57 protein-coding genes, 1 tRNA gene and 1 riboswitch (1 of these 59 running past the window's edge) are annotated in these 57,671 nt (G+C 39.2%); of the genes, 55 read left to right on the top strand and 3 right to left on the bottom strand.

What is annotated here, in order from left to right; all coding sequences use genetic code 11:
* Positions 1 to 47 precede the first annotated feature (47 nt).
* The 38 genes from CKJ95_RS05855 (at position 48) to CKJ95_RS06040 (ending at position 38,768) form a co-directional block, all read left to right on the top strand.
* Entirely contained in the window at positions 48 to 1,343 is a 1,296-nt protein-coding gene (locus CKJ95_RS05855; RefSeq protein WP_099352475.1) for a serine hydrolase domain-containing protein, read from the top strand.
* Positions 1,344 to 1,418: 75 nt separating this feature from the next.
* Entirely contained in the window at positions 1,419 to 2,120 is a 702-nt protein-coding gene (locus CKJ95_RS05860; protein ID WP_099352476.1) for a response regulator transcription factor, read from the top strand.
* Positions 2,117 to 3,520: a sensor histidine kinase gene (locus CKJ95_RS05865; RefSeq protein WP_099352477.1), complete on the top strand. Its 1,404-nt coding sequence runs from the start codon at positions 2,117 to 2,119 to the stop codon at positions 3,518 to 3,520. The genes CKJ95_RS05860 and CKJ95_RS05865 overlap by 4 nt, the downstream gene beginning before the upstream one ends.
* Before the next feature lie 120 nt (positions 3,521 to 3,640).
* Entirely contained in the window at positions 3,641 to 5,086 is a 1,446-nt protein-coding gene (locus CKJ95_RS05870; protein ID WP_180271421.1) for a S1C family serine protease, read from the top strand.
* A 323-nt stretch (positions 5,087 to 5,409) separates the two neighbouring features.
* Positions 5,410 to 5,865 (top strand): DinB family protein, encoded by a 456-nt coding sequence (locus CKJ95_RS05875; protein WP_099352478.1) that lies wholly within the window; start codon positions 5,410 to 5,412, stop codon positions 5,863 to 5,865.
* 189 nt (positions 5,866 to 6,054) lie between these two features.
* Positions 6,055 to 6,624, top strand: coding sequence for a DNA-binding protein (locus tag CKJ95_RS05880; protein WP_099352479.1), 570 nt, complete (start codon positions 6,055 to 6,057; stop codon positions 6,622 to 6,624).
* Between the two features lie 23 nt (positions 6,625 to 6,647).
* A riboswitch (cyclic di-GMP riboswitch) is annotated at positions 6,648 to 6,733 on the top strand.
* 397 nt (positions 6,734 to 7,130) lie between these two features.
* Entirely contained in the window at positions 7,131 to 8,714 is a 1,584-nt protein-coding gene (locus CKJ95_RS05885) for a peptide chain release factor 3 (RefSeq protein ID WP_099352480.1), read from the top strand.
* Positions 8,715 to 8,779: 65 nt separating this feature from the next.
* Positions 8,780 to 9,835: a FecCD family ABC transporter permease gene (locus CKJ95_RS05890; RefSeq protein WP_180271422.1), complete on the top strand. Its 1,056-nt coding sequence runs from the start codon at positions 8,780 to 8,782 to the stop codon at positions 9,833 to 9,835.
* 8 nt (positions 9,836 to 9,843) lie between these two features.
* Complete coding sequence (locus tag CKJ95_RS05895) at positions 9,844 to 10,629, top strand: ABC transporter ATP-binding protein (RefSeq protein ID WP_099352689.1); 786 nt, start codon at positions 9,844 to 9,846, stop codon at positions 10,627 to 10,629.
* A gap of 1 nt (position 10,630) precedes the next feature.
* Positions 10,631 to 11,581 carry an ABC transporter substrate-binding protein gene (locus tag CKJ95_RS05900; RefSeq protein WP_099352481.1) on the top strand — a complete coding sequence of 317 codons (951 nt, stop codon included), beginning with the start codon at positions 10,631 to 10,633 and terminating at the stop codon, positions 11,579 to 11,581.
* Between the two features lie 73 nt (positions 11,582 to 11,654).
* On the top strand, positions 11,655 to 11,882 hold the full coding sequence (locus CKJ95_RS05905) for a CsbA family protein (protein ID WP_099352482.1): 228 nt from the start codon (positions 11,655 to 11,657) through the stop codon (positions 11,880 to 11,882).
* A gap of 226 nt (positions 11,883 to 12,108) precedes the next feature.
* Positions 12,109 to 14,088, top strand: coding sequence for an excinuclease ABC subunit UvrB (gene uvrB / locus CKJ95_RS05910; RefSeq protein ID WP_099352483.1), 1,980 nt, complete (start codon positions 12,109 to 12,111; stop codon positions 14,086 to 14,088).
* 7 nt (positions 14,089 to 14,095) lie between these two features.
* Positions 14,096 to 16,969, top strand: coding sequence for an excinuclease ABC subunit UvrA (gene uvrA, locus CKJ95_RS05915; RefSeq protein WP_099352484.1), 2,874 nt, complete (start codon positions 14,096 to 14,098; stop codon positions 16,967 to 16,969).
* Between the two features lie 115 nt (positions 16,970 to 17,084).
* The gene (locus CKJ95_RS05920; RefSeq protein WP_099352485.1) at positions 17,085 to 17,585 is read left to right on the top strand and encodes a hypothetical protein; all 501 of its coding nucleotides are present in this window, start codon (positions 17,085 to 17,087) and stop codon (positions 17,583 to 17,585) included.
* Positions 17,586 to 17,700: 115 nt separating this feature from the next.
* On the top strand, positions 17,701 to 18,078 hold the full coding sequence (locus tag CKJ95_RS05925) for a hypothetical protein (RefSeq protein WP_180271423.1): 378 nt from the start codon (positions 17,701 to 17,703) through the stop codon (positions 18,076 to 18,078).
* Between the two features lie 210 nt (positions 18,079 to 18,288).
* Positions 18,289 to 19,227: an aldolase catalytic domain-containing protein gene (locus CKJ95_RS05930; RefSeq protein ID WP_099352486.1), complete on the top strand. Its 939-nt coding sequence runs from the start codon at positions 18,289 to 18,291 to the stop codon at positions 19,225 to 19,227.
* A 387-nt stretch (positions 19,228 to 19,614) separates the two neighbouring features.
* A complete protein-coding gene (locus tag CKJ95_RS05935; protein ID WP_099352487.1) occupies positions 19,615 to 19,929 on the top strand; it encodes a DUF4870 domain-containing protein in 315 nt (104 codons plus the stop codon).
* Between the two features lie 14 nt (positions 19,930 to 19,943).
* Positions 19,944 to 21,050, top strand: coding sequence for a DUF4097 family beta strand repeat-containing protein (locus tag CKJ95_RS05940; RefSeq protein WP_099352488.1), 1,107 nt, complete (start codon positions 19,944 to 19,946; stop codon positions 21,048 to 21,050).
* 10 nt (positions 21,051 to 21,060) lie between these two features.
* Positions 21,061 to 21,261, top strand: coding sequence for a PspC domain-containing protein (locus CKJ95_RS05945; protein WP_099352489.1), 201 nt, complete (start codon positions 21,061 to 21,063; stop codon positions 21,259 to 21,261).
* Positions 21,261 to 21,626, top strand: a complete 366-nt coding sequence (locus CKJ95_RS05950) for a phage holin family protein (protein ID WP_099352490.1) — start codon at positions 21,261 to 21,263, stop codon at positions 21,624 to 21,626. Before CKJ95_RS05945 ends, CKJ95_RS05950 begins: the two co-directional genes overlap by 1 nt.
* 82 nt (positions 21,627 to 21,708) lie before the next feature.
* The gene (locus CKJ95_RS05955) at positions 21,709 to 22,233 is read left to right on the top strand and encodes a GNAT family N-acetyltransferase (RefSeq protein ID WP_099352491.1); all 525 of its coding nucleotides are present in this window, start codon (positions 21,709 to 21,711) and stop codon (positions 22,231 to 22,233) included.
* A gap of 269 nt (positions 22,234 to 22,502) precedes the next feature.
* On the top strand, positions 22,503 to 23,438 hold the full coding sequence (gene hprK, locus CKJ95_RS05960; RefSeq protein ID WP_099352492.1) for an HPr(Ser) kinase/phosphatase: 936 nt from the start codon (positions 22,503 to 22,505) through the stop codon (positions 23,436 to 23,438).
* Positions 23,439 to 23,467: 29 nt separating this feature from the next.
* The gene (gene lgt / locus CKJ95_RS05965) at positions 23,468 to 24,283 is read left to right on the top strand and encodes a prolipoprotein diacylglyceryl transferase (protein ID WP_099352493.1); all 816 of its coding nucleotides are present in this window, start codon (positions 23,468 to 23,470) and stop codon (positions 24,281 to 24,283) included.
* Positions 24,284 to 24,307: 24 nt separating this feature from the next.
* Positions 24,308 to 25,252, top strand: coding sequence for a nucleoside recognition domain-containing protein (locus tag CKJ95_RS05970; RefSeq protein WP_099352494.1), 945 nt, complete (start codon positions 24,308 to 24,310; stop codon positions 25,250 to 25,252).
* Positions 25,242 to 25,889, top strand: coding sequence for a pyrophosphatase PpaX (gene ppaX, locus CKJ95_RS05975; RefSeq protein ID WP_099352495.1), 648 nt, complete (start codon positions 25,242 to 25,244; stop codon positions 25,887 to 25,889). The genes CKJ95_RS05970 and ppaX overlap by 11 nt, the downstream gene beginning before the upstream one ends.
* A gap of 7 nt (positions 25,890 to 25,896) precedes the next feature.
* Positions 25,897 to 26,421, top strand: coding sequence for an acyltransferase (locus CKJ95_RS05980; protein ID WP_099352496.1), 525 nt, complete (start codon positions 25,897 to 25,899; stop codon positions 26,419 to 26,421).
* Positions 26,422 to 26,855: 434 nt separating this feature from the next.
* Positions 26,856 to 28,040: an ATP phosphoribosyltransferase regulatory subunit gene (locus CKJ95_RS05985; RefSeq protein ID WP_099352691.1), complete on the top strand. Its 1,185-nt coding sequence runs from the start codon at positions 26,856 to 26,858 to the stop codon at positions 28,038 to 28,040.
* Positions 28,041 to 28,670 (top strand): ATP phosphoribosyltransferase, encoded by a 630-nt coding sequence (hisG, locus tag CKJ95_RS05990; RefSeq protein WP_099352497.1) that lies wholly within the window; start codon positions 28,041 to 28,043, stop codon positions 28,668 to 28,670.
* Between the two features lie 27 nt (positions 28,671 to 28,697).
* Positions 28,698 to 29,963, top strand: a complete 1,266-nt coding sequence (hisD, locus tag CKJ95_RS05995) for a histidinol dehydrogenase (protein WP_099352498.1) — start codon at positions 28,698 to 28,700, stop codon at positions 29,961 to 29,963.
* A 277-nt stretch (positions 29,964 to 30,240) separates the two neighbouring features.
* On the top strand, positions 30,241 to 30,828 hold the full coding sequence (gene hisB / locus CKJ95_RS06000; RefSeq protein WP_099352692.1) for an imidazoleglycerol-phosphate dehydratase HisB: 588 nt from the start codon (positions 30,241 to 30,243) through the stop codon (positions 30,826 to 30,828).
* Positions 30,829 to 31,461 carry an imidazole glycerol phosphate synthase subunit HisH gene (hisH, locus tag CKJ95_RS06005; RefSeq protein WP_099352499.1) on the top strand — a complete coding sequence of 211 codons (633 nt, stop codon included), beginning with the start codon at positions 30,829 to 30,831 and terminating at the stop codon, positions 31,459 to 31,461.
* Positions 31,458 to 32,192 carry a 1-(5-phosphoribosyl)-5-[(5-phosphoribosylamino)methylideneamino]imidazole-4-carboxamide isomerase gene (gene hisA / locus CKJ95_RS06010; RefSeq protein WP_099352500.1) on the top strand — a complete coding sequence of 245 codons (735 nt, stop codon included), beginning with the start codon at positions 31,458 to 31,460 and terminating at the stop codon, positions 32,190 to 32,192. Before hisH ends, hisA begins: the two co-directional genes overlap by 4 nt.
* The gene (gene hisF, locus CKJ95_RS06015; protein ID WP_099352501.1) at positions 32,192 to 32,950 is read left to right on the top strand and encodes an imidazole glycerol phosphate synthase subunit HisF; all 759 of its coding nucleotides are present in this window, start codon (positions 32,192 to 32,194) and stop codon (positions 32,948 to 32,950) included. Before hisA ends, hisF begins: the two co-directional genes overlap by 1 nt.
* The gene (gene hisIE / locus CKJ95_RS06020; protein ID WP_099352502.1) at positions 32,947 to 33,567 is read left to right on the top strand and encodes a bifunctional phosphoribosyl-AMP cyclohydrolase/phosphoribosyl-ATP diphosphatase HisIE; all 621 of its coding nucleotides are present in this window, start codon (positions 32,947 to 32,949) and stop codon (positions 33,565 to 33,567) included. Before hisF ends, hisIE begins: the two co-directional genes overlap by 4 nt.
* A gap of 328 nt (positions 33,568 to 33,895) precedes the next feature.
* Positions 33,896 to 35,386, top strand: coding sequence for a tetratricopeptide repeat protein (locus tag CKJ95_RS06025; RefSeq protein ID WP_099352503.1), 1,491 nt, complete (start codon positions 33,896 to 33,898; stop codon positions 35,384 to 35,386).
* A 102-nt stretch (positions 35,387 to 35,488) separates the two neighbouring features.
* A complete protein-coding gene (gene trxB / locus CKJ95_RS06030; protein ID WP_099352504.1) occupies positions 35,489 to 36,433 on the top strand; it encodes a thioredoxin-disulfide reductase in 945 nt (314 codons plus the stop codon).
* Positions 36,434 to 36,493: 60 nt separating this feature from the next.
* Positions 36,494 to 37,045, top strand: coding sequence for a GNAT family N-acetyltransferase (locus CKJ95_RS06035; RefSeq protein ID WP_099352505.1), 552 nt, complete (start codon positions 36,494 to 36,496; stop codon positions 37,043 to 37,045).
* Between the two features lie 154 nt (positions 37,046 to 37,199).
* A complete protein-coding gene (locus CKJ95_RS06040) occupies positions 37,200 to 38,768 on the top strand; it encodes a bifunctional GNAT family N-acetyltransferase/carbon-nitrogen hydrolase family protein (RefSeq protein ID WP_099352506.1) in 1,569 nt (522 codons plus the stop codon).
* 83 nt (positions 38,769 to 38,851) lie between these two features.
* On the opposite strand, the gene CKJ95_RS06045 is transcribed toward CKJ95_RS06040, so the two are convergent.
* Complete coding sequence (locus CKJ95_RS06045; protein WP_099352507.1) at positions 38,852 to 40,165, bottom strand: aminotransferase family protein; 1,314 nt, start codon at positions 40,163 to 40,165, stop codon at positions 38,852 to 38,854.
* Positions 40,166 to 40,558: 393 nt separating this feature from the next.
* Here CKJ95_RS06045 and CKJ95_RS06055 point away from each other — a divergent pair, with 393 nt between their 5' ends.
* The 5 genes from CKJ95_RS06055 (at position 40,559) to CKJ95_RS06075 (ending at position 44,281) form a co-directional block, all read left to right on the top strand.
* A complete protein-coding gene (locus CKJ95_RS06055) occupies positions 40,559 to 41,017 on the top strand; it encodes an NUDIX hydrolase (RefSeq protein ID WP_099352509.1) in 459 nt (152 codons plus the stop codon).
* A 19-nt stretch (positions 41,018 to 41,036) separates the two neighbouring features.
* Complete coding sequence (rapZ, locus tag CKJ95_RS06060; protein ID WP_099352510.1) at positions 41,037 to 41,927, top strand: RNase adapter RapZ; 891 nt, start codon at positions 41,037 to 41,039, stop codon at positions 41,925 to 41,927.
* Entirely contained in the window at positions 41,927 to 42,901 is a 975-nt protein-coding gene (locus CKJ95_RS06065; protein WP_099352511.1) for a gluconeogenesis factor YvcK family protein, read from the top strand. The genes rapZ and CKJ95_RS06065 overlap by 1 nt, the downstream gene beginning before the upstream one ends.
* Before the next feature lie 38 nt (positions 42,902 to 42,939).
* The gene (whiA, locus tag CKJ95_RS06070) at positions 42,940 to 43,881 is read left to right on the top strand and encodes a DNA-binding protein WhiA (protein ID WP_099352693.1); all 942 of its coding nucleotides are present in this window, start codon (positions 42,940 to 42,942) and stop codon (positions 43,879 to 43,881) included.
* A 142-nt stretch (positions 43,882 to 44,023) separates the two neighbouring features.
* Complete coding sequence (locus CKJ95_RS06075; protein ID WP_099352512.1) at positions 44,024 to 44,281, top strand: HPr family phosphocarrier protein; 258 nt, start codon at positions 44,024 to 44,026, stop codon at positions 44,279 to 44,281.
* Positions 44,282 to 44,450: 169 nt separating this feature from the next.
* Here the strand turns inward: CKJ95_RS06075 and clpP are convergent, their stop codons facing one another.
* The gene (gene clpP / locus CKJ95_RS06080; RefSeq protein ID WP_099352513.1) at positions 44,451 to 45,041 is read right to left on the bottom strand and encodes an ATP-dependent Clp endopeptidase proteolytic subunit ClpP; all 591 of its coding nucleotides are present in this window, start codon (positions 45,039 to 45,041) and stop codon (positions 44,451 to 44,453) included.
* Between the two features lie 255 nt (positions 45,042 to 45,296).
* Here clpP and CKJ95_RS06085 point away from each other — a divergent pair.
* Positions 45,297 to 45,368: transfer RNA gene (locus CKJ95_RS06085), tRNA-Arg, on the top strand.
* A 220-nt stretch (positions 45,369 to 45,588) separates the two neighbouring features.
* On the opposite strand, the gene CKJ95_RS23290 is transcribed toward CKJ95_RS06085, so the two are convergent.
* Positions 45,589 to 45,765, bottom strand: a complete 177-nt coding sequence (locus CKJ95_RS23290) for a hypothetical protein (protein ID WP_180271424.1) — start codon at positions 45,763 to 45,765, stop codon at positions 45,589 to 45,591.
* Positions 45,766 to 45,965: 200 nt separating this feature from the next.
* Here CKJ95_RS23290 and rpoN point away from each other — a divergent pair, with 200 nt between their 5' ends.
* From rpoN to rnr, 11 genes are all read left to right on the top strand, one after another.
* Positions 45,966 to 47,270, top strand: a complete 1,305-nt coding sequence (gene rpoN, locus CKJ95_RS06090; RefSeq protein WP_180271437.1) for an RNA polymerase factor sigma-54 — start codon at positions 45,966 to 45,968, stop codon at positions 47,268 to 47,270.
* Positions 47,271 to 47,295: 25 nt separating this feature from the next.
* Positions 47,296 to 47,538, top strand: coding sequence for a glutaredoxin family protein (locus CKJ95_RS06095; protein WP_099352694.1), 243 nt, complete (start codon positions 47,296 to 47,298; stop codon positions 47,536 to 47,538).
* A 297-nt stretch (positions 47,539 to 47,835) separates the two neighbouring features.
* Complete coding sequence (locus CKJ95_RS06100) at positions 47,836 to 48,855, top strand: sugar-binding transcriptional regulator (RefSeq protein WP_099352515.1); 1,020 nt, start codon at positions 47,836 to 47,838, stop codon at positions 48,853 to 48,855.
* A gap of 56 nt (positions 48,856 to 48,911) precedes the next feature.
* On the top strand, positions 48,912 to 49,919 hold the full coding sequence (gene gap, locus CKJ95_RS06105) for a type I glyceraldehyde-3-phosphate dehydrogenase (RefSeq protein WP_099352516.1): 1,008 nt from the start codon (positions 48,912 to 48,914) through the stop codon (positions 49,917 to 49,919).
* Between the two features lie 156 nt (positions 49,920 to 50,075).
* The gene (locus CKJ95_RS06110; RefSeq protein ID WP_099352517.1) at positions 50,076 to 51,260 is read left to right on the top strand and encodes a phosphoglycerate kinase; all 1,185 of its coding nucleotides are present in this window, start codon (positions 50,076 to 50,078) and stop codon (positions 51,258 to 51,260) included.
* 61 nt (positions 51,261 to 51,321) lie between these two features.
* The gene (tpiA, locus tag CKJ95_RS06115) at positions 51,322 to 52,089 is read left to right on the top strand and encodes a triose-phosphate isomerase (protein WP_099352518.1); all 768 of its coding nucleotides are present in this window, start codon (positions 51,322 to 51,324) and stop codon (positions 52,087 to 52,089) included.
* Entirely contained in the window at positions 52,082 to 53,617 is a 1,536-nt protein-coding gene (gene gpmI / locus CKJ95_RS06120; protein WP_099352519.1) for a 2,3-bisphosphoglycerate-independent phosphoglycerate mutase, read from the top strand. Before tpiA ends, gpmI begins: the two co-directional genes overlap by 8 nt.
* Before the next feature lie 70 nt (positions 53,618 to 53,687).
* Positions 53,688 to 54,980 carry a phosphopyruvate hydratase gene (gene eno / locus CKJ95_RS06125; RefSeq protein WP_099352520.1) on the top strand — a complete coding sequence of 431 codons (1,293 nt, stop codon included), beginning with the start codon at positions 53,688 to 53,690 and terminating at the stop codon, positions 54,978 to 54,980.
* A gap of 623 nt (positions 54,981 to 55,603) precedes the next feature.
* A complete protein-coding gene (gene secG, locus CKJ95_RS06130) occupies positions 55,604 to 55,837 on the top strand; it encodes a preprotein translocase subunit SecG (protein ID WP_099352695.1) in 234 nt (77 codons plus the stop codon).
* Positions 55,838 to 55,976: 139 nt separating this feature from the next.
* Complete coding sequence (locus tag CKJ95_RS06135; RefSeq protein ID WP_099352521.1) at positions 55,977 to 56,717, top strand: alpha/beta hydrolase; 741 nt, start codon at positions 55,977 to 55,979, stop codon at positions 56,715 to 56,717.
* A gap of 16 nt (positions 56,718 to 56,733) precedes the next feature.
* Positions 56,734 to 57,671 carry the 5' portion of a ribonuclease R gene (gene rnr / locus CKJ95_RS06140; protein WP_099352522.1) on the top strand. The gene runs 1,405 nt beyond the window's last position, so the window shows 938 of its 2,343 coding nt (coding positions 1–938); its start codon is at positions 56,734 to 56,736; the stop codon falls past the right edge of the window.

A 57,671-nucleotide genomic window follows, 5' to 3' on the forward strand; every position in this document is an offset into this window, starting at 1 on the left:
TCTTATAAAAGTTTTGACAATACGTTTTCATAAATAGGAGGAACTTTATGAGTCACGAGACACAACAAAAGCTTAAAAACTATATGAACTCACTAGGAGATCATGGCTATTTTAATGGAGCTGTACTTGTAGCTGAAAAAGGAAAAATACTATTATCAGAAGGATATGGGTTTGCTAGTTTCCAATACGAAGTACCAACCACTTCAAAAACAAAATTTAGAATCGGCTCCCTTTCTAAGGCATTTACTGCATTTGCCATTCTAAAGCTAGTTGAGCAAGGAAAACTTGCATTAACGGATACGGTCGACTCATTTTTACCGAGTTATAAAAGTTGGGGAAATATAACAATCCACCATTTATTATCTCATACATCTGGAATTCCTGACTTTACATCTTTACCTGACTATTGGTCAAGAACAATGAGGCTTCAGGCCAACTTGGAACAAGTATTGGAATCCGTCAAAGATTTACCACTCGAGTTCAAACCAGGTGAGAGAATGGAATATTGTAATTCTGGTTATCTAGTTTTAACAACACTTATTGAAAAAATTTCAGGGGAATCATACTCAACCTTTCTAGAAAAAAACATATTTCAGCCAATTGGAATGAAGGAAACAGGTGTTGATGATGGTAGAAAAATTATTACGTTTTTAGCAACGGGTCACACAATTCATAAGACACTTATACATACTGAATTTATCGATATGTCATTTCCACTAGGGGCATACGGCTTATACTCTACGGTTGAGGATTTATTTAAGTGGAGGCAGGCATTACGTAAAGCCAACATTTTAGGAAAAGAACTTATCAATCGAATGTTTACTAAGTACCTAGATGGCTATGGATATGGCTGGTTTTTATTAGATGCACCAGAAAAGGTCGCCTGTCATTCTGGGGATATCAACGGCTTTGTAAGTGATTTTTATTTGTACGTAAATGAAGATGTAACGATCATTGTATTATCAAATTTGAATCTTACACCCGTCGAGAAAATAAGCAGTGACCTTAAGAATATTGTTTTCGGCAAGGATGTGCATCTTATTGAGACCCAGCAAGTGAATAATGAAGAGTTTGACACTACACAATTATTAGGTGTTTATGAAAACGAGAATACAAAGCTAACCATTGAAACAAACGGTAAAAGTTCTTTATTTTTACATGTACCTAAAAAGTATGGTGTTCCATATACTTATCCTATTAATCTTGTTAAAGTGGAAAATAATCAAATCTCGTATCAAGCAGAGCTTTTATATGAAACTTTACTATTTGAGTTGGGTAATCATAAAATAAAACTGCACTATAAAGATAGTTATGGGCGTGAACAAGTGCTTCTGAAAAAATAGGCACTCCATTTTTCAAATCCGGATTTTGTATAGTAAAATAAAAGTATCTACGGTTTTTTATTAGGAGATGGAGAAATGAGAGTTCTTGTTATAGAAGACAATGAGAGTGTTTGTTCGATGATCGAAATGTTTTTTTCAAAGGAAGGTATTCAGGGTGAGTTCGTCCATGATGGACTAAAGGGATATAATCGATTTAAAGAGGAAAATTGGGATTTAATCATTGTGGACTGGATGCTTCCTAGTATGGATGGCGTGACGATTTGCCGAAAAATACGCGAAGAAAAAAGCTCTGTTCCGATTATTATGCTTACCGCAAAGGACAGCGAATCTGATCAGGTATTGGGTCTTGAGATGGGTGCAGATGACTATGTTACAAAGCCATTCAGTCCACTTGCTTTAATGGCACGGATCAAAGCGGTCACAAGACGCTACAATAGCAAGCCTACAGAGGAAGTAGAAACGGGAACACTTCAAACAGAACATTTTAACATAAATAAAATTACAAGAGAAGTTATTTTGAATGGGAAGGCAATCACGAATTTAACGCCTAAGGAATTTGATTTATTGTATTATTTTGCGCAGCATCCGAAACAGGTATTTTCTAGAGAACAGTTATTAGATCGTGTGTGGGGTTACCAATTTTACGGAGATGAGCGCACGGTTGATGTACATATTAAGCGGCTACGAAAAAAAGTAGGGACTGCGAATCAGCCATTTTTCCATACAGTATGGGGTGTTGGCTATAAATTTGATGAGACCGTTGAGGAAGAGAAATGAAATTTCGGTACATGTTTCAACAGCTTGTTAGTCACATAAGTGTGATTGTGGTTGCTTTTGTTATTTTGAGTATTGTGTTCGCACATTACGTTGGGAACCTCGTCTTTGAAGAAAAGGTCGAAGAATTGACCACTTATGGTGAAAACATCATTTCTGATATAAGTCGTACATCTAATGTCGATTCATTAATTCGTCAATACTCAAACATGCTAGGTGAGAGAAATATTTTATTTACTGTATTTGATGAAGATGGAGTAAGCTTGAGTAATGTTGGTGGTTTTGTACCACAAGTGGAGTTAAGAAAAAAGGAATGGGACAAGGTCCGAAGTGGGCATATCGTGTCAGTCAAACAGGATTATAAGCGATTTGAGCAAGAAGTGACTTTTATTGTCATGCCTTATATGGTTGGTCAAGCTTTTGTCGGTGGGGTCTTGCTTGCGTCACCAATCAGCGGGACACAGGAAATGATTCATGATATTAACCAGTATTTATTTTATACGATGTTTTTAGCATTGGCTGTAGCTATTTTAATGAGTTGGATTTTGTCGACGGTTCATGTGAAGCGCATCAGACGCTTAAGGAAAGCAACCTCAATGATTTCTGCTGGAGATTATTCGATTAAATTACCATCATCTGATTTTGATGAGATTGGTGAGTTATCGAAGGACTTCAACGAAATGGCTCAGCGCTTGCAGCAATCAATGGTGGAAATTGAAAGCCTTGAAAGCAGAAGGCGGAAATTCATGGCCGATGTTTCCCATGAATTACGAACTCCGCTCACAACGATTAGTGGTGTGATTGAAGGGTTAAGTAATGATTTGATTCCAGATGAGGAAAAGGCAAAAGGCGTTCAATTGGTAAGTCAGGAAACAAAGCGACTTATTCGTCTTGTGAATGAAAATCTAGATTACGAAAAAATACGCTCCAATCAGGTTACACTTCAAAAAGAAACAATCGAATTAATTGAAGTGCTTGAGGTCGTTAAAGATACACTTGAACCACAAGCAGAAGAAAAAAATGATGAAATCATGATTGAAGTTCCTAAAGACTTAATGATTACAGCAGATTACGATCGTTTAATACAAATCCTAATCAACATCACCAAAAATAGTATTCAATTTACTGACAATGGCACCATTTGGATTCGTGGAAAAGCAAGAGAGCATGCAACAATTATCGAAATTGAAGATACGGGTGTCGGGATTGACCCAGCGGAAATAGAAAATATTTGGCATCGTTTTTACAAAGCAGATGTCTCTCGAACGGGCACACTATTCGGTCAATTCGGCCTAGGACTTTCGATCGTAAAACAGTTAGTCCAGCTTCATCATGGTAAAATTACGGTAACGAGTGAAAAAGGAAAAGGAACCAAGTTTGAAATTCGATTTCCATTAACGTAATCCATCATAATAATGGTGGATTTTCGTTTATTTTTCCACTTCTTTTCAAGGTTTGTTAATATTTTGTTCATAAATTTTGACTATGATATAAATAAGGAGTAAGTCAAGGAGGAATTCATAATGGAAAACGATAAACGTTTTGATGAATTTAAACATACAGATGATCAATCTAACAACCTAGATAATAAGGAAAGCTATACTGCAGAGAGTCAGTCAGAGCAGGAAAACGTGGATTTGAAATCAGAGGTAGAACATCGTGATATAGAACCAACGCTATCCGAACCAACTGAAACCCTTCAGAATTCAGAAGTTATTGAAGCAACTTCTCAGCAAACAGCAGTTACCGAAGAATCGACTCTTCGTGCATCAAGGCCAAAAGAGAAAAAGTCAAACTCAAAAGTGAAAAGCTTTTTATCCATGTTGTCTGCAGGTGTCCTTGGTTCGGCATTAACGCTTGGAGTTGCACCACATATTGACGGTCTCCAGGGATATTTCAATTCAGAGTCTCCTGCAACAGAGCAGAACTCCGAGGTTATTGAAGCATCTGGACCGGTGAAAATCCAACCAACCACAGTTAATGACTCAGCGTCTTCTGTCGCGGATATGGTGGAAGAGGCATCAAAAGGGATCGTCGGAATCACAAGTATGCAATCCCAACAAAATCCTTTTAACAGAAGCAGTTCGCAAAGTGTTGAAAGTGGAACGGGCTCAGGGGTTATTTTTCAAAAAGATGGAGATAAAGCATATATTGTAACGAATAACCACGTTATCGAAAATGCAAATGAGGTTGAAATCTCCCTTCATAATGGTGAAAAAACAATGGCTAAGTTGATTGGAACAGATCCATTAACCGATTTAGCCGTTTTAGAAATAGATTCTAAACATGTCGAGGCGGTTCTACCATTTGGTGATTCTGGGACACTAAGACCTGGTGATCAGGTATTTGCGATTGGGAATCCACTTGGACTCGATTTATCAAGAACAGTTACATCTGGGATCGTAAGTGCAAAGGATCGAAGTATATCGGTTGATACCTCTGCAGGTAGTTGGGAACTAAACGTTATTCAGACGGATGCGGCCATTAACCCAGGTAACAGTGGTGGCGCTCTATTAAACACACAAGGACAAGTAATTGGAATTAACAGCTTAAAGATTGCGAATAGCGGGGTAGAAGGATTAGGCTTCGCGATTCCAAGTAATGATGTTGTTCCGATTATTAACAGTCTGATTGAAAATGGTAAGATTGAGCGTCCATTTATCGGCATCGGTTTAGCGGACCTTGCGGAAGTTCCAAGAATGTATTACGCTGACCTTCCGAATGACGTGAAGGAAGGAGTCATTGTAACGAGTGTTGCGCAAAACTCAGCAGCAGAAAAAGCTGGCTTAAAAATGACCGATGTCATCGTAAAAATCAATGATACTGAAGTTAAAAGCTCAATGGACCTACGTAAATATTTATATTCAAAAGTAAAAATAGGCGATCAAATTGAATTAACCTTCTACCGAGGTGGAAATCTCGAAACAGCTTCATTAACTTTAACAAGTAATACGACTGGAATTGAATAATTGACATAAAGGGCCCAAATTGAAACAGATTTGGGTCTATTTGCGTCGGAAATCTATCCGACATTTTTTTCTATTGCCGACACCATTTCCCGGGAAACGACAGCGTGTATTGGTTAGTGACAGGAAATTTAAACAGATATAAAAACACTCTAGACCATAGGAATTATGCGTGGTACTAACTATTACCTAAATAGCACACATTTTAATAAAATGCTTTTAAAATGAATATGAAAACAGCCTGCTTTTAAACGCGATAATCTGGTCTCAAATAACAGCAAATGCCATATAGATTACTAGCACTTAAAAACCAGGAGGAGATTAAAATGAGTCACTATTTATTGACGCAATTTGAATTGTTAAAAGGCCGTTTTCTTGGCGATTTAGAGGATGTAACGAGCGATATAGTATCCATTCAACCGAACGGTTTTAATAATACAATTCTTTGGCATTTAGGTCATCTTGTTACGGTAAATGAGCAGTTTATGTTTGGTTATCCGAAGAAGTCTACTTTTCTCCCGGAAAATTATATGAACCTCTTTGCAAAAGGAACTAACCCTTCCGACTGGAATGGAGAAATCCCATCAATAGCAGATCTAGTAAATCAATTTACCGAACAGGTAGCTAGAATACAGCAAATCCCTGTTGATCGTTTTGAAGAAAGATTGAAACAACCTTTTCTTGGGCTTGAAACCTTTGGTGAAATAACGAACCTAGCTCTCTTCCATATTGCCTACCATTTAGGCCAAATTCATGCAATGAAGCTTATACTTCAAAAATAAGTAAACTACTAATCCGGAGGACACACTTACATACTTGCAAATTATAAAAAGTATAAAAAGCACTTGACAATTCTAGAAAAAATAAAAATGCTAGTATGTTTTTAGTTCAATAGTATGATATGATAAGAGTATGTCATCAAAAGGCCTTTCATTCTTAGTGCTATTAAGAATGAAAAGGGGATTTTTGATTTGAAGAAGAGAACATGGACGTATGAAGAAATAGAGTTCTTAAAGGACAATGTAGGTCGTATGAAAATCTCTACCATTGCCAATCACGTGGATCGTACGGAAACGGCAGTTGAGTTAAAGATTAAAAGATTAGGGTTTTCGAATACCAAATCCTTTACCGGTCAATTGACAATGCATGAATTGGCAACTCTATTAAAAATTGATCCAAAGTCTGTAAAGCTATGGATTGATAACCATGGACTAAGGTACACAAAAAAGGCAACGCGAAACACACGAAAATTTTACTTTATTAAACCCGAGGATTTTTGGGATTGGGCAAAGAATAACAAAAGCCGAATTGACTTCTCAAAAATAGAAAAAAATGCTATCGTTCCTGAACCATGTTGGGTGGAAGGAGAGCGTTCAAAGCAAAAGAGGGTCAATTACCGAGCGTGGACAACAGTAGAAATTAACTCCATGATTGAGCTTGTGGCAACAGGTACTCCGTTTTCCGATATTGGAAAAAGACTAAACCGTAGCCCAATTAGCATCCAACGTAAATATCAGCGTATGAGTAAAGCAGTGAAATAAATACATCATTGATAAAAACCAAACTATACAAAAGGCAAAATTGTTGAAAGACAATGACGCAAAGCCACGGGCCTAAGGAGGATTCCTCTATGGTGGCCGGGTTGCTATAGAATGGAAGGGTTCCTTTAATTGATGACGAAAAAATGGGAGATACTAGTTGAATAACTAGTTCTCCCGTTTTCTTTTTCTACATTATTGATCTACTGAATTTTTATCTAATTCTTTTACACCGTTCATAATTTGAACTGCAAAACCGACACAAACTAGAATAATACTAACAACAAGAAAATATGCTACAAACATGTAACCTTCACCTCATTATAGTTTTTTCTATTTCTATCTTTAGTATAGTGCGAACCTATATAGGCTTCTGTGATTTAAATCACAGAATTGCTCTATTTTCGAAATTTTCCTATGAGTAACTGGAATCAATTCTCGTTGTAGTTCCTTTTTAATTGTGATATATTTTTTTAGATACAATCTGTGATAACGGAAGGATAATTTGCATGAGCTATATAGATGAAGTTCAAAAACGAAGAACGTTTGCCATCATCTCTCACCCGGATGCCGGTAAAACGACGATGACTGAGAAATTATTATATTTTGGTAATGTAATTCGTGAAACAGGTACGGTAAAAGGAAAAAAATCAGGAAAATTTGCTGCGTCGGACTGGATGGAGATTGAAAAACAACGTGGGATTTCAGTTACATCAAGTGTGATGAGTTTTCCATACGAAGACTTCTATGTCAATATTCTTGATACACCAGGACATGAGGACTTCAGTGAGGACACCTATCGTACGTTAACCGCTGTGGACAGTGTTGTGATGATCATCGACTCCACGAAGGGTGTCGAGCCCCAAACGATTAAACTCTTTAAAGTTTGTCGCATGAGAGGCATACCGATTTTTACATTCATCAATAAACTTGACCGTGAAGGAAAGGATCCACTTGAACTCTTAGCCGAAATTGAAGAGGTTCTTGGCATTGAATCTTATCCGATGAACTGGCCAGTTGGAATGGGGAAACGATTCTTAGGGATTGTCGACCGTTACAACAACCAATTTGTACATTTTACTGGAAATGAAGATGAAAAAATCATTTCATTACAGGAGCTAGAGGACGGCAAGCATCCTGGAATTACAGATAGTCCGATTTATGAAAGTACACAAGATGAGTTACTTTTATTGGACGAAGCAGGAAATGACTTTGATGTGGAACGTGTAGCCAAAGGTGACCTTACGCCTGTATTCTTTGGTAGTGCGCTCGCAAACTTTGGTGTAGAAACGTTTTTTAATACATTTTTACAATTTGCTTCAGAACCGAAGCCACGTAAAACAAATCTTGGCTTAATTCCACCAGAGGACGAAACGTTCTCAGGTTATATTTTCAAAATCCAAGCAAACATGAACACGAAGCACCGCGACCGAATTGCATTCCTTCGCGTCTGCTCAGGGAAGTTTGAACGTGGAATGAGTGTCAATATCACTCGTACAGGAAAATCAATCAAGCTGAATCAAACTCAGCAGTTTATGGCAGCGAGTCGGGAAACGGTAGATGAGGCCTATCCTGGCGATATTATAGGGATTTATGATCCAAATGTCTACCAAATCGGTGATACCCTTACAGCAGGTAAAGAAGATATGCATTATCAGGAACTACCTGTGTTCCCACCTGAAATGTATCGTAAGGTTCGTGTGAAGAACGTAATGAAGGCAAAGCAATTTAGAAAAGGCATTGAACAGCTTGTTCAAGAAGGAGCAATTCAATTATTCAGACAGGAATCAAGTGATGAGTTCATTCTTGGTGCGGTTGGTCAACTTCAATATGATGTGTTTGAATATCGATTAGAGGGAGAATATAATGTCTCTGTTGAGTTCACTTCACTTGGAAACAGAATCCCAAGATGGATTGGCAATAAAGATGTAGATACTCGTCTATTTGATTCAAGAAGTCTACTTGTTCGGGACCGTAGCGACCGATATGTCGTGTTATTTGAAAACGACTTTACGTATCGTTATTTCCAAGATAAAAACAAGGACATCGAACTCATCGACCTCTTTGAGAGCAATGACTATAAAGGTGTATAAAAACATGACTCAAAACGCTCAGGAAACTTCTCTGGGCGTTCATGTTTATTTAGAAAGGAATTGGTATGAAAAGGAATTATATTCAAAAGATCTTCAATCAAGATGAACCGAATATGAAGATTATTACAATACTACTGTTGATAGTAAGCACTCTTTCTATCCTCTTCTCAATCGGTGTAGGGCCAGTCTCTGTTCATCCGCTTACGGTCATCGAAATTCTTTTCTCCAAACTTCCCTTTCTCACTATTGAAAATAACTGGACACAGGTTGAGTATAATATCGTTTGGGGTTTACGCTTACCAAGAGTGTTATTAGGAATGATTGTTGGTGCTTCATTAGCGATAACAGGGGTTGTTATGCAAGCGTTGGTTCGTAACCATCTTGCAGATCCATTCATTCTTGGTGTCTCATCAGGTGCATCTGCAACCGCAACTTTAAGTATGTTATTTGGTGCCTTTTCGATTTTTGGTACTTATTCACTTTCTATCAGTGCGTTTATTGGTGCTGCTGTGACGATCATTTTAGTCTATACCCTTTCAAGGGTGAACGGAAGAATCAATGTTACTCATCTCTTGCTTTCAGGTGTTGCAATCGCACTGATGATGGATGCTTTGACAAGAACGATTACGCTTAGTGCTCCGAATGCCTTAGGCTTACATAATGCCACCTTTTGGATGTCAGGAAGCTTGGCAGGAGCAAAATGGGGCTACTTAACGCTACCTCTTATAGTGGCAGTGATTTGTATGATCGTTTTAATGAGCCAATACCGTGCCCTCAATGCCTTGCTTTTCGGTGATGAAACAGCGGGAACATTAGGCTTTAATGTGGGGAGATTGCATAAACTGTTGATCCTTGTTGCCTCGCTTTTAGCTGGTGTCACGATAGCAGTGAGTGGCTCAATTGGATTTATCGGGTTAATGGTTCCACATATTACAAGACTACTCGTTGGTTCAGATCATAAGCGAGTTCTTCCTGTCAGTGCCTTACTCGGTGGTATTTTTGTCGTGTGGACAGATGTTGCCGCCCGAATGGTGATAGCACCTGAGGAGTTGCCCATTGGGATATTAACCGCTCTAGTAGGCGGGCCATTCTTCATATGGTTATTAAAAACAAAAAAGTAGGTGAAAAATTGAAACTACAGGTTGAGAATTTGAATTTTTCATTGAATGAAAAACATATTATTGAAGATATGAATTTGCATGTTTCTGAAGGGGAATTTGTCGGAATCATCGGACCAAACGGAAGTGGGAAATCGACTCTCTTAAAAAACCTGTATCGTGGGCTTAAGCCCAAATCTGGTGTTGTTTTTTTAGATAGAGAGAATGTATATAAAATGAACCCTAAAGCGGTTGCCAAAAAAATCGGTGTTGTCGGACAAGAAAATGTCATCCCATTTGACTTTAAGGTCGAAGAAATAGTCGCAATGGGGAGAAGTCCATACAAAGGTTTTTTTGATGGTGACAGTAGAAATGATAAAGAAATTGTCGCTAATGCGATTGAGCAAATTGGAATGTCTGATATGGAAAAACGTAATTATATCAATCTATCAGGCGGGGAAAAGCAGCGCGTCTTACTAGGTAGAGTGCTTGCGCAGCAAACGGATTTATTACTACTAGATGAACCAACAAACCACTTGGATATCCAGCACCAGCTACAAATTTTTGATTTGATAAAAGGGCTGGGTGTAACGGTCTTATCGGCCATCCATGATTTAAACCTTGCTGCTCTTTATTGCGACCGACTTTATGTTGTCAAGGATGGGCGTATTTTAATGGCAGGAACTCCTGTAGAAGTATTAACGTCTGAATCGATATACGAAATTTACGGGGTCAGGTCTGATGTAGCGATTCATCCAACTACAAAAAAAGTGACGATTACCTATTTACCGGTCAGTTTGCTTGAAGGAGAAAATTAAAATGAAAAAGTTAGTTTTGCTAATGGCAGGGTTTCTTGTATTAGTGTTAGCGGGATGTGGCTCCGATACAAAGGACGGATCCGTTACTAAATCTAAGGAAGCTCTAGTCATTGATAATTATGGGAGAGAAGTAGAAATTGCTGAGAAACCTTCAAAAGTGTTAACTTTAGGGCCGAATGCGACCGAATTATTTATTGCATTAGGACTCTCTGATTATGTAATTGGAAATAGTTTGGACAATCATAGCCGCGGTGCTTTGCCTGAATACAAGGACGATTATGAGAAAATTCCCGAGCTTACGTACAGTTCTGCAACAAGGGAAGCTGTATTAACAAGTGGAGCCGATTTTATTTACGGCATCGATTGGGAATTTGGAAGTGAAGGACTAGATGTTGATGAACTTGAAAGCTATGGAATCAACGTATATATGAATAAAGCTACATCGATGGACGAAATTTATAAAGAAATACGTGATATCGGTAGGATTTTTGATATTGAGGATCGCGCAGAGGCATTTATTGAAGAGCAAAAGGTACGAATTGCTAGTGTGCAGGAGAAACTGGCAGATCATGTTCCAGTTGATGTACTAGTATACGATAGTGGTGGAAATGGCGTTTTCACCGCGGGTAGCACAAACTTTGAAACGCTATTAATAGAGTTAGCAGGTGGCCAAAATGTTTTTAATGATATCACAGACAAACAATGGACCACAGTTAGTTACGAAGAAGTACTCGCAAGGCAGCCAGATGTCATTCTGATTCATGATTATGATGCTCCTTCGATTGAACAAAAAATAAAGGACATTCAAAATGACCCAGCTCTTTCGCAGCTTGAAAGTGTTAAAAATGAAAAGTTTGTCGTTATTTCATTAGAGAGTGTATTACCAGGAAACCGTATGGCGTATGCTGTTGAAACATTGGCTAGAGGATTCTATCCGGAATTGTTTAAATAGCCGGAGTAATCACGTGAATTCCTTCATTCTATTTGCTATATTGAAGATATGAAATTGAAAGGATACAAATTTAATGCTATTAAAAATATTGCTTGCGCTCATCCTTCCGGGTGTACTCGTGGTTTTCTTTACAAGAGTGACCTATAATCATTATGTGGGTTTTTTACTTGCGGTTGCCCTTATCGTTGCGTCTATTTATAAAGGATATGCGGATTCCGCTATTATTATCGTTGCGGATATCATTTCGTTGGGAGCAGGATTCATGTATGCGAGAAATATGGGGAAAAGATCGGGAAAATAAAAGCCTGTAACTTCTAAGTTACAGGCTTCTTTTTATATAGAATTTTTCTAAAACCGAAATTTTATAATTTATTGATGAGTCATTTATATTAAGTAATTTGAAAAAAGAATCGAATATCAGTTCGTATTTTTGTTTGTTTTAGGTCAGTTTGTGGTACAATGTTTCTATCGAGAATAAGTCAGTGGAATATTACATAAAACGATAAGAATGGATGGGAGGAACGCAAATGAAAGATCAATTTGAGTTAGTCTCCAAGTATTCACCACAGGGTGACCAACCAAGAGCAATCCAACAGCTTGTTGATGGGATTAAAGCAGGTAAAAAAATTCAAACATTATTAGGTGCTACGGGTACAGGAAAAACGTTTACGATTTCGAATGTAATCAAGGAAGTAAATCGACCAACACTTATCATTGCACACAATAAAACTTTGGCAGGGCAGCTTTATAGTGAGTTTAAGGAGTTCTTTCCTAATAATGCTGTTGAATACTTTGTTAGTTATTATGACTATTTCCAGCCAGAGGCGTATGTTCCATCCTCTGATACATATATCGAAAAGGATTCAAGCGTGAATGATGAAATTGATAAATTACGACACTCTGCAACATCTTCCCTTTTTGAACGACGAGATGTAATCATAATTGCAAGTGTATCTTGTATTTATGGCTTGGGTTCTCCTGAGGAATATAGGGAACTCGTTGTTTCCCTACGAACAGGAATGGAAATCGAACGAAATGAGCTTTTACGCAAATTAGTGGATGTTCAATATGAAAGAAATGACATTGACTTCAGGCGTGGAACCTTCCGTGTAAGAGGGGACGTCGTTGAAATTTTTCCAGCCTCACGTGATGAGCACTGTATTCGCGTGGAGTTTTTTGGCGATGAAATTGATCGGATTCGTGAGGTGGATGCCTTAACTGGTGAAATACTGGGCGAACGTGAGCATGTTGCGATATTCCCGGCGTCCCACTTCGTAACCCGTGAAGAAAAAATGCAAATTGCGATTAAAAATATTGAGGCAGAGCTAGAAGAACGCTTAGCTGAACTTCGTGAAGATGGTCAACTATTACAAGCGCAGCGTCTTGAACAACGGACGAATTATGATCTTGAAATGATGCGTGAAATGGGCTTTTGTTCAGGTATTGAGAACTATTCACGTCATCTTACATTAAGACCACCAGGTTCAACACCCTATACCTTAATGGATTATTTTCCTGAGGATTTGCTAATTGTCGTCGATGAGTCACACGTAACATTGCCACAGATTCGCGGCATGTTTAATGGGGACCAAGCAAGAAAACAAGTACTGGTTGATCACGGCTTCCGTCTTCCATCTGCATTGGATAACCGACCATTGCGTTTTGAGGAGTTTGAAAAGCATATCAATCAAATCATTAACGTGTCTGCTACACCTGGACCGTACGAAATTGAGCATACAGACGAGATGGTTGAACAAATTATTCGTCCAACTGGATTACTTGATCCTATTATCGAGGTTCGACCAATTCAAGGTCAAATTGATGACTTATTAGGTGAAATCCAAGACCGTGTTAATAAAAATGAACGAGTCCTGATTACTACCTTAACGAAAAAAATGTCTGAGGATCTGACTGATTACTTGAAAGACGTTGGGATCAAGGTAACTTATTTGCACTCAGAAATAAAAACACTAGAGCGGATTGAAATTATTCGTGATCTACGTATGGGTAAACATGATGTACTAGTAGGGATTAACCTGCTTCGTGAAGGACTGGATATTCCTGAAGTCTCACTTGTTGCCATTCTTGATGCGGATAAGGAAGGGTTCCTTCGTTCGGAACGCTCACTCATCCAAACCATTGGTCGTGCCGCTCGGAATGCTAATGGTAGAGTCATCATGTATGCAGATAAGATGACGAACTCGATGGAAATTGCGATTAGTGAAACAAAACGTCGTCGTGAAATGCAAGAGGAATATAACAAAAAGCATGGTATTACGCCACAAACCATTAAAAAGGATATTCGCGATGTCATTCGTGCTACAACGGCAGCCGAAGATACAGAAACCTATGAAACAGTACCTAAGTTAACTGGATTATCGAAGAAGGAACGCGATCAAGTTATTGCTGAAATGGAAAATGAAATGAAGGAAGCAGCAAAAGCACTTAATTTTGAACGAGCAGCTGAATTACGTGATTTAATTTTGGAGTTAAAAGCGGAAGGATGACATATACATGGCATTGGATAAAATAGTCGTCAAAGGAGCAAGGGCCCATAACTTAAAAAATATAGATGTTACGATTCCAAGAGATCAACTTGTTGTCGTAACAGGTCTATCTGGTTCAGGAAAGTCATCCCTTGCATTTGACACCATTTATGCAGAAGGACAACGGCGCTATGTCGAGTCCCTTTCTGCATACGCACGTCAATTTTTAGGACAAATGGATAAACCCGATGTTGATTCAATCGAGGGTCTTTCACCTGCGATTTCGATTGACCAAAAAACAACAAGTCGGAATCCAAGATCCACTGTTGGTACGGTTACAGAGATATATGATTATTTGCGTTTATTATATGCTCGAGTAGGAAAACCGGTTTGTCCTAACCATGGAATTGAAATTACATCACAAACCGTTGAGCAGATGGTGGATCGCATTTTAGAATATCCAGAACGTACAAAATTGCAGGTACTCGCCCCAGTTGTATCAGGACGTAAGGGTGCCCATGTGAAAGTTCTAGAGGATATAAAAAAACAAGGCTATGTCAGAGTTCGTGTCGATGGAGAAATGCTTGAACTATCAGATGACATCGAGCTAGAAAAGAATAAAAAACATTCAATTGAGGTTGTCATTGACCGAATTGTAGTAAAAGAGGGAGTAACGGCAAGACTATCTGATTCAGTTGAGGCTGCCCTTCGTTTAGCCGGAGGTAAAGTAATTATTGATGTAATCGGGGAAGAGGAACTCTTGTTTAGTGAGCTTCATTCATGCCCAATTTGTGGTTTTTCCATTGGGGAGCTTGAACCAAGAATGTTCTCTTTTAATAGTCCTTTCGGGGCATGTCCCGATTGTGATGGTTTAGGCAGCAAGCTTGAAGTCGACCCAGACCTCGTGATTCCGAACTGGGATTTATCACTTCGAAAGCATGCGATTGCACCATGGGAGCCAACAAGTTCTCAATATTACCCACAATTACTAGAATCAGTTTGTAACCATTACGGGATTGATATGGACATACCGGTAAAGGATATCCCGAAGCATTTGATGGATAAAATCCTTTATGGAAGTGATGGCGAAGAAATCTACTTCTATTATGAGAATGACTTCGGTCAGAAACGTGAAAATAATATCGTTTTTGAGGGTGTCCTTCGAAATGTAGAAAGACGTTACAAAGAAACAAGCTCCGATTATATTCGGGAGCAAATGGAAAAATATATGGCTGAGCGGGCTTGCCCTTCATGTAAAGGATATCGGTTGAAAAAGGAAAGTCTGGCTGTTCTAATCTCAGGGAAACATATTTCCAATGTTACAGACTTTTCCATTAATGAGGCTTTTGAATTCTTCACTACTATTGAGCTTTCTGAAAAAGATATGAAAATCGCGAACCTTATTTTTCGAGAAATCAAAGAACGACTCGGTTTTCTCGTTAATGTTGGATTAGATTATCTAACTCTAAGTCGTGCCGCAGGAACTTTATCCGGTGGTGAGGCTCAACGGATTCGACTAGCTACTCAAATCGGTTCGCGTTTAACAGGTGTTCTCTATATTTTGGACGAGCCGTCAATTGGGTTACATCAACGAGATAATGACCGACTCATTGATACACTCAGGACAATGAGAGATATTGGGAATACATTAATTGTTGTTGAACACGATGAAGATACGATGCTAGCTGCTGATTATTTAATCGACATCGGGCCGGGAGCTGGAATTCATGGGGGAGAGATTATCGCTGCGGGAACTCCTAAAGAAGTAATGGAAGACCCAAATTCTTTAACAGGACAATACCTCGCAGGTAAAAAGTTCATCCCTCTTCCAAGCGAAAGAAGACAGCCGGATGGACGCTACGTAGAAGTTATTGGTGCAAAGGAAAATAACCTAAAAAATGTATCGGCTAAGTTTCCACTTGGTTTGTTCATTGCTGTTACAGGTGTATCAGGATCAGGTAAGAGTACTTTGGTAAATGAAATTCTCCATAAATCATTGGCACAGAAACTGAACCGAGCAAAAACAAAACCTGGTGAACACAAGGAAGTTAAAGGGATTGAACAATTAGAAAAAGTAATCGACATTGACCAGTCCCCAATTGGACGAACACCTCGATCAAATCCAGCTACATACACAGGCGTCTTTGATGATATTCGTGATCTGTTCGCTAATACAAATGAAGCAAAGGTAAGAGGTTATAAAAAGGGCCGTTTTAGTTTCAATGTTAAAGGCGGACGCTGTGAAGCTTGCCGTGGCGATGGAATTATTAAAATCGAAATGCACTTCCTGCCAGATGTGTATGTGCCTTGTGAGGTATGTCATGGGAAACGCTACAACCGTGAAACATTAGAAGTTAAATATAAGGATAAAAATGTATCAGATATATTAAATATGACAGTTGAGGATGCATTATCCTTTTTTGAAAACATTCCACGAATCAAGCGTAAAATTGAAACATTATATGATGTTGGTTTAGGCTACGTTAAACTTGGACAACCCGCAACAACACTATCTGGTGGAGAAGCACAACGCGTGAAGCTCGCATCTGAATTACATCGTCGCTCAAATGGTAAGTCGTTTTATATTTTAGACGAACCAACAACAGGCTTACATGTAGATGACATTGCGAGATTGCTTAAGGTTTTACAACGACTAGTTGAAAATGGGGACACAGTCCTCGTTATCGAACATAACCTCGATGTAATCAAAGCCGCGGACTACATTGTGGACCTTGGCCCTGAAGGTGGAGACAAAGGTGGTACCATCAATGGAACAGGTACACCAGAAGAAATTACAAAAATCAAAGCATCCCATACCGGACGCTACCTAAAACCAGTCCTTGAACGCGACCGCCAGCGGATGAAAGAATTAATCAAAGAAAAAGAGACAGTTTCAAAATAAATGTAGAATCCCGATTTGTGAACAGAGCAAATCGGGATTTTTTATAATGAAACACACTTACATTAGGAAAATTATGGTACCCTACTAATAGATTCTTAACTAATAGGTGATACACATGAAAGTAAAAGCTCAGAAAAAACTATTTGGCCTTTGGACAGGAGAATTATCAGCTGCCATTCTATTTCCGGTCCTCTGGTTACTCTATATTCCAACATTTGAATGGTCTGCTCATTATTTAACCACCTTTCCACATATATTTGCATTCTGTATTTTGGAATACATTTTGTTCCAAGGTAGTTATTATTGGTACTTGAAGTGGAGGCGGGTCAGACAAGGTAAGAGTTCTTCTTTACCTGACTCTTATTTATCACGTTTTCGTTTCTTCAAGAAAAGTAATCTTGTATTACTTGTAGCGGGTTTACCCTTCCTTGTCTACCAAGCTACTTTTTCTAAAGGACTTTATTGGTACCTTTTCTTATACGGATTTGCCATTATTGAGCATATTAATTATTATCATATCCGCCTTTCCTACATGAGCACAGTAGAAATAAAAGAATTCATTCGCCAAAAGGGGTTTCGCCGATCAATTCTCGCAAGGGAGTTGGAGAAAAAGTAAATCGATGCATCAGACCTAGTTCTAACAGAAATGTAATACAGTAAATATTACTGTAAGGGTATATAAGGTAATTTTTTGAAAGAGGCTATTCTAAAACCATACAAAGGGGATAAAAATGAAAATCACCATTCGCGTTATTGAAATTTTGCTGGGGGCTATATTTTTAGGAGCAGGTTTAAATGGGTATGCTGTATTGTTTGGATTTGAGCCATTTGCGCCAACAAGCCCAGCTGCAATGGAATTTTTGGGAGATGGCTATTTACTAGCGTTGGAAAAAGGTGTTGAAATAATTGCGGGATTCTTATTGATTATTCGTAGGTATGTACCGTTAGCCTTAGTTGTTTTAGCAGGTTTAATGGTCAATATCTTAGCATTTCATATCTTTGTAGATTCAGAGTTACTTCCATTGGCAATTATAATCACAGTATTTGAAGGAATATTAGCCTGGCATTACCGCGAAAACTTTAAAATGCTTTTAGAAAGTAAGCCTTAGCATTAAATGTAACCACAGGGACGGTTCTAGTGGTTTTTTAAATTTTGCGTGCCCTTAATGAAAAAAATGATATAATTAAATCTAATTTTTAAAATTTAATGATTATTGTTTATTTCATTATTTTTATTTTGTATTAAAGTTTATTTTTTTACATAAACTCACGAATTAGAACAATAATGAAGAAAAAGAATAAGTAAGGGAGTTTTTAACATGGAACATCGTAATAAAATTATAGACTGTACTATTCGTGATGGTGGGTTAGTTAACAATTGGGACTTTAGTGTCGAATTTGTTCAAGACTTGTATAATGGCCTAAGTGCAGCTGGTTTGGAATACATGGAGATTGGCTACAAAAATTCGCCTAGGCTACTCAATGCGACTGAGCCTAATCCATGGAGGTTTCTTGATGATAACTTCCTTAAAGAAATTATTCCTGAGAAAAAAACTACGAAGCTATCTGCTCTGGTAGATATTGGGCGTGTTGATCCTGCTGACATACTACCCCGCGAGGAAAGTGTTCTAGATATGATTCGAGTTGCGTGTTATGTACGTGAAGTAGATAAAGGCTTGGAGCTTGTAAAAATGTTTCATGACCTAGGATACGAAACTTCACTTAACATCATGGCTTTATCTAGTGTTCCTGAACGTCAGCTTATTGAAGCGTTTGAAATGGTGAAGGCAAGTCCTGTCGACGTTGTCTATATCGTTGACTCATTTGGAAGCTTAGCTCCTACCGATATTGAGCATCAAGTGAAAAAGTTCCAAGAGATGCTCCCTAATAAACAGCTTGGAATACATACGCATAACAACATGCAATTAGCATTCGCCAATACATTAGCTGCGATGAGAAACGGAGTTACTTATCTTGATTCATCTGTTTATGGTATGGGTCGTGCGGCTGGTAACTGTCACACAGAGCTTCTCGTTAGTTACATACAAAAAAGCAGCTATGAGATTAAGCCAGTTCTCGGTATCATTGAAAAGCATATGATAGAAATGCGACAAAAGTGGGAGTGGGGCTATATCATTCCTTACATGATCTCCGGTATGCTTAATGAACATCCACGTGTCGCTATGGCCTATCGTAATAGTGCAGACCGTGATAACTATGTAGACTTTTATGACAAAGTAACATCACCTGAATCTTGACTGGAACTAGGAACCAAAGGGAACCAAGGGGACGGTTCTGTTGGTCCCAATGGGAAAACTCGGGGACCAGTTTGTTCTAAATAGGAATCCTGATTTGCTTAGACGCAGATCGGGATTTTTTAAATGAAATATAAGAATTTATCAGTCAACAGTAGTCACTTTGATATTTGCTACAGCTTAGAGCCCAAGCGAGGACCAAGAGAGGGCCAAGGGGACGGTTCTCTTGATCCCGATAGAAAGATTATTCTAAGAAAAAGCAGCCAGGAACCACTAGAACCGTCCCTATGGTTCCCTTTGTTCCTCTAAGTCTCGAGGCTTATTTTTATAAAATCTTGAAACCAATTATATCTCGTTATCGTATATAGAGGTATAAAGGGGAGATGAAGAGTGAATACAGATAAATTAATTGCAGCGTTGTGTTACTTCAGTGTTTTCTTCGCAGGGTTTATTTTACCACTCGTTGTTTATATCATAGTTCAAAATCCAGTAGTAAAAAGGCATGCCTTGCATGCGTTAATCTCACATATTATTCCAGTAGCGACAATCGTTTTTATCATCATTCCGTTTTTCTTTATATGGTCTGTGGAGGCATTTGTAGCAACTATGCTGCTAGTGTTCATCCTATTAGCGATCATTAACGTCGGAATTGTGATTTGGAACATTGTAAAAGGAATTCAAGTATTAGCTCAAGAAGAACTTTAAGGGAGGAAGAAACCATGAAAGAAGAACAAAAACGTATCCTAAAACTAGTTGAGGAAGGAAAATTGACAGCTGAGGAAGCAATCGTTCTGATTGAAAAGCTCCATTCTGGGGAGGAGAGCCAGTCCCAAGATCCAGCACAGGAAATCAAGACAGAGCTTTCGACTCAAGTCCAGTATGAGCAATCCCAGCAGCAACACCAAAACTCATATGAGAGCAAGGGTTCTGCGAAACACAAATTTATGGATTTTATCGACACTGCTCTGAAAAAAATTAAAGACCTCGATCTCGATTTTAATTTCGGTAATGCAGTAGAAGTGAAACATATTTTCCAGCATAAGGACGTATATATTACCAAGCTTGACCTCGATGTTTCCAATGGAAGTATTACGATTATTCCATGGGAAGAGAAGGATGTTCGCGTTGAATGTGAAGCAAAAGTATATAATATCGATAACCAAGAACGTGCACGTAAAGCATTTTTAGAGGATGTTCTTTTCTCGATTGAAAATGGTGCACTTCGCCTATCAATCCAGAAAAAGCAAATGAAGGTTCATGCAAAAATATATGTTCCTCAGGAAAATTATGAGAGTATCAAGACACGCATGTTTAATGGACCGATAACTGGGGAAAATTTACGAGTAAAGGATTTCCGTGCAAAAACTGCAAATGGTGCAATCACCATTTCGAATTTTGATACAGAATCGGTTGAAATAGAAACAGCAAATGGTCACATTAAAGCAAATCAAATCACAAGTAAGGATTTTGAAGCTGAAACCTTAAATGGTACAGTTACAACAACTGGCCGATTTGAAAAAGTTGACCTACAAAGCTTTAACGGTAACATTACTTGCGATATTCAAAGCGATAGCTGCCACACGGCTTACGTAAAAACAACCACTGGCAGCATTGATATGTTTATCGCAAACGACTATCAAGTTGACGGAGAATTAAAATCAAATCTCGGTAGCTTCAAGTCAGAACTTCCAATGATGTCAATCATTGAGGAGAAAAATGAAGTTGTTCAGAAATCCCTACGTTTCAAAGCAAATGAAGAAAAGGCGCAAAAGTTACATCTCTTTGCTGAAACGAAAACAGGCTCTATTACGATAAAACCACTTTGAGGTGTCCACTATGAAAAAGAAATTATACCGCTCCACCCGAAATAGAATGCTAGGAGGAGTGCTTGGAGGCCTAGCAGATTACACGGGAATCGATGCATCGCTTTTACGTATTCTTGCTGTGGTTGGATTTATTTTAGGTGTGGGTTCTTTAGGAATCATTTATCTCGTTTGGTTGTTTATTGTACCGAATGAAGGAGATGTCTATAGATAATGAGATGGATTGCTAGCATAATTGTTAATAGCATCGTACTAATGGTTGTGGCAGGATATGTCGATAGTTTTCATCTCGAGGGCGTAGGAGCAGCTGTCACAGCAAGCGTAATCCTATCGATTTTAAACGTAATCGTAAAACCGATTCTCATCGTCTTAACCTTACCTGTTACGGTTCTCTCATTAGGTTTATTTTTATTTGTGATCAATGCACTTACTTTAATGCTGACACAGTCCCTAATGGGTGACTCCTTTGTCATCGATGGCTTCGGCACAGCATTACTAGCAGCAGTCATTATCTCGATTCTAAACTTACTCATTCAAAAAGTAATCGTCGAACCGCTTCAGGAGAAAAAGAAGAAATAAAACTTTACTAGCAGCGTAGTCCAGGAAGGATTACGCTGTTTTTTATTGAAAATATAGTCAAAGTAGAGAAAGGAGTACAAGCATGTTTCCAATACTAGAAACCGAACGACTAAGATTAAGAGAAATTGTCCATAGAGATGCTCAAGAAATATTCAACTGTTTTTCAAACAATGATGTCACGCGTTATTATGGTCAAGATCCTCTAACCAAAGTAGAACAGGCAGAGCAGTTTGTTGAATTCTTTGCAAAAAACTATAAAGAAAAGCGTGGAATAAGATGGGGGATCGAATTAATAGAAACCGAAGAACTTATTGGAACCATAGGATTTAATGCTTGGTCTCCCAAGCATAAGCGAGCAGAAATCGGCTATGAGTTACAGCCCCAATACTGGCGAAAAGGCTACGCAACAGAGGCTGTTAAAAGGGTAATCACATACGGTTTTGACAATCTTGGCTTAACTCGTATTGGTGCCGTTGTGTTTCTTGAAAACGCAGCATCTAATGAATTGTTAACCAAGCTTGGATTTGAAAAAGAAGGTATCTTAAGGAACAATATGTATCAAAACGGTGTTGTGCATGATACCAATGTTTATTCACTAGTAAAATGAAAATTCTCAAAGACATTCCATTCTTGGGATGTCTCTGAGACCGTAATTCTCCCCCCATACACCTCTCAAAAACAAATCCTCCCAACATTCTTCTGCAATTTAAATCAGAAAAGTTTTGGCCTTACACAGAAAAATGCTAAAATAGGAGAATGAGTTTGAAAAAATATAATTTTAAAAAATACAGTCTGTTTAAGCACGAAATGAGTGGGCTTTAAAAATACGCAGCAACTACCGAAAACTACATGAGTCACAATCAAGGAGGAACAGATGTGCCAAAAGTTAGCACAAAAGATTTAATTGAGAAATTCAAATTAGAATTAGTGAGTGGGGAAGAAGGGGTTAATCGCCCGATAACAACAAGTGATATATCTAGACCAGGTATTGAACTAGCGGGATTTTTTGATTACTATCCTTCAGAGCGAGTACAGCTATTAGGAAAAACTGAGTTGACGTTCTTTGAGAAATTATCTACCGAAGAAAAAAGATATCGTATGGAAAAGCTTTGTACAGATATCACTCCTGCAATTATTATTTCGCGTGATTTAGAGGTTCCAACAGAACTGATTGAGGCTTCCGAGCGTGAATCTGTTCCGGTGATCAAAGCACCTATGAAGACAACGAGACTATCAAGTAGGATTACAAACTTTTTAGAAAGTAAGCTCGCGCCAACAACAGCTGTCCATGGTGTTCTAGTGGATATATACGGAGTTGGGGTACTAATCATTGGTAAGAGTGGTGTTGGTAAAAGTGAAACAGCGCTTGAGCTTGTCAAGCGCGGACACCGTCTTGTTGCAGATGATTGTGTAGAAATTCGTCAAGAGGATGATGATACACTTATTGGAAGCGCACCTGAGCTTATCGAGCATCTCCTTGAAATTCGCGGTCTTGGGATCATCAATGTCATGACCTTATTCGGAGCAGGTGCAATTCGAAATTATAAACGGATTACGCTTGTGGTCAATCTAGAACTTTGGGATCAGACAAAGCAATATGACAGACTAGGGCTTGAAGAAGAAAAAATGAAAATTATCGATACTGATTTAACAAAATACACTATTCCAGTTCGTCCTGGTCGAAACTTAGCCGTTATCATTGAAGTGGCAGCGATGAATTACCGACTTAAACGTATGGGCTTAAACGCTGCAGAAGATTTCTCAAATCGTCTTTCACATACAATTGAATTTAGGGAGCACGACGACATATAAAAATATCAATAAAATAGGGAGTTGAGATAGTGGACCGAAACATTCAACCATTAGACCCAACATTTTTAGAATTTGGCGCGTTACGCATTCAGTGGTATGGATTAATCATCGGGCTAGGAACCATGCTAGCCCTTTACCTTGCCATTAAGGAATCAGAACGCAGAGGCTTGCACAAGGATACTTTCATGGACCTCATGCTTTTCGCGGTACCGATTGCTATCATCTGTGCAAGAATTTATTACGTTATTTTTAAATGGGATTATTACTCACAAAATCCTTCCAAAATTATTGCAATTTGGGAGGGTGGAATTGCCATTCATGGTGCGTTAATCGGTTCAGTTGTGACTGCGATTGTGTTTGCGAGAGTAAAAGGCTTGTCCTTTTGGAAGATTGCAGACATCGCGGCACCAAGCATTATCTTAGGTCAAGCAATTGGCCGTTGGGGAAATTTTATGAACCAAGAAGCACATGGAGGACCAATTGCAGAGGAACAGATCCAAACCTTCTATAATGTGCTACCTGACTTTATCATGGACCAAATGTTTATAAAAGGAACGTACTACCATCCAACCTTTTTGTATGAATCACTTTGGAGCCTTGTAGGTTTTGTTTTATTACTAATGCTTCGAAAGGTCAATCTAAGACGTGGGGAAATGTTCCTTACATACGTTATCTGGTATTCAATTGGCCGTTTATTCGTAGAAGGCTTACGGACCGATAGCTTAATGCTTGGGGATATCCGAGTGGCTCAGTTGATTTCGATTGTATCGATTGTGGGAGCAATCATCGTTCTTATTTATCGAAGAATAAAAGGTCATTCAAACGAGCGTTACTTAGAGAAATAACAACGTAAAAGGGAGAGGGGAAACTTGCTAGATACAATCAAGAAAGGCTTCATAGTAGGATTAAAAACTACTTGGACATTAGGGAAGGTAATTTTCCCGGTTACCCTACTTGTCACAATGTTGCAATATACACCGGTGCTAGATTGGGTGATTAAGTGGATTGCCCCAATCATGGGCTGGTTTGGTCTTTCAGGTGATGCCGCAATACCACTTGTATTAGGTAACTTTTTAAACCTTTATGCAGGGATTGGGGCGATCTTAACACTAGATTTGACTGTAAAAGAAGTGTTTATTTTAGCTGTCATGCTATCATTCTCGCATAATATGATTATCGAATCGACTGTTGCTGCAAAAGTAGGTATGAAGATTTGGGTGATTGTAACAGTTAGACTGGGACTTGCATTCATTTCTGCCTTTGTAATTAATCTAGTTTGGAGTGGTGGAAGTGAGTTAGCAAAATATGGACTAGTCTCAACGACTGATGAACAAATTTCAGGCTGGGGAGCTATTGTATTAAATGGTATTGAAAAAGCTACATTTGGGATTCTACAATTGGCTCTTATTGTCATTCCATTGATGGTTGTTATTCAAATATTAAAGGATTTAAAATGGTTGGATGTATTTTCAAAGTGGATGACGCCAGTCACCAAGGCACTTGGAATGAAGGAAAATACATCAACAACCTTGGCAGCAGGTCTTTTGTTCGGTCTAGCGTTAGGAGCAGGTGTAATGATTCAGGCGGTAAAAGAGGATAATGTAAGTAAGAAAGATGTAACCTTAGCGTTAATTTTCTTAGTATCCTGTCACGCGGTTGTGGAGGATACACTTATCTTTATCCCTCTAGGCATTCCAGTCTTACCGCTATTGTTAATCCGTCTCATTACTGCAATCATACTAACAATGGTCATCGCTTTTATCTGGAAACGCGTCGAGCAAAGTAATAGAAAGGAAGCTGTTTATGGCAATTAAAACATTACTATTTGATTTAGATGGAACGTTAATTGATACGAATGAACTAATCTTGCAATCTTTTTTACACACCTTTGGAAAGTACTTCCCAGAACGCCAATACAGCAGGGAGGATATTTTGCCTTTCAATGGTCCAACTCTACATGAATCTTTTTCTTCTGTAGACCCGGACCGTGCAGAAGAAATGATTGCGGAATATCGAAAGTTCAATCATGAAAAGCATGATGAACTAGTAACTGAATTTCCGGGTGTATTTGACACCATTAAGACGCTGAAAGAAAAAGGCTATAAAATTGGAGTTGTTACAACAAAAGTACGAAAAACGGTTAACATGGGATTACAACTAACAAAGCTTGACCAATTCTTTGATGTCGTGGTGACATTGGATGATGTGACCAATCCAAAACCAGATCCAGAACCCGTGCTGTTAGCATTGAAAATGTTAGACTCAACACCTGAAGAAGCCATTATGGTTGGCGACAATTATCAAGACATTGTCGCAGGTCAAAAGGCGGGCACAAAGACTGCAGGAGTTGCTTGGTCTCATAAAGGAAAAGACTTCTTATTGGAATACAACCCTGATTTCATGCTAGAAAACATGAGTGACCTATTGGATTTAGTTTCGGTTAAAGGATGAAAAAACTGTGAAACGACGAACCACACGATATTTTGTTTCAGGTCCCAATTCACTTTGGCAAATCTATAAGACCGTATCCTTTTGGAAAGTTGTAAAAAACTTTATCATTATACAGATAGCGCGCTATACGCCATTTCTTGGTGTGAAAAATTGGCTGTATCGCACTTTTTTAAACATGAAGGTAGGGGAAAAAACAGCATTTGCACTGATGGTAGTGCCGGATACAATGTTTCCCGAAAAGATCAGTGTCGGAAGCAACACAGTCATTGGCTTTAATACCACCATTCTAGCCCATGAATATTTGATTAAAGAATACAGACTGGGTGACGTTAAAATTGGCAGCGAGGTAATGATTGGGGCAAATTCAACGATTTTGCCAGGTGTGGAAATTGGCGATGGAGCAATCGTATCAGCGGGTACATTGGTCCACAGAGATGTCCCAGCGGGTAGCTTTGTTGGAGGTAACCCGATGCGAGTGATCTACACGAAAGAACAAAGGGAACAACGAGAAAAAGAGGAATCTAACCATTGATTTGGTTTGGTTCCTTTTTTATTGCCAAAACTTACACATTTTACTTATCTCTTTTAACTTCTCTTTTATGCTATATCGACTTCTTTCCTCTTTTCCTCCTATTTTAAATTTCTATTTCCAACATCTGTCTCTTTTCTTCCTCTCTTGCTTACAAAATCTCAGTCAACTTATCCACGATATTCACACAATCCACAATCGCACTAAAATTTTATCAACAATATCCACATAATCCACAGTTAATAACGATATTTTCAATAAAACACACAAAATTCATATCCACCCCTATTAATTTCACCTAAATTCTGACTTTTTCTGTTGACGCATGTAAGGGATAGGTGTATCATATACTTTATCTTGGTAGTATATTAGCGAACTAAAGTGAAATGATTTTTTTAAGAAAATATTGGGAAAGTTAACATATACAAACTTTGGTGGTGACGAAAATCGTGTTTATGTTTGAAAAACCGTTAGGGATGAGAGATACATTGCCTGCTTTATATGAAGCGAAAAAGAAAATTCGCAATGCAATGTCAACTCAAATTGAAAGCTGGGGTTATCAATTTATTGAAACTCCAACACTTGAATACTATGAAACAATCGGCGAGGCGTCAGCAATCCTCGACCGTCAATTATTTAAACTATTGGATTCACAGGGTCACACACTTGTGCTAAGACCTGATATGACAGCTCCAATTGCTCGAGTCGCAGCATCTCGTTTATATCAAGGTGAATATCCACAACGCATCGCATATTCCGCAAATGTGTTCCGTGCGCAGCAGCATGAAGGTGGAAGACCAGCTGAGTTTGAGCAAATCGGAGTCGAGTACATAGGTGATACAACAACAAGTGCTGATGCTGAGGTTATATCGGTTATGATTGCTTCTCTTAAGCAAGCAGGTTTAACTAATTTTACAGTGCCAATCGGCCATATTGGTTATGTGAGAGCATTGTTTATGGAGATTGTCGGAAATGAAGCAAGAGCGGATGCCTTACAACGCTATTTATATGAAAAAAATTACGTTGGCTACAGAGAACATGTGAAAAAACTACCGCTTTCTTCTATTGATAAGCAGCGATTGCTATCCCTTTTACAACTAAGAGGAAATGAATCAAAAATTGAAAAAGCGAAAGATCTAGTCGAATGTGAAGAAGGAAAAAGGGCAGCAGATGAACTTGAAATGCTCTGGAAAAAGCTAGAGGCATTCGGAGTAACTGAGCATATAAAAATTGACTTCAATCTCGTTAGCCATATGAGCTACTACACAGGAATTCTTTTCGAGGTTTACGCTGAGAATGTAGGCTTTTTAGTAGGAAATGGTGGGCGCTACGATCATTTATTTGAAAAATTTGATCGTCCTGCACCAGCGACAGGCTTTGGTATCCGCATAGATCGACTACTTGAAGCACTTGATTTACCTAAGGAAGAGCCAGAAATTCATTGTGTGATTTTTAGCGCTGAACAGAGAGAAGAAGCCATCCGTTTTGCGATGAGTAAACGAGAACAGGGTGAGCGGGTTATCCTTCAAGATATAGCGGGAGTCAAGGATGTTGATGCTTGTACGAATGCTTTTGCCAAAAACACCTTTTTCTTAGGAACGACAAGGAAGGAGGAGGCTTAAATGAGTGACAAATTAACAATTGCGATGCCAAAGGGACGAATTTTTGAAGAGGCAGCACAACTTTTAGTAAAAGCAGGCTACAATCTTCCTCCAGAATTCGAGGATTCCAGAAAGCTGATTATCGACGTTCCTGATGAGCCATTTCGATTCATGCTTGCAAAACCAATGGATGTGACTACTTATGTAGAGCACGGAGTAGCAGACCTTGGTATTGCCGGAAAAGATGTAATGCTTGAGGAAGAGCGGGATGTATATGAGGTACTCGATTTGCAAATCAGCCAATGCTACCTAGCAGTGGCAGGACTCCCAGATGTCAAAATCAAAGGTGTTGCACCTAAAATCGCAACAAAATATCCAAACATCGCATCTAGCTATTTTCGTGAAAATGGGGAGCAGGTTGAAATTATTAAACTAAACGGTTCGATCGAACTTGCACCATTAATTGGTCTTGCAGATCGAATTGTCGATATCGTCTCAACAGGACGAACATTGAAGGAAAATGGATTAGTTGAGCTTGAACATATTGCGGATATCACGTCACGCCTTATCGTAAATCCAGTAAGCTATCGCTTAAAGGATCAGCAAATCGATGAAATCGTAGAGAGGCTTTCAACTGTGGTATCGCAGTAGTATCAAAAGGGAAAGGACCGACACACCATGAGAATTGAACGTGTAACCAATTCTGTTTCACTGAAACGGACCATTGATAGTGGGACAGAAGAACAAAAAAAAGCAGTCTTAGAAATTCTCGCTAACGTACAAAAAGAAGGGGATCAGGCCCTTCGTACCTATACTGAAAAATTTGACGGGGTTTTACTTGAGGCATTAAAAGTCACCGAGTCAGATTTCAAAGAGGCGTATCAAAAATTAGACGCAAATCTTGTTCCAATCATTAAAGAAGCAGCTGAAAATATTCGGGATTACCATAGCCGTCAAGTCAAGCAATCATGGATGACGATGAAGGATAATGGGACGATTCTCGGTCAAAAGGTCACTCCACTTGATGCAGTTGGTGTTTATGTTCCTGGTGGGAAGGCTGCCTACCCGTCATCCGTCCTAATGAACGTCATTCCTGCACAGGTCGCTGGAGTCGAGAGGATAGTGATGGTGTCACCGCCTGGAAAAGACGGTACTATTCCAGCCGGTGTCTTAGTGGCAGCGGACATCCTTGGTGTTAAAGAAATCTATAAGGTTGGCGGTGCTCAAGCAGTCGGGGCGTTGGCGTACGGAACGGATACCATCAAGCCTGTAGATAAAATCGTCGGTCCTGGTAATATCTTTGTCGCATTAGCAAAACGTGAGGTATATGGAAACGTGGATATCGACATGATTGCAGGACCAAGTGAAATCGTCGTGTTGGCAGATGAGACAGCTTTGCCAAACGAAATCGCTGCAGATTTACTCTCTCAAGCAGAGCATGATGAACGAGCATCAAGCATTCTCGTCACACCATCAATGCAGCTTGCAGAAGCCGTTTCCGAAGAGGTTGAAAGACAGTTAAGCCTTCTTCCACGTGAAGCGATTGCTAGAGCCTCAATTAATGATTTTGGAGCCATTTACGTTACAGGCGACCTTGATGAAGCAATCAAGGTTGTAAACGAGCTTGCTCCAGAGCATCTCGAAATCGTGACGGAGGAACCGATGGAGCAGGTTGGAAAAATCAAGCACGCAGGCGCTATTTTTATTGGACGTTATAGTTCTGAGCCTGTCGGTGACTATTTTGCTGGTCCAAACCACGTCCTTCCGACAAACGGAACAGCACGTTTTTCAAGTCCACTAAGTGTGGATGATTTTACAAAAAAATCAAGCATTATTTCCTATAGCAAGAAAGCCATCGAGGAAAACGGCCCGAAAATTGCTGCTTTTGCAAGACTAGAAGGGTTGGAGGCACACGCACGAGCCGTTGAGGAACGATTAAAGTAGAAGTTCAAAAATTCGGGTGAAAATGACACTTCGAATTTCTGTGTTGGCTTGCTTTTCCGTTCCTCACGTATTAACTGCATACGTTCCGGTACTCAAAGCTGCGCCGCCTTGAAATTCTTGGTCCTTTTCAACCTCATTTTGAACATATATTAAAATAATTCACAAAATTCACATCTTGTTGTGGATTATGTGGATAATGTGGATAATAATCCACAAAATTAAGAAATTTCAGGCGTTGGAAGTAATCATTAAAATGTGGATAACGGTAGGTGTAATTATGACAAGACAAGCAAAGGTTGAACGAAAAACAAATGAAACAGATATAAAATTAGATTTTAAAATAGATGGGGAAGGCATTTCAAAGCTCGATACTGGCGTCCCATTTATGTCTCATATGCTAGACCTCTTTACACAACATGGAAAATTCAACTTAACAGTTGATGCAAATGGTGATACAGAAATCGATGATCACCATACAACAGAGGATATTGGAATTTGTTTAGGACAGGCATTGCGTGAAGCACTTGGAGATAAAAAAGGCATTAAGCGCTACGGAAACGCATTTGTTCCAATGGATGAAGCTCTCGCACAGGTTGTTATCGATTTAGGAAATCGCCCACATTTCGAATTAAAAGCAAATTTCCCAAGTTCTCGAGTTGGCACATTTGATACAGAGCTTGTCCATGAATTTTTATGGAAGCTTGCACTAGAGGCAAGAATCAATCTCCATGTAATTGTTCACTACGGTCACAATACACATCATATGATTGAAGCTATTTTTAAAGCATTTGGTCGTGCATTAGATGAAGCAACGATGATTGACCCACGAGTTAAGGGGGTCCCGTCAACGAAAGGGATGTTGTAGATGATAGGCATAATTGATTATGGCATGGGGAATTTATACAGTGTTTCTAAGGCGCTTGAACGGATGAACTACGATTATTACATTTCAAGTTCACCAGATGAGCTTGCAAAAGCAGACGGTCTAATTTTACCCGGTGTCGGCTCCTTTAAGGATGCAATGGGAATCTTACATGAAAAAGGATTAGTCAGTTTCATTAAGGAATCTGTTGCAAAAGGGACACCACTCTTAGGGATCTGTTTAGGTATGCAGCTATTATTTGAAGAAAGTGAAGAAAATGGACTTACACAAGGTTTTGGTTTCTTAAAAGGTAGAATTACAAAAATTCCTGGCGTAACAGCGAATGGTGAGACCTATAAAGTCCCTCATATGGGATGGAATGATCTTGAACTCAAAAATCCATCTCCACTTTTAAAGGACATCGAGGGTGGACACGTCTACTTCGTTCATTCCTACTTCGCAGAGACTGACAGTGAGAATGTAATCGCAAGTAGCATGTATGATGTCGACGTTCCAGCTGTTGTTGGAAAAGGTAATGTGTTTGGAACCCAGTTTCATCCTGAAAAAAGCAGTGAGCTAGGATTAAAAATCCTCCAAAACTACGCTGCGATCGTGGAAAAGAAGGTGACAATATGAGTACTTTTACAATTTACCCGGCAATCGATATGCGCGGTGGCAAATGTGTTCGATTGCTTCAAGGGGATTATAATAAAGAAACAGTCTATGGTGACTCACCGTTTGATATGGCGAAAGCCTTCGCTGATGCAGGGGCAGAGTGGATTCACATGGTCGATTTAGATGGAGCAAAAGCGGGTAAACGTGTGAATGACCAATACGTGATTGAGGTTGCCAAGAAACTTGATGCGAAAGTTCAAATTGGTGGCGGAATTCGAACCGAAGAGGATGTAGCTTACTATATTGAAAATGGCGTTGACCGCGTTATTTTAGGAAGTGCCGCAATTTCCAATCCTGACTTTGTAAAGGACATGCTTAAGAAATACAAAGAAAAAATCGCGATAGGCATTGATGCGAAAGACGGTTATGTAGCCACTGAAGGTTGGTTAAATACATCTTCTGTAAAAGCGACCGATTTAGGTGTTGAGCTTGCGAAAGCAGGTGCACAAACATTTATTTTTACTGATATCGCGACAGACGGCATGCTTAGTGGTCCTAACATCGACGCGGTTGCTACACTTGCTTCTGTAACTGGAAAACAAGTCATCGCTTCAGGTGGAGTTAGCTCTATTGAAGACCTTAAATCACTTAGTAAGCTAGCAGTTCAAGGTGTTTCCGGTGCAATTGTAGGAAAAGCCATCTATACTAATCAATTTACCGTTCAAGAGGCGTTAGAAGAGGTGAATGGCTGATGATCACAAAACGTATCATTCCATGTTTGGACGTAAAAGATGGTCGCGTTGTGAAAGGCATTCAATTTGTTGGACTACGTGATGCAGGGGACCCTGTTGAACTTGCAAAATTCTATGATTCAGAAGGTGCAGATGAACTCGTATTCCTTGATATTTCAGCCTCACATGAAGGTAGAAAAACGATGGTTGAGGTTGTCGAAAAAGTGGCCGCAGAACTTGCGATTCCTTTTACAGTTGGAGGAGGAATTAATTCCTTAGAGGATATGAAAAAAATCCTTCGTGCCGGTGCTGACAAGGTTTCACTTAATACGGCAGCTGTGACAAATCCTGACTTAATCAAGGAAGGGGCTGACTTCTTTGGTTCTCAATGTATCGTCGTTGCGATCGACGCAAAATACGATGAGCAACTTAGTAGTTGGAGAGTTTACACTCATGGCGGACGTAAAGCAACTGAGTGGGAAGTTGTCTCTTGGGCGAAGGAAGCAATCAAGCTCGGTGCTGGTGAGATATTATTAACTAGTATGGACGATGACGGTAGCAAGGATGGCTTCAATCTTGAATTAACAAGACGTGTGAGTGAGGCAGTTACTGTACCTGTCATCGCATCAGGTGGCGCAGGAAATGCGGAACATTTTGCACAAGCATTCAAAGAAGGTAAAGCAGACGCTGCATTAGCGGCAAGTATTTTTCACTACAAAGAAACTTCCGTAAAAGAAGTTAAAACTTATTTAAAAGAGAAAGGGGTCAATGTCCGATGAACACACCAGACATTAAATTCGACGAAAAAGGACTTGCTCCAGCCATTGTTCAGGATGCAGTAAGCAAAGAGGTTTTAACACTTGCTTATATGAATGAAGAATCTTTACGCAAATCTATTGAAACGCGCGAAACTTGGTTTTATAGCCGCTCACGTCAGGAGCTTTGGCACAAAGGGGAAACTTCAGGTAATACCCAAAAAATAGTGGATATAAAATATGATTGTGACCAGGATGCCATCCTTGTTTTAGTTGAGCCAGCAGGACCAGCCTGCCACACAGGAAGCTATTCTTGCTTCAACGAATCAGTTTTAGGAGAAGCAAAAGAAGTGTCTTCCGACCGTTTTGCTATTCTTAATGAACTTGAAGAAGTTATTGCTAAGCGTGAAGCCGAAATGCCAGAGGGTGCTTATACTACATACCTATTTGATAAAGGGGTAGATAAGATTCTGAAAAAAGTCGGTGAAGAAGCTTCAGAGGTCATTATTGCAGCGAAAAACCGCGATCATGAAGAACTTAAGTGGGAAGCAGCGGATTTAATTTATCACTTGCTTGTCTTACTTCGTGAGCAAAAGCTTCCACTTGATGAAGTATTATCTGTACTTCAAAAAAGAAGATAAGAATGTCAAAGGTGCTTATCCACAGATGAGCACCTTTTTTAATGCCTGACTATACTGGAATGTGTATTATTTATCCACGATATCCACATTATCCACAAAAGCACTTCGATTAATGTGCATATGTTCACTCAATTCAGTAGTCACGCTACTTTATTCACAAAAAGTGGAAGGGTTGTCCACATTATTCACATTACCCACAAATTACCACTCATACTTTCTCTAAAAGTTTTTCCCTTTTACCCAAGCACCTCTATGTGTCAAGGATTATATATGTTATACTACGTTGGGAAATAAGTTTAAAAAGCAGTATTTATAGTGGAGGACCCCGATGGAAAAACAAAACAGAAAAGAAAGTCAGCATAGTTCAAAGGTAATTCCGTTTATCCAGACGGGAGAATATTATTTTAAAAAAGGATTAAAGGCGTATCGCCAGCATGATATATATAAATCCATAAAACATTTTAAACGAGCAATTCAGCTTGAACCAAAAGAGCCGATGTTCTTATGTCAATTATCCGTAGCGTTAACGGAAATTGGCGATTACATTCTATCTAATCAATATCTTACACAAATAATGGAAGATCCAAATTTCGATATGCCAGAGTGTTTTTATTTCATGGCCAATAATTATGCCCATTTAGGTTTGTTTCAAGAAGCGGGCAAACATGCACAAGCCTATTTAGATCGAGAGCCAGATGGAGACTTTTCGGAGGATGCTGAGGATTTGCTCGATTTATTGCTCCTTGAGGAAGTGGACTTTGAAGATTCAGCTAACCAACAGGATGAACTCATCGTCATGCAAGAACAAGCCCGTGATTTCCTTGAAACAGGACGATTGGACGAAGCGGTGACCCTTTTAAAGGAAATCATTCGCGAATATCCGGAATTTTGGTCTGCTTATAATAATTTAGCACTTGCGTATTTTTATTCTGGAGATGTGGAGAATGCATCTGAGATCCTTGATGAGGTTTTGAGTAAAAACCCTGGCAATCTTCATGCACTTTGCAACTCATTGGTATTTCTATATTATCAACGAAAAAATCAACAGGTACAAGAGCTAACAAAACGATTAGCACTGATTCATCCGATTCTTTCGGAACACCGCTATAAGCTAGGTGCCACATTTGGGTTGGTCGGAAGACATGATCTTGCGTATAAATGGTTGCGAAGTCTACAACGAAGTGGGTTTGAAGGAGACGAAACCTTCTATTATTGGCTTTCTTATTCAGCATTTTTTACAGAGCATCATGACGTTGCCCAAAATGCATGGAAGCGGGTGCTTGAAGAAAATCCAAGTAAAAAGGGTTCAGCCCCATGGGAATCAGACCGTACAAAATCCATTAGTGATGTATTGGACCGTTGGTTAACAGGTGATTTTATCGAGGAACGCCTATATGGTTTATTTTTAGCAAGTAAGACAAATTCTTCTCTTGCCCGCAAGGATATTAAACATATACAATTCCATGCGACCCTTGAACAAGAATTTGCAAACTATGTACTAAGTAAAAAGAAAAAGACAGGAAACATTCCGACCTATATCATTGATGGATACAATATTGCAGACACTCTATTTACAAAAAATAAACATGATGATTCTGCAAATGAGGAACTCTATTTAACATGGTTAATGATTTACGATGAAGCGGTTAAGCGTCAATTCAATGTGTCAAACTGGCAAGCATGGGCTGCAGCAACTGAATACATCTGGCGCAACCACGGATCGCGGACGATAACCCAACAACAGGTTGCAGCGAAATATAATATTTCCAAAACAACAGTAATGAAGTATGTAAAATTTGTTAAAGAACTCTTACAATGAGCATATTAATAGCGGATTTTGTCAGGTTTTTATAGGATAGGGGTAGGAGATACTAAAACAATAAATTCCACTTTGACAAAGGAAGTAAGGAGAGACGTAAAAATGACTGAAGAAAAAATTTATGATGTCATTATAATCGGTGCCGGTCCGGCAGGTATGACTGCAGCCGTTTATACTTCTCGTGCAAACCTATCAACATTAATGCTTGAGCGCGGGATTCCTGGTGGCCAAATGGCAAACACTGAAGAAGTTGAAAACTACCCAGGATTTGACCATATTTTAGGACCTGAATTATCCACAAAAATGTTCGAGCATGCGAAGAAATTCGGTGCTGAATATGCGTATGGTGATATAAAAGAAGTTATTAATGGTGAAGAATTCAAGACTGTCATAGCTGGCAGCAAAGAATATAAAGCACGTGCTATTATTATCGCAACTGGTGCGGAATATAAGAAAATTGGGGTGCCAGGTGAAAAAGAACTTGGTGGCCGAGGCGTTTCTTACTGTGCGGTATGTGATGGGGCATTCTTTAAAAACAGAGAGCTTGTTGTAGTCGGTGGAGGAGACTCTGCAGTAGAAGAAGGTGTGTACTTAACTCGTTTTGCTTCTAAGGTTACAATCATTCACCGTCGTGACCAACTACGTGCACAAAAAATCCTTCAACAACGTGCATTCGATAACGAAAAAGTGGAGTTTATCTGGAATCACACAGTTAAAGAAATTCACGAAAAAGATGGTAAGGTTGGCTCCTTAACACTTGTGAATACACAAACTGGTGAGGAATCAGAATTTGGCGCAGACGGCGTATTCATCTATGTCGGTATGCTTCCACTTTCAAAACCATTTGAAGGCCTAGGGATTACCAACGAAAACGGATATATCGAAACAAACGAGCAAATGGAAACAAAAGTACCTGGCATCTTTGCAGCAGGTGACATCCGTGAAAAGCAACTTCGCCAAATCGTTACGGCAACTGGCGATGGTAGTATTGCGGCTCAAACAGCTCAACACTATATCGAAGAATTGATGGAAAAAATTAAAGCATAAACTAAAGAACACCTCCAATGTGGAGGTGTTTTTTGATGAATTTAAGGTGGTGGCATTCTTATGATTGATTTACATGTTAAACCGACAATCTTCGGAGAAAAAGCTATTCTTAGACCATTTATAATGGATGAGGATTTCCCGTACATAGAAGAATGTTTAAAGGATCCTGTAGTAATTAAATATACGGGTAGCACAGCGGGATATGAACGAGATAAAACTCTTCTGTGGTATCGAACGAGAAATGAACAGGAGGATCGTTTAGATCTTGCTGTTGTTGATAAGGGGAATCGCGTCTTAGTAGGTGAAGTGGTGGTCAATCTTTATGATGAAAAAACACATAGCATGAATTTTAGAATTCTGATTGGCCCAAATGGAAGAGATAAAGGACTCGGAACAGAAGCTACTCAGCTTATAGTTGATTATGTTTTTCAAAACACTGACCTTAACCAACTAACCCTCAGTGTTTTTGATTTTAACCCGAGAGCCAAAACAGTATATGAAAAAGTAGGGTTTATTACCGACAGTGTAGACAAAGATGACCTAGAGTTTGAAGGAGAATGGATTGATTCCATCAACATGAAACTAACAAGAGAGGAATGGGAGAAGAAGTGATCAGTAAAGTAGCTTCTGCAGCGTTCGTAAGTTCAAAAAAGAAATATAAACGTACCACCGATAATATATTGATAGAAAGGGGATGAATTATAAAACGTTCGATAAAAATTGGATAGTGCCTAAATTTATCGAATGCCCAGAAAGGGAGATATTTGTGTCGAGGATTGATTTATCAAAATTTGAGAAGAGGATTGTGTTACGAAATATTAGGCATGAGGATATCGAAGAGATTATTGAACTTTCAAAGGTTTGTTTTCCGAATATGGACCCATGGGAGCGGGACCAATTAGAAAGCCATCTAACCATTTTTCCAGAAGGACAATTCTGTGTTGAATATGATGGGAAAATCATTGGCTCGTGTTCGAGCTTAATAGTAGATTTTGATGAATATGAGGATAAGCATACGTTCGATGAGATTAGCGATAATTCCTATATTCGCAACCATGATCCACATGGAAAAAATCTATATGGTATCGATGTTATGGTCCACCCGGAGTATCGTCGCATGAAAATCGGACGTAGACTTTATGAGGCAAGAAAAAAACTGACTCAAGAACTCAACTTAGAAAGCATCATTATTGGTGGGAGAATCTCAAACTATCATAAATATGCGGATGAAATGTCTGCTAGGGAATATGTGGATCAGGTCATCCAACAGAATATCTATGACCCAGCACTTACTTTTCAAATGATCAATGGGTTTGTACTGAAGCGCGTCAATGCAAATTACTTATCGGATCGGGATTCTTTAGGCTATGCAACTCTAATGGAATGGAATAATCCTGATTACTTACCTAAGAAAACGAGAAGGATTTACAATCGGTCCCTCCCTGTGAGAATTTCAGTGATTCAATATATGATGAAGAAAATCAATTCCTTTGAAGATTTTGCAACACAATGTGAATATTTTATTGATGCGAGTTCTAATTTTCGCTCAGACTTTGCAGTGTTCCCTGAAACGTTTACCATGCAGCTATTGTCGTTTATTGATGAGCAGGTACCGAGTAAACAAATCAAAAAGGTTTCAGAGTATACGGAGGACTATATTAATCTCTTTTCAAAACTTGCCGTAACGTACAATATTAATATTGTGGGCGGTTCGCATTTTGTGGAAGAGGATCATTGTCTATACAATGTTGCGTACCTTTTTAGACGAGACGGTACAATTGATAAGCAATATAAGCTCCATATTACACCTGATGAGAGAAGATGGTGGGGGGTTCAACCAGGTAACGGTGTCCACGTATTTGACACAGACTGTGGAAAAATCTCAATTCTGATCAGCTATGATATTCAGTTTCCGGAGCTCGCTCGGATTGCCGTGGATAAAGGGGCACAAATTATTTTTACTCCTTTTAGCTCAGAAGACCAACAAGGTTATTTGAGGGTGAGGTATTGCTCACAGGCTCGTGCTGTCGAAAATCAAGTGTATACGGTAATTGCAGGTGCAGTCGGTAACCTTACACATGTTCCACATATGGATGTACAATACGCACAATCCGGTATTTTTTCACCATCTGATTTTACATTTTCAAGCAATGGGATTGTTGGAGAGTGCAACCCAAATATTGAAACAATTGTGGTGGGAGAGGTTGACCTTGAAAGCCTTCGCCGAAACCGTAACATTGGAACCGAAACGCCGCTAAAAGACCGCAGAACGGATTATTATCAGATTATTACCAAGAAACCTAAACAGGCCAAAAAGAAAATTCCATCCGATTAAATACTTATACACATGTGAATAACTGTTAAACATAGAATAACCGCCTAATCCACAAAGGAATAGGCGGTTATTCGTTCTCTATCTTACACGCTTCGTTCTACCCTAAAGATCGCATGATGTAGCATTTCAATCATAAGCTCTACTTCCTCTTTGTTGATACAAAGTGGAGGAGCGAAGACGAGTGTGTCCAAACCATCAAATACGACAGATCTGCAGATTAATCCGATTTTTGCGGCCTCATTGACAATTTTAGGTGCAAGAGGGCCTTTTACATGCTGAGGAGTATTGATTTCGACAGCACCCATGAGTCCTAGTGCGCGGACGTGACTGACAAGACTGCTTTCACTTTGAATCCATGAAAAACCATTGAGCATCTTGGCACCCATTTTTGCCGAATTCTCGATTAATCCCTCATTTTCAAGGATTTCGATATTTTTCAATGCAACTGCACAGGCCATCGGATGACCACTATAGGTATATCCGTGTAAAAGTGTACCGGTCGAAAGCTTTTTGAATTCATCAAAGATTGCTTCGGATAACATGACACCGCCTAATTGGGCATATCCACTCGTTACCCCTTTGGCAAAACACATCATGTCAGGTGCAACCCCATAGTGGTCGACTCCGAAGTATTCACCTGTTCTCCCAAATCCTGTAATCACTTCATCTGTAATCCATAAAATATTGTATTCATCACAGATGTCCCGAACTTTATTAAAATACCCTTCCGGGGCGATATGAACCCCGCCAGCCCCTTGTACTGGCTCTGCAACAAAAGCCGCAATTGTTTCTGGACCTTCAGCCTCAATTGTATTGCGCAAATCTTCAGCTGAGAAATTATCCGTATGATAAAAATCAGGTGCCAATGAATTTGTAAAATCTCGAAAAGGCTTTAGTCCTGTTGCACTTGTCGACCCCATGGCAACCCCATGGTACGACCTATTTCGAGAGATGATTTTCTTTTTCTCAGGCATTCCACGGAGTATCCAGTAATGCCGTGCTAATTTATATGCCGTATCATTTGCTTCCGAGCCACCTGAAGTAAAAAAGGTCGTCGATAAATTTCTAGGTGAAATTTCCGCAAGCTTAGCTGCCAAACGGATTGCAGGTTCATTGCTAAACGTCGCAAAACAAGAGCTAAATGCAAGCTTATTCATCTGCTCCATCGCCGCTTGCCCTAATTCTTTCCGACCGTGTCCAATATTGACATTCCATAAAGAAGACATGCCATCAAGTACGCGTTTTCCATTCACATCCTCAAGAAACACACCTTCTCCTTTTGTGAAAATAAAGGCAGGTCCTAAATCCTGCTGTTGCTGAATCGGAGAGGTTGGATGCAAGAAATGTTTTTGATCAAGTTCCATCAGTTCCTGTCGCACCATTAATTTTTCGTTCATTCAATTCCTCCTTCGTAAATAAGCTTTTATTGAAATATATGCGAAGGGTTCAAGCTTTTGAACTACGAATAAGTGAAGGAACTAGTCCTTTCAGGTTAATGTTTCTTTTATGTAAAACTTTTCCTTTAAAACGTAATTTTGTTTTAACTCTCCTGTAACACGGGTGAAATATATTTTGAGTATGATAATAGTAGTAATTGACCCCCTTTTTATAAAATAGATTTTTTTGGGCACGGGTACATCCCCCGTGCCCCCTTTTTTTGCCCGAATTTCCCCAATAAAAATTATGAAAATCTTGTTCGTTGTGACTACCTCTTAGAAATAGTATAATAATATCAATATGAATGCTTACAAACGGTCTACTTAAAAAGAGACCGACTTGGGGTGAAGAGAGTGCAAAGAGTAACAAATTGCTTAGTACGCAAGGATAATAAAGTCTTGCTTTTACAAAAGCCACGTCGCGGGTGGTGGGTTGCTCCTGGTGGAAAAATGGAACCGGGTGAATCAATACGTGACTCCTGTATCCGTGAATATCGTGAAGAAACTGGTCTTTATCTTAAAAACCCAGATATTAAAGGGATTTTTACATTTATCATTAAAGAGGGTGACAAGGTAACCTCTGAATGGATGATGTTTTCCTTCTTAGCCAATGACTTTGAAGGTGAAAACGTCGATGAATCTGAAGAGGGAATCCTGAAATGGCAGGACATCGGGGACATCCCCAATCTGCCAATGGCACCAGGTGATTATCATATTTTAGATTATGTACTTAAAGGTTCTGGGGTCATATATGGGACATTTACATATACACCCGATTTTCAATTATTATCCTATCGATTAGATCCAAGCTAGAAATTAGGGAGGCAAAACAATGAGTGTTGGTTCAACAAGTGAAATACAATTAGTGATTATAACTGGAATGTCAGGCGCCGGAAAAACGGTTGCCATTCAAAGTTTTGAAGATTTAGGGTATTTTTGCGTAGATAACCTTCCCCCAACTTTGCTTCCAAAGTTTCTAGAGCTGATGAAGGAATCTGGCGGAAAAATGAATAAAGTTGCACTCGTCATGGACTTACGGGGCCGTGAGTTTTTCGATAGCCTATTTGCATCACTTGACGATCTCTCAGAGGTCTCATGGATTTCTCCTCAAATATTATTCCTTGATGCAAAAGATACGACCCTTGTTACTCGGTATAAGGAAACAAGACGTTCCCATCCGCTTGCTCCAACTGGTTCTCCATTGGAAGGAATTCAGGCAGAGCGTGAAATTCTTGATGAACTTAAGGGAAGAGCGCAATATATTTATGACACTTCTGATTTAAAACCAAGAGAACTACGCGAGAAAATTTTAAAGCAATTTGCATCAGAATCAAGACCGACCTTTACAGTCAACGTGATGTCATTTGGCTTTAAATATGGCATCCCAATTGATGCTGACCTCGTGTTTGATGTACGTTTTCTTCCAAATCCACACTATATCGAAGCGATGAGACCGAAAACTGGACTTGATGACGATGTTTCAGGCTATGTTTTAAAATGGACCGAAACCCAGAAGTTTATTGAAAAGGTAACTGACCTGCTTGCATTTATGCTTCCTCAATACAAACGGGAAGGTAAAAGTCAGCTTGTAATCGGGATTGGTTGCACAGGTGGACAGCATCGTTCTGTTACACTAGCTGAATATATCGCAAATCATTTCAAGGAAGAATATCAAACCCATGTTTCTCACCGCGATATTGAGAAGAGAAAGGACAAAAAGTAATGACCGAGCCAAAACAGCCTAAGATTGTCATCGTTGGTGGTGGAACAGGACTTTCTGTACTTTTACGAGGGTTAAAATATCTACCTGTCGATATCACGGCAATTGTAACCGTTGCAGATGACGGGGGATCTTCTGGTCGTCTTCGAGATGAGATGGATATCCCACCGCCAGGTGATATTCGAAATGTATTAGCTGCGTTGTCAGATGTGGAGCCTTTAATTGAGGATTTATTTCAGCATCGCTTTGCTGGTGGAAATGGGTTATCAGGTCATTCGTTAGGAAACTTAATTCTTGCGGCAATGACTACAATTACTGGCGATTTTGTTCACGCAGTTGGTGAAATGAGCAAGGTTCTCAATGTAAGAGGGAAGGTTCTTCCGGCAGCAAATAAAAGCGTCATTTTACATGCTGAAATGGAGGATGGCTCTGTTGTTTCAGGCGAATCCAAGATTCCATATTCGGGTAAAAAAATAAAGCGTGTATTTTTAACACCTAGTGATGTAGAGCCTCTACAAGAATCGATCGAAAAGATTCAACAGGCAGATATGATTATCATTGGTCCTGGTAGCCTCTACACCAGTATTTTACCGAATTTACTTGTACCAAAAATCGGCGAAGAGGTTTTAAAATCGGACGCGAAAAAAGTTTATATTTGTAATGTAATGACACAGGCAGGGGAAACCTTGAATTTTACGGCAAGCGACCATGTTCAAGCTTTGTACGACCATATGGGTATAAAGTTCATTGATACGGTTCTTGTCAACAATGGAGAAATTCCTGAGAATATTAAAGAAAAATATGCAAAAGAGCTAGCAAAGCCTGTAGTTTACGACACTGAAAGGCTTTCTGCTTTAGGTTTAGCCATCATTCATGATAAAATCATTTCATACGATAATGGCGTTATCAGACACGACACAAAAAAAGTGGCAAGCCTGTTATATGATTTGCTCATTAAAAATAAAAAGGGTGATTGATTTTAAATCACCCACTTTTAAAAAAGGGAGGTGGAACTGTGTCATTTGCATCAGAGACGAAAAAAGAACTCACAAATTTAGACATCAAAGATTGCTGCTCAAAAGCCGAGCTTTCCGCTTTGATCCGAATGAATGGCGCACTTTCCTTCTCTAACCAAAAAATGGTGGTCGATATCCAAACGGAAAACGCCGCCATTGCGAGAAGAATTTATACACTTCTGAAAAAATGCTATAATGTAGGGGTAGAACTCCTTGTTCGAAAGAAAATGAGACTCAAGAAGAATAATGTATATCTTGTTCGCCTTATAGAGGATGCAAAGGAAATACTAGAAGACTTGAAGATTTTCGAAGGCTTTTCATTAAGACAGGAAATTTCTTCAGAATTAGTAGCGAAGAAGTGCTGCAAACGTTCCTATTTACGCGGAGCCTTTTTAGCAGGTGGTTCTGTTAATAACCCAGAAACATCCTCGTACCACCTTGAGATCTTTTCATTATATAAAGAACATAATGACTCACTTTGTGAATTAATGAACGTTTTTGATCTCAACGCTAAAACGTTAGAACGAAAAAAAGGTTTTATCACCTACTTAAAAGAAGCGGAAAAAATCACAGAGTTCCTAAATGTCATTGGTGCCCATCAGGCATTGCTTCGATTCGAGGACGTCCGTATCGTTCGTGACATGAGAAATTCGGTGAACCGTCTCGTCAATTGTGAAACAGCAAACCTAAATAAAACAATTGGAGCATCGATTCGACAGGTGGAAAATATCAGATACATTGATGAAACAGTAGGCCTGGGTATCCTACCTGATAAATTAAGAGAAATTGCTGAGCTTCGCGTGGCCTACCAGGATGTCACACTTAAAGAGCTAGGCGAAATGGTAACATCGGGTCAGATTAGTAAGTCGGGCATTAACCACCGACTTCGAAAAATTGATGAAATTGCTGATAAGCTCCGAGCGGGCCAATCTATAAAGTGAGCACCTTACTCACTTGGTGAAAAATAAAGCGTTATCATTTTTTGAAAAACATGAAACCTTTAGAGCTCAACTTACGTAATAATAGGAAATGAAAAAAACACAACTTAAGAATGTACAGAAAAATTTGAGGAGGAAGAAACGAATGGTGGAAAGACATGTTGAGGTTGCTTTAAGAACGGGGTTACAAGCACGCCCTGCAGCGATGTTTGTTCAGGAAGCAAATAAATTTTCTGCAGATATCTTTTTAGAAAAAGACGGAAAAAAGGTAAATGCAAAAAGCATCATGGGACTAATGAGTCTAGCGGTTGGCAGCGGTACAACAGTTACATTAATTGCTGATGGAAATGATGAAGAAGCAGCAGTTGAAGCATTAACTGAATTTGTTCAAAAAGAAGCATAAAAAAAACCTCTCACGATTAAATGTGAGAGGATTTTTTTTATTGAAGTCTAACTCCAGCGCCTAGCCCTTCGAGGTCATAAGCCAATCCGTCAAGAAGGATAAAAGACATCCTTCTTACCGGCTTTTCTTATGCTTGTCAGGGCTGAGCAAGGCGCTTGCGCTTTTTTAATTATTTATTGTCTTGTGGGTACATAACCTTGTCGATTAGACCATATTCCATTGCTCTTTCAGCAGTCATAAAGTTATCGCGATCTGTATCCTTTTGAAGAACCTCAATTGGTTGGCCAGTACGTTCAGCTAAAATTTGGTTTAGCTTTTCACGTAAGAAAAGAATACGTTTAGCCGCAATTTCGATTTCAGTTGCTTGACCTTGTGCTCCACCAAGTGGTTGGTGAATCATTACTTCACTGTTTGGAAGCGCAAAACGCTTGCCTTTTTCACCAGCAGCAAGTAAGAAAGCACCCATAGATGCAGCCATACCAATACAGATTGTAGAAACCTTTGGCTTAATGAACTGCATTGTGTCATAAATAGCCATACCAGCTGTAATTGAACCACCAGGGCTGTTAATGTATAAAGAAATATCTTTTTCAGGATCTTCAGCTGCTAAAAACAATAACTGAGACACGATTGAGTTAGCAACATTATCATCAATGGCACTTCCAAGCATGATAATACGGTCTTTTAATAAACGTGAGTAAATATCATAGGCGCGCTCTCCACGGTTTGTTTGCTCAATAACTGTAGGGATTAAATTCATTTAACTTCCTCCTTCAAAACAAATTAAAAACTTTACTATGTATTTCCATCATACAATTAAGGTCAGTAAAGGTCAAACAATTCGCTTTACTAACTTATCTTATTCTACAAACATTTATGACATACCTTTATAGATGTGAAAAAAACAAAATTTCATACGTATACCATCATACCCGATTTGGAGTGTTTTAAACATACATCTTGCATTCAAAAGCGTTCTAGCCTATAATGATGAGTGCAGTTTCTATTCATACATGCCCTCGTAGTGTAGTGGATAGCACAAGAGATTCCGGTTCTCTTATCGTGGGTTCGAATCCTGCCGAGGGCGCTAATGAAGAAAGGACCAGGAGATATCTCCTGGTCCTTTTTTGCATATTACGGTAATCGTGCCCTTTGTTCCTTGAAATCAGACGAAAAGGGAACGCAAACGCGCTAATAGTACCCTCACGAGTCGGAATTTGATCAAAGAGGGAACGCAAACGCGCTAATCGTACCCTCACGAGCAAGAAATCGATCAAAGATGGCACAAATAGCCCTTCTCCAAATACCTAGTTATCTTTATACCCCAATGTTCCTTCGTACACATCCTCATCAACTGGATTCACAGCCCACATTGTTTGGATGGGATCAAATTCAGATGCGAACTCTTCTTTGTTTTTCGCTTTTTTTGCTTCATCCAAAGTACCCGTAACTGGGCCGGTGTACATAATCTCATTTTTTCTCAACACAAATCACCTCTTTAAGATAGATTCTTTCAAAAAATGAATAAAAATGCGTGCTAAAATTTAACTTTTTCGATACCATAGAAGTAAGATAAAATTAACGATAGAACATATTCAATAAAACGATGGAGTTCATTGTGAATTAAAAAGTAAACGCTTCCATTTAACATAACTCAGGTGAAAGGGGGAGAACGAGAGTGAATATGCAAACTGGACTTTTTCAGCAGCAATCATTAAAGCTAGTCATGACAAAGGAGTTAACTCAAGCTATAACTCTATTACAATACTCTTCTTTGGATTTGACTAAATTTCTAGAAGAGCAAACATTAGAAAATCCCCTAATTGAAGTAAAGCAAACGGATTTTAGTCGACGAACAAAATCAAAGGTCTCAAAAGAATCCTATACAAATCCGATTGACTATATTGAAAAAAAAGAAACAACCCTTTATGAACACTTGCTTACACAACTATCATATATGAAGGTGAACAACGAAAAAAAGCGAACGATGGAATATATTATTCAACTCTTGGATAGCAACGGCTATCTGTATTTTCCGGAGGAGGAGATTGCCAAAGACCTCAATACCGATACGGAAAATATCGAAAGTGCGATTCACTATATTCAAAGTTTAGATCCGGTTGGGGTAGGAGCAAGGTCCTTACAAGAATGCCTGCTTCTACAACTAAGGAAATTGCCAAATCGGAATAGTCTTGCTGAAACTATTATCCAAGACTATTTTGAAGAATTTGCGGAAAAGTCCTGGAAGGAAATCGCGAAACAACTTGATGTAAAGCTTTTTGATATTCAACAGATTTTTGACTTTATCCAAACCCTACAACCAAGACCGGGTGCAGCTTTTCATGGAGGAGAAGCACAATATATTGTTCCGGACTTTGATATTCAAGTTGAAAATGGTGTTGTCATAATGAACATGCACGATTCATATTTGCCAAAGGTTTCGTTAAATCTTCAGTATTACCAACATTTTTTACAAGAAAAGGATTCACAAACACAATCCTATCTCCAAGAAAAAGTGGATCAGTGCCAATGGATTATGAGAAGTTTGGAACAACGAAAACTCACCTTACAAAATGTCATGAACGAAATCATTAATCGTCAACTGGATTTCTTTCTAAAAGGACCAGCTCATCTAAAGCCACTAATAATGAGTGAAGTTGCACAAAGTTTAGACATTCATGAATCAACCGTAAGCCGTGCAGTAAAAGATAAATTTGTTCAAACTCCGTTTGGTATTTTCGAAATGAAATATTTCTTTAGTCGCAACATCCAAACAACGGGATCAACCGATACGTCATCAACGCAAGTTAAGAACGTTTTAAAACAGCTGGTTGATGAGGAAAATAAACAAAAGCCTTTGTCAGACCAGGAGATTGTCAGTATACTTAAGGAAGAGCATGGTATTCTTGTGTCCAGAAGAACAATTGCAAAATACCGTGACCAATTAAATATACCATCTTCATCGAAGCGAAAAAGATATAGCAAGTAGATTGGAAGTGTAACAGTTGAGTCGCATTCAAGTCACCATGTATTCAAAGGAAAATTGCTCCCTTTGTACAAAAGCGAAAAAGGTTATCGAGGAATTAAGTGAAGAATTTCCTCTAGACCTCAATGAGGTCGATATTTATAAAGATGATGAACTTCTGGAAAAATATCAGATCATGATTCCGGTTATCGAAATTGACGGAAACGAAGTGGAGTATGGGATTATCCATAAAGAGGTCATCCAAGAATACCTAAGTAAATATTTAAAATAATCTGACTGCCTAAAAAATAGGCAGTTTATTTATTGCTTTCTTTTAAAAGTACTGGTACTATAGAAAATGTAACACGGCGATATACAAACTTTATTCAATACTGAATAAAGTTATGCCTCCGGCGGAAGCCACAGATTTTCAAAGGAAATTTTTCGAGCAAGCACGAAAAAATCTGGGCGCAAATACGCCAAGGCGTATCTGATTTAACGAGTTGTTTTTTTTTACTGTAAGCGGGACATAATATGTCACAGCGGGACGAAATCAGTCCCTTATGGTAAAAAAAGGGGAAATGAAAAAATGAGTTCGATTATTGAGGTACAACAAAAATTATTACCTGATTTATTAGAGGTTATGCAGAAACGCCATGAGATCCTCAAATACATACGACTTATGCAGCCGATTGGAAGAAGGAATCTTTCTACGAGTCTTGGTCATAGCGAACGTGTCCTCCGTGGTGAAGTTCAATTTTTAAAAGAACAAAATCTTGTTGATTTTAGTACGGCTGGAATGAGTCTAACAAGTGAGGGTGCTGAACTTTTAAAAGACCTTGAGGATGTCATGAAGGAAGTTTTAGGTTTACGGGTTTTAGAATCGAAGCTTAAGGAAAAGTTAAAGATAAAAGGTGTAATTGTCGTTTCAGGCGATAGTGACACAACTCCTTGGGTGAAAAAAGAAATGGGAAGAGCTTGCGTTTCAAGAATAAAACAAAGGCTTTCTGGAGAAAATATCGTCGCAGTTACTGGTGGTACAACCCTCGTTGAGGTCGCAGAAATGATGACCCCAGATTCGAAAGGGCGAAGTATTTTATTTGTTCCAGCACGAGGTGGACTAGGAGAACGAGTAGAAAATCAAGCAAATACAATTTGCGCAAAGATGGCCGAAAAAGCTTCTGGTGATTACAGACTTCTCCATGTACCCGATGTTGTGAGCAATGAAGCGTACCATTCCTTTGTGGCCGAACCATCGATTCGGGATGTCCTGAATTTGATTAAATCATCAAGTATGGTTGTTCACGGAATAGGAGACGCTATTACAATGGCTGAGCGCCGTAAAACCGATGAAGAGGATATGAAAAAAATCATTGAATCTCATGCAGTCGCAGAGGCTTTTGGGTATTATTTTGACGAGGATGGAAAAGTGGTCCATCGGGTTCAAACAATTGGCATACAGCTTGAGAATCTACCCGCAATTCACGATGTGATTGCCGTAGCTGGTGGAGCTTCGAAGGCAACAGCCATTCAAGCATACCTAAAGCAGGCGCCGGAGACTCTGTTAATAACAGATGAAGGTGCAGCGAAAGAGTTAATAAAGGGGTAACCAAATATCCCTTAAAATATTTTTTAGGTTTTACATACTAAAGGAGGAAATCAAAAATGACAGTAAAAGTTGGTATTAATGGTTTTGGACGTATTGGTCGTAACGTATTACGTGCGGCATTAAAAAATCAAAATGTTGAAGTAGTAGCAGTAAACGATTTAACAGATGCAAACATGTTAGCACATCTATTAAAGTATGATACAGTTCACGGTGTTCTTGATGCAGAAGTATCTGTTAATGGAAGCAACCTTGTTGTTAATGGAAAAGAGATCTTAGTTAAAGCTGAGCGCGACCCAGCACAACTTGGTTGGGGAGACCTTGGAGTTGAAGTAGTTATTGAATCAACTGGTCGTTTCACTAAGCGTGCTGACGCTGCGAAACACATTGAAGCTGGTGCGAAGAAAGTTATCATTTCTGCTCCTGCAACTGATGAAGATATTACTATCGTTATGGGTGTTAACGAAGATAAGTACGATGCAGCAAGCCATGACGTAATTTCTAATGCTTCTTGTACAACAAACTGTTTAGCTCCATTCGCTAAAGTTCTAAATGAAAACTTTGGAATTAAGCGTGGTATGATGACAACTGTTCACTCTTACACAAATGACCAACAAATCCTTGACTTACCACATAAGGACTACCGTCGTGCACGTGCAGCAGCTGAAAACATCATCCCAACTTCAACTGGTGCTGCAAAAGCTGTTTCTCTAGTATTACCTGAATTAAAAGGTAAATTAAATGGTGGAGCAATGCGTGTTCCAACTCCAAACGTGTCTCTTGTAGACTTAGTAGCTGAGTTAGAAAAAGACGTAACTGTTGAGGAAGTAAATGCTGCATTACGCAAAGCTTCTGAAAATGAATTAAACGGAATTATGGGTTACAGTGAAGAGCCACTTGTTTCAAGTGACTACAACGGAAATCCAAATTCTTCAACTATCGATGCTCTCTCAACAATGGTTATGGAAGGCAGCATGGTAAAAGTTATCTCTTGGTATGACAACGAAAGTGGATACTCTCACCGTGTAGTTGATCTTGTAGATTACATCGCATCAAAAGGTCTATAATTTTATTGAGTAGAAGCACTATAATAGAACTTGTGAAGGGAAGGGAATGTTCCCTTCCCTTTTTGATGTCTATATGAGATGCTAATTACCGCTAGGATACTTTGTGCTTAGAGCACATGTTTTTTACCAACAATACATAGAACGGAGGCCTTCCCTGTGAATAAGAAGTCAGTTAGAGATATTGATGTGAAAGGCAAACGAGTTTTTTGTCGAGTTGATTTTAACGTTCCAATGCAAGATGGTCAGGTAACTGATGAAACTCGTATTCGTGCAGCATTGCCAACAATCGAGCACCTTCGTAAAGAAGGGGCAAAGGTCATTTTAGCGAGTCACCTTGGTCGTCCAAAAGGCAAAGCGGTTGATGAACTTCGTTTAGACCCAGTTGCTAAGCGTTTAGGCGAACACCTTGGTATCGAAGTTCGCAAAACAAATGAAGCATACGGTCCAGAGGTTGAACAAACCATCTCAGAGATGAACGAAGGCGATGTTCTTTTACTTGAAAACGTTCGTTTTTACCCTGGTGAAGAAAAGAATGATCCAGAGCTAGCAAAACAATTTGCAGCACTTGCTGATGTGTACGTAAACGACGCATTCGGTGCAGCTCACCGTGCGCATGCTTCTACAGCTGGTATCGCTGAACACCTACCAGCAGTAGCAGGTTTCTTAATGGAAAAAGAAATCGAAGTATTAGGTAAAGCACTTTCTAACCCAGAGCGTCCTTTCACTGCGATTATTGGTGGAGCGAAAGTTAAGGACAAAATTGGTGTCATCGAAAACCTCTTAGAAAAAGTAGATAACTTAATCATTGGTGGAGGACTTGCTTATACATTCGTAAAAGCTCAAGGTCACGAAATTGGTAAATCTCTTTTAGAGGAAGATAAGATTGATCTTGCTACCCAATTCATGAACAAAGCAAAAGAAAAAGGCGTTAATTTCTATATGCCTGTTGATGTAAAAGTTGCAGATGACTTCTCAAATGATGCTAACACTAGGATTGTTCCAATTGAAGAGATTCCAAGCGATTGGGAAGCACTTGATATTGGACCAAAAACAGCTGAATTATATAGAGATGTTATTTTAAACTCTAAACTTGTCATTTGGAACGGCCCAATGGGTGTATTCGAATTAGATGCATTCGCTAACGGAACAAAAGCCGTTGGTCAAGCACTAGCTGATGCTACTGATACTTACTCAATTATCGGTGGCGGTGACTCTGCAGCAGCAGTTGAGAAATTCGGCCTAGCTGATAATATGAGCCACATTTCAACTGGTGGTGGAGCATCACTAGAATTCATGGAAGGTAAAGAGCTTCCAGGAGTCGTATTACTTAACGATAAATAAAAAATGGTGCCATCTAACAAGGCACCTTGTCATATTGTTAACAACGAAAGGGATGGTGAACATGAGAAAGCCAATCATTGCAGGAAACTGGAAAATGAATAAGGTTCTTTCTGAAGCAGTTCATTTTGTAGAAGAAATTAATGGTCTAATTCCATCACCAGAAAAGGTTGATTCTGTTGTTTGTGCGCCGGCACTATTTTTAGAGCGCCTTGTTGCAAATGTAAAAGAAGGAAACTATGACCTTAAAATTGGTGCACAAAATATGCATTTTGAAGAAAGCGGAGCATTTACAGGGGAAATCAGCCCTGTAGCATTAAAGGATCTAGGTGTTGACTATGTCATCCTTGGTCACTCTGAGCGCCGTGAAATGTTCGCTGAAACAGATGAGTCAGTGAACCAAAAAACACTTGCAGCATTTGCTCATGGACTAGTTCCAATCGTATGCTGTGGTGAAACATTAGAGCAACGTGAAGCAGGTCAAACGAATGACCTAGTTGGAACTCAAATTCAAAAGGCTTTAGCAGGCCTTACAGCAGAACAAGCGAAAGAAGTTGTCATTGCCTATGAACCAATCTGGGCAATCGGAACAGGCAAATCTTCTTCAGCAGAAGATGCTAACGAAGTTTGTGCACACATTCGTAAAGTAGTAGCTGAACAATTCTCTGCTGATGTAGCAGATGCTGTTCGTATTCAATACGGTGGAAGTGTTAAACCAGAAAACATTAAAGAATACATGGCACAACCAGATATCGATGGTGCTCTAGTTGGTGGAGCTAGTCTTGATGCTTCCTCTTTCGTTAAGCTTTTGGAGGCAGGTAGTAATGAGTAAATCTCCAGTTGCACTAATTATTTTAGATGGTTTTGCTTTTCGCGATGAAGTAAAAGGAAACGCAGTTGCTCAAGCAAACAAACCTAATTTTGATCGCTTTTGGAACCAATACCCACACGCTACTTTACAGGCAAGTGGCGAGGCTGTTGGCTTACCAGAAGGACAAATGGGGAATTCCGAGGTAGGGCATTTAAATATCGGTGCAGGCCGAGTTGTCTACCAAAGCTTAACTCGTGTAAATGTTGCAATTCGCGATCATGAATTTGAGCAAAACGAAACATTCCTTGATGCGATGAAACATGTAAAAGAAAATGGAACTGCACTCCACCTATTCGGTTTATTATCAGATGGTGGTGTACATAGTCACATTGATCATCTATTTGCATTGTTACGACTTGCTGCATCAGAAGGTATTGAAAAAGTATATATCCATGGCTTTTTAGATGGAAGAGACGTCGGTCCTCAAACTGCGAAAATCTATCTAGAACAGCTTGATGAAAAAATAAAAGAATACGGTGTTGGTGAAATCGCAACCTTGTCTGGCCGTTATTATTCAATGGACCGTGACAAACGTTGGGAGCGCGTTGAAAAATCATACCGTTCAATGGTTTACGGAGAAGGTCCTACATATAAAAATGCATTTGAACTTGTCGATGATTCCTATGCAAATGGCATTTACGATGAATTCGTTCTACCATCTGTCCTTGTAAAAGAAGATGGTTCACCTGTTGCAACGATTCAAGACAATGATGCTGTGATCTTTTATAATTTTAGACCAGACCGTGCCATCCAAATTTCAAATACGTTTACAAATGAAGACTTCCGTTCATTTGATCGTGGACCAAAGCATCCAAACAAGCTATTCTTTGTGTGCTTAACTCACTTCAGTGAAAGTGTTGATGGATACGTGGCATTCAAGCCAACAAATCTTGATAACACTTTAGGAGAAGTACTTTCACAAAATGGATTAAAACAGCTTCGCATTGCGGAAACTGAAAAATATCCTCACGTAACCTTCTTTATGAGTGGTGGACGTGAAAAGGAATTCCCTGGTGAAACTCGTATTTTAATTAACTCACCAAAGGTTGCAACCTATGACCTTAAGCCAGAAATGAGTGCTTATGAAGTAAGGGATGCACTTTTACAAGAAATTGCAGATGATAAGCATGACGCAATTATCTTAAACTTTGCAAACCCAGATATGGTTGGTCACTCAGGCTTACTTGAGCCAACGATTAAAGCCATTGAAGTAGTGGATGAGTGCTTAGGAGAAGTGGTTGATGCCATTCTTGCAAAAGGTGGAGCAGCCATCATCACAGCTGACCATGGTAACTCTGATGAGGTTGTTACCATTGAAGGCAATCCAATGACTGCACATACTACTAATCCAGTACCTGTGATTGTAACAAAAGAAGGTTTAGCATTACGAGAAGACGGAGTCCTTGGAGACTTAGCACCAACCATGCTTGACCTACTAGGTATTCAAAAATCGGCTGAAATGACTGGAAACAGCTTACTTAAGAAATAAACGTTACTGAATAATTTTTAAAAGAACGACCTAATAAACTATTTTTTAATCGAAAAGGAGAGATTTTATTATGTCAATTATCATAGATGTATACGCTCGTGAAGTATTAGATTCTCGTGGAAATCCTACAGTTGAAGTTGAAGTATATACGGAGTCCGGCGCATTCGGCCGTGCGTTAGTACCAAGTGGTGCTTCAACTGGTGAATATGAAGCAGTTGAGCTTCGTGATGGCGACAAGAGCCGTTACCTTGGAAAAGGTGTACAAACTGCTGTAAACAATGTAAATGAAATCATTGCTGCAGAAATCATCGGATTCGACGTAACTGACCAAGTTGCAATTGACCGAGCTTTAATTGAGCTTGATGGAACAGAAAACAAAGGTAAATTAGGTGCAAACGCAATTCTTGGTGTATCTATGGCAGCAGCTCGTGCAGCAGCTGACTTCCTTGAAATTCCTTTATACCAATACCTTGGTGGATTCAACTCAAAAACTCTTCCAGTACCAATGATGAACATCATCAACGGTGGAGAGCATGCGGATAACAACGTTGACATCCAAGAATTCATGGTTATGCCTGTTGGTGCAGAAAGCTTCAAAGAAGCACTTCGCATGGGCGCTGAAATTTTCCATAACCTAAAAGCAGTACTACAAGCAAAAGGCTTAAACACAGCTGTAGGTGATGAAGGTGGATTTGCTCCAAACCTTGGTTCAAACGAAGAAGCTCTACAAACAATCGTAGAAGCAATCGAAAAAGCTGGTTACAAGCCAGGTGAACAAGTACGTCTTGCAATGGATGCAGCATCTTCTGAGTTCTACAACAAAGAAGACGGTAAATACCATCTTAAAGGAGAAGGTAAAGTTCTTTCTTCTGAAGAAATGGTTGCATTCTACGAAGATCTTGTTTCAAAATACCCAATCATCTCTATTGAAGATGGTTTAGACGAAAACGACTGGGAAGGTCACAAACTTTTAACTGAGCGTCTAGGTAAAAAAGTTCAGTTAGTTGGGGACGATCTATTTGTTACAAATACAAAGAAACTTTCTGAAGGTATTGAAAGAGGCGTAGGTAACTCAATCCTTATCAAAGTTAACCAAATCGGTACATTAACTGAAACATTTGATGCAATCGAAATGGCTAAACGCGCAGGCTACACTGCAGTTATCTCTCACCGTTCTGGTGAAACAGAAGACAGCACAATCGCTGACATCGCAGTTGCTACAAACGCTGGCCAAATCAAGACTGGTGCTCCATCACGTACTGACCGTGTTGCGAAATACAACCAATTACTACGTATTGAAGACAACCTTGGTGAAACAGCTCAATACAACGGATTAGCATCTTTCTATAACTTAAGAGGTTAATCTTATAAAAGGAAAACGACAAGCTTAGTGGCTTGTCGTTTTTTTGATGAATTGCGGTTTTGCGGTTAAACACACAACACTAGAGTGTAAAGAGGTATGGATTATCCTAGAACCTTCCGGATTCGTACCTGTAAAGACTATAAAGAGGATCAGTGTTTCCTAGAACTTTCCAGATCCGCACCCGCAAGTGTTTCCTAGAAGCTTCCAAATTCACAATCGTAAAGTGCGAAAAAAGGTATGAAGTCTCCTAAAATAAGTAAAGATGAGTGTAGCACCAATTCTAACTACTTTTCTTTCTTCGGCTGTTGCTTCTTTTGCTTATCTTGCTGTGTATTTTCACCTAAATAATTTGCTTTGTGTTTTTTCTGTTCTTTTACCATTGCATCAAAATCCCAGTTGATCATACAGCTCATCCCTTTCAAGGTAGTCAATCTTAATATGGACGTTAACAGCCCAAATCATGAAGTGAATCCTTGGAAAAAAACACGGAGGATCCTAATACCAGATGTTGGGTTTGAAAAAAATGTAAAGTCAGAAAATGCAGTATTGTCCACTTTGTATTTTTATGGTACATTTATACTAACGTCATATGCGTTCTCGTTCAGGAGGTGTAGTTTTATATGTTGCATGGAGTTCTTGTTACATTATTAATAATCGTATGTATCGCGTTGATCGTAGTGGTCTTATTACAATCCGGTAAAAGCGCAGGTCTATCTGGAGCTATCTCTGGTGGTGCCGAGCAGTTATTCGGAAAGCAAAAGGCTCGTGGACTTGACGCAGTTTTACACCGAGTTACAGTTGTCCTAGCGGTATTATTCTTTTTTCTTACAATTGCAGTATCATACTTTGAACTATAAAACTATTCAAAAGTAGGTTAGACAGAAGATGTCTAGCCTTTTTTATTGCGCATAAAAAGGTCTTTCAGGTACGATAGTAGAATACCGTAAAAACGCATAAGATAAACATATTAGATGTCATCAAAAGGAGTTATACATAATGAAAATCAAATTACCTCAACCTTTCCTATTTGAAGGTGGAGAAAAGGCTGTCTTATTACTACATGGTTTTACCGGGAACTCTGCCGATGTGCGGATGCTTGGCCGCTTCCTGGAGAATAGAGGCTATACCTGTCATGCACCAATCTACAAAGGACATGGTGTCCCACCAGAAGAATTAGTCCATACCGGTCCCGAAGATTGGTGGGAAGACGTCATGAATGGCTATCAGCTTTTAAAAGACAAAGGCTACGAAAATATTGCAGTCGCAGGATTGTCACTTGGTGGGGTATTTTCGCTTAAATTGGGTTACACTGTACCTATAAAAGGGATAGTGACGATGTGTGCGCCAATGTATCTAAAAAGTGAAGAGGTTATGTATCAGGGTGTTGTAGAGTATGCACGGGAATACAAGCGATTTGAAGGGAAGTCTCCAGAACAAATCGATCAGGAAATTGAAGCATTCAAGAAAACCCCGATGAATACATTAAAAGCATTGCAAAACCTAATCGCAGAGGTGCGGGATAATGTGGATATGATTTATTCTCCGACATTTGTTGCACAGGCTCGTCATGACAAAATGATAAATCCTGATAGTGCGAATATTATATATGAAGCAGTTGAAAATGATTTTAAAAAGATTAAATGGTACGAAGAATCAGGACATGTCATTACCCTAGACAAAGAACGTGACCAGCTGCATGAGGATGTGTATGCATTTTTAGAGCAGTTAGATTGGTAACGGGAGGGAAAGAAAAATGGAACAAGATATCCAAAAACATATCAATCAATTATTAGACTTTATGAAGGAAGAAGCCTACAAGCCCTTAACTGTGCAGGAACTTGAGGAAGCTTTTGGAATTTCAGGTTCGGAGGATTTTAAGGATTTTGTCAAAGCCCTTGTGGTGATGGAAGAACAAGGCTTAGTCGTTCGAACTCGCAGTAATCGCTACGGTCTTCCTGAAAAAATGAACCTTATTCGCGGAACGCTCACTGGGCATGCGAAAGGTTTTGCATTTGTGATGCCGGAAGACAAGACAATGGATGATGTGTTTATTCCACCAAATGAATTAAAAAATGCAATGCATGGAGATACCGTGCTTGTTCGAATAAGCACTGAGTCTACTGGTCAACGCAAAGAAGGCACCGTAGTTCGGATTATTGAACGCGGCGTGAAAACCATTGTAGGTACATATACCGAAAGTAAAAGCTTTGGATTCGTTATTCCTGATGATAAAAAAATTGCCAATGACATCTTTATTCCAAAGCAAGCATCAAATGGTGCGATTGAGGGACATAAAGTTGTGGTTAAGCTTGTCACTTATCCCGAAGGAAGAATGAGCGCGGAAGGAGAAGTTATCGAAATTCTGGGTCATAAAAATGACCCTGGAATCGATATTCTTTCGGTTATCCATAAGCATGGCCTTCCACAGGAATTTCCAAGGGATGTACTAGATCAGGCAAACAATACACCAGATACAATCGATCCAAAAGATATCGAAGATCGACGTGATTTACGAAATGAAGTCATTGTAACCATTGATGGTGCTGATGCAAAAGACTTGGATGACGCAGTAACAGTTACCAAGCTTGAGAATGGCAATTACAAGCTTGGTGTGCATATTGCTGACGTTACTCATTATGTAACTGAGGGTTCACCTATTGATAAAGAAGCGAGTGACCGTGGAACAAGTAT

The organism is Fredinandcohnia onubensis, assembly GCF_002734285.1.
Taxonomy (GTDB): domain Bacteria; phylum Bacillota; class Bacilli; order Bacillales; family Bacillaceae_L; genus Ferdinandcohnia; species Ferdinandcohnia onubensis_A.

Excerpts from the sequence above, each read along its gene's own strand:
- CKJ95_RS05855 (WP_099352475.1), top strand. The coding sequence starts at position 48 with ATGAGTCACGAGACACAACAAAAGCTTAAAAACTATATGAACTCACTA.
- CKJ95_RS05860 (WP_099352476.1), top strand. The coding sequence starts at position 1,419 with ATGAGAGTTCTTGTTATAGAAGACAATGAGAGTGTTTGTTCGATGATC.
- CKJ95_RS05865 (WP_099352477.1), top strand. The coding sequence starts at position 2,117 with ATGAAATTTCGGTACATGTTTCAACAGCTTGTTAGTCACATAAGTGTG.
- CKJ95_RS05870 (WP_180271421.1), top strand. The coding sequence starts at position 3,641 with ATGGAAAACGATAAACGTTTTGATGAATTTAAACATACAGATGATCAA.
- CKJ95_RS05875 (WP_099352478.1), top strand. The coding sequence starts at position 5,410 with ATGAGTCACTATTTATTGACGCAATTTGAATTGTTAAAAGGCCGTTTT.
- CKJ95_RS05885 (WP_099352480.1), top strand. The coding sequence starts at position 7,131 with ATGAGCTATATAGATGAAGTTCAAAAACGAAGAACGTTTGCCATCATC.
- CKJ95_RS05890 (WP_180271422.1), top strand. The coding sequence starts at position 8,780 with ATGAAAAGGAATTATATTCAAAAGATCTTCAATCAAGATGAACCGAAT.
- CKJ95_RS05900 (WP_099352481.1), top strand. The coding sequence starts at position 10,631 with ATGAAAAAGTTAGTTTTGCTAATGGCAGGGTTTCTTGTATTAGTGTTA.
- CKJ95_RS05905 (WP_099352482.1), top strand. The coding sequence starts at position 11,655 with ATGCTATTAAAAATATTGCTTGCGCTCATCCTTCCGGGTGTACTCGTG.
- uvrB (WP_099352483.1), top strand. The coding sequence starts at position 12,109 with ATGAAAGATCAATTTGAGTTAGTCTCCAAGTATTCACCACAGGGTGAC.
- uvrA (WP_099352484.1), top strand. The coding sequence starts at position 14,096 with ATGGCATTGGATAAAATAGTCGTCAAAGGAGCAAGGGCCCATAACTTA.
- CKJ95_RS05920 (WP_099352485.1), top strand. The coding sequence starts at position 17,085 with ATGAAAGTAAAAGCTCAGAAAAAACTATTTGGCCTTTGGACAGGAGAA.
- CKJ95_RS05925 (WP_180271423.1), top strand. The coding sequence starts at position 17,701 with ATGAAAATCACCATTCGCGTTATTGAAATTTTGCTGGGGGCTATATTT.
- CKJ95_RS05930 (WP_099352486.1), top strand. The coding sequence starts at position 18,289 with ATGGAACATCGTAATAAAATTATAGACTGTACTATTCGTGATGGTGGG.
- CKJ95_RS05940 (WP_099352488.1), top strand. The coding sequence starts at position 19,944 with ATGAAAGAAGAACAAAAACGTATCCTAAAACTAGTTGAGGAAGGAAAA.
- CKJ95_RS05945 (WP_099352489.1), top strand. The coding sequence starts at position 21,061 with ATGAAAAAGAAATTATACCGCTCCACCCGAAATAGAATGCTAGGAGGA.
- CKJ95_RS05950 (WP_099352490.1), top strand. The coding sequence starts at position 21,261 with ATGAGATGGATTGCTAGCATAATTGTTAATAGCATCGTACTAATGGTT.
- CKJ95_RS05955 (WP_099352491.1), top strand. The coding sequence starts at position 21,709 with ATGTTTCCAATACTAGAAACCGAACGACTAAGATTAAGAGAAATTGTC.
- ppaX (WP_099352495.1), top strand. The coding sequence starts at position 25,242 with ATGGCAATTAAAACATTACTATTTGATTTAGATGGAACGTTAATTGAT.
- hisG (WP_099352497.1), top strand. The coding sequence starts at position 28,041 with ATGAGTGACAAATTAACAATTGCGATGCCAAAGGGACGAATTTTTGAA.
- hisD (WP_099352498.1), top strand. The coding sequence starts at position 28,698 with ATGAGAATTGAACGTGTAACCAATTCTGTTTCACTGAAACGGACCATT.
- hisB (WP_099352692.1), top strand. The coding sequence starts at position 30,241 with ATGACAAGACAAGCAAAGGTTGAACGAAAAACAAATGAAACAGATATA.
- hisH (WP_099352499.1), top strand. The coding sequence starts at position 30,829 with ATGATAGGCATAATTGATTATGGCATGGGGAATTTATACAGTGTTTCT.
- hisA (WP_099352500.1), top strand. The coding sequence starts at position 31,458 with ATGAGTACTTTTACAATTTACCCGGCAATCGATATGCGCGGTGGCAAA.
- hisF (WP_099352501.1), top strand. The coding sequence starts at position 32,192 with ATGATCACAAAACGTATCATTCCATGTTTGGACGTAAAAGATGGTCGC.
- hisIE (WP_099352502.1), top strand. The coding sequence starts at position 32,947 with ATGAACACACCAGACATTAAATTCGACGAAAAAGGACTTGCTCCAGCC.
- CKJ95_RS06025 (WP_099352503.1), top strand. The coding sequence starts at position 33,896 with ATGGAAAAACAAAACAGAAAAGAAAGTCAGCATAGTTCAAAGGTAATT.
- trxB (WP_099352504.1), top strand. The coding sequence starts at position 35,489 with ATGACTGAAGAAAAAATTTATGATGTCATTATAATCGGTGCCGGTCCG.
- CKJ95_RS06035 (WP_099352505.1), top strand. The coding sequence starts at position 36,494 with ATGATTGATTTACATGTTAAACCGACAATCTTCGGAGAAAAAGCTATT.
- CKJ95_RS06045 (WP_099352507.1), bottom strand. The coding sequence starts at position 40,165 with ATGAACGAAAAATTAATGGTGCGACAGGAACTGATGGAACTTGATCAA.
- rapZ (WP_099352510.1), top strand. The coding sequence starts at position 41,037 with ATGAGTGTTGGTTCAACAAGTGAAATACAATTAGTGATTATAACTGGA.
- CKJ95_RS06065 (WP_099352511.1), top strand. The coding sequence starts at position 41,927 with ATGACCGAGCCAAAACAGCCTAAGATTGTCATCGTTGGTGGTGGAACA.
- CKJ95_RS06075 (WP_099352512.1), top strand. The coding sequence starts at position 44,024 with ATGGTGGAAAGACATGTTGAGGTTGCTTTAAGAACGGGGTTACAAGCA.
- clpP (WP_099352513.1), bottom strand. The coding sequence starts at position 45,041 with ATGAATTTAATCCCTACAGTTATTGAGCAAACAAACCGTGGAGAGCGC.
- rpoN (WP_180271437.1), top strand. The coding sequence starts at position 45,966 with ATGCAAACTGGACTTTTTCAGCAGCAATCATTAAAGCTAGTCATGACA.
- CKJ95_RS06100 (WP_099352515.1), top strand. The coding sequence starts at position 47,836 with ATGAGTTCGATTATTGAGGTACAACAAAAATTATTACCTGATTTATTA.
- gap (WP_099352516.1), top strand. The coding sequence starts at position 48,912 with ATGACAGTAAAAGTTGGTATTAATGGTTTTGGACGTATTGGTCGTAAC.
- tpiA (WP_099352518.1), top strand. The coding sequence starts at position 51,322 with ATGAGAAAGCCAATCATTGCAGGAAACTGGAAAATGAATAAGGTTCTT.
- gpmI (WP_099352519.1), top strand. The coding sequence starts at position 52,082 with ATGAGTAAATCTCCAGTTGCACTAATTATTTTAGATGGTTTTGCTTTT.
- eno (WP_099352520.1), top strand. The coding sequence starts at position 53,688 with ATGTCAATTATCATAGATGTATACGCTCGTGAAGTATTAGATTCTCGT.
- CKJ95_RS06135 (WP_099352521.1), top strand. The coding sequence starts at position 55,977 with ATGAAAATCAAATTACCTCAACCTTTCCTATTTGAAGGTGGAGAAAAG.